Source organism: Pseudomonas sp. FH4 (genome assembly GCF_000510915.2).
Taxonomy (GTDB): domain Bacteria; phylum Pseudomonadota; class Gammaproteobacteria; order Pseudomonadales; family Pseudomonadaceae; genus Aquipseudomonas; species Aquipseudomonas brenneri.
On the sequence record NZ_AOHN01000013.1, the window covers coordinates 226,492 to 280,972 of the forward strand.

A 54,481-nucleotide genomic window follows, 5' to 3' on the forward strand; every position below is an offset into this window, starting at 1 on the left:
CGGTGGAGTACGTGCGACCGGCGCCGATGTTGGGCCAGCATACGGATGAGGTGTTGGCGGGGCGGTTGGGGTTGTCCAGTGAGCAGTTGGGGCTGTTGAAGAGCAGTGGGGTGATTGAACAGTTACCGTAACGAGGGCGCGCGTGGTCACCGCTGCAATATTTTGCCCAACGCGCCCATGTCCATGGCTTCATTCATGCTCAACGGGCCGGAAAAGGTGAAGGGTTCCTTGTAGAGCGATTCATAGTGCATCTCCACAAACACGTCATTCCTTTGCAGGAACAGGCTCATTTGCAGCAGGCACAAGGGGCCGAACTGCGTGCTTTTAGTCGGCTCCAGAATCACGATGTCATTTCCAGGCCTGACCGCTGCGCCTTCGGTAGGCCAGCCTTTGGCGAAACACTCGGGATTCAATCGCGCTTTCTCCAGCACGGCCGGCCAGCGACTGTCCCCCAGCCCGTCGAACTGCTTGTCGCCGACGCGAACAGTGAACGACGTGATGATGCCCGGCCCAATCCCTTCGTTGGATAAGTACAGTCCGCTTTTTTTCGCCGTCAAATGCGGTGTAATCATCAGGTAGGGCCGTACGGAAAGGCGGTTGTGCTCGCGCATCAGGTCCAGTTGCCAGAAGGAAATCGACGCGGCGGCAATGGAAATCACCACTGCTGCCAGGGAAAGGAGGGTGCCGGAGGAAAGCGTGGGCTTTTTCGGTGTCAGTGTGGCGGTGGGGCGGCGCGGTTTGAAAAAGGGATGGTCATGCAGTTTTTTCACGGGTCGACTCCTTGTCGATAGGGGTACACGAGAAATTTCGGGCAAAAAAAAGCCTGCATTTCTGCAGGCTTCTTCTAGTGTATGGCTCCACGACCTGGACTCGAACCAGGGACCCAATGATTAACAGTCATTTGCTCTACCAACTGAGCTATCGCGGAATGCGGCGTATCTTACTGATTGAAAAGGATAAGTCAAACGTTTCGTGTTTTTTGTGCCTGTGCATGGCAGGGTACGCAACGGATTGCCTATCGCCGCAATACCTTCGGTGCCGAGTGCCCAAGGAAAAGTTCATGAGTTTCAGTTGGGTAGAGTTAGCTTTTGGCGCGATGGTGATCATCGCCCAGGGCCTGTCGTTTTGGTTCATGTATTGGTTGTTTAAAAAGCTACGAAAACCCAAGTCGGCAGCGCCTGCCTACGCCCTTGACACTGGTCTTGATGGTAAGGCGATTCCAGTGTTGGCGACGTTCACCGGGTTGAGGCGTGTTCCTTGGGTGGCTGTGGCTTCCAATAGTCTTAACCCGATGTTTCGCCTTGACGGTCAGCAGTTGTTTTACCGGGTTTTTCGGCAAAAGCAGCGCATGTTTCACGATATTTTGCTGGTGGACACGCGCAGCGCCTATGGCACCTTCAACCTGATTTTTGAATTCACCGACTCGCCGTTCACCTTCATCGTGAACCTGGGCAGTGCATCGCGAGTGGCTTATGTCCTGAGTCTGCTGCCCAGCAGCGTCCCGCTTTCCGAGCGGGCGCAGGCGGCGTGCCTGGGCGAGCCCCCGCGTGAGCGGGGGGTATGAATGGTTCTGATCAGAACGAGTAGGTCGCCGAAGCAATCGCTGAGCGCGCATCGCCGTATTCAATAGCCGAGGAGCGTGCAGCGTTGCCGTTCTGCTGGCGTACTCGCTCGACATAGTCCTTGTTGAACAGGTTATTGACGTTCAACTGCAGCTCCAAATCGTCGTTGACCTGATAACCCACCATCGCGTTGTGCACCCAGAAGGCATCCAGCTTGGCGGTGGTGCTGGAGGTTACATTGCGTTTGCTGGCATATCGCGCACCATAACCGACAGACCAGCCAGCCGGCAGTTCATAGGTTGTCCACAGGTTGAATGAGTGCGGTGGCGTATTTCCCAGGGCTTGGCCTTTGCGATCATTACCGGCTGGCGTGTTGGCGGCATCCAGGGTTTCGCTGTCGAGGAAGGTGTAGTTGGCGAACACATCCCACAGTTCAGTGACGCGACCGGTCACGCCGAGTTCGAAGCCTTGCACGCGTTGTTTGCCGGCCAACTGGGTGGAGCCGTCAGACATCGTTTCGCGAGCGTTGGTTTTTTCGACACGAAACAGCGCGGCATCCAGCTCCACGCGTTTGTCCAACAGCTCCCATTTGGTACCCAGCTCCCAGGTCTCATTTTTCTCCGGCGCCAGGTTTTCGGTCGCCGCACTCAAGCCGCCGCCGTTTGATGCCAGGTTTTCTGCCGATGGGTTGAAAGAGTTGCCCCAGGCAACATAGAAGCGACCGTTCTCGGTCGGCTTGTACACCAGGCCGGTGCGGGCACTCAGTTTTTCGTCGGTGGAGGACAGGCTGGAGGTTTGTACGTGGGTGCCTGTGTATCCGTTTGCCCGGCCTTCGATCTTGTCGTAACGCAGGCCCAGGTTGAGGTCCCATTGCTCATGCAGGGCGATGGAGTCGAACAGGTACAACGCTTTGTCGGTCAGTTTGGTTTCGGTGTAACCGCTGGTGGTTTTGTTGACCGGGCCACTCCAGTGGCCAGGTGGATTGCCCAGGTCATAACCGTTGCCGGGGTACAAAGAGGTACCGAGGCCATGGTTGTAGGTTTTCAGGTCCAGGGTTTCACGGGAGATTTCAACACCGGTCACCAGGTCATGGCGCATTCCGGCAAGTTGAAAGTTGCTGATCAGGTTGGTTTGGTTGATCCACATTTCGGTGATGGCATCACGTCCATAAGCTTGTGGGCCAGCCGGGCGGTAGCGGCCCGCTGACACGCCGCCGGTGTTGACGTGCGAGGCCGACACGATGGTATCGCGGTCAGTACGGCTGTAGCGTGTGAGGTTTTGCAGGCGCAGGTTGTCGTTGAAGTCGTGTTCAAAGTTGGCGGTGAAGGCGCTTTGTTCGAGCTTCTCCTTGTCGAGATTCTTCCAGCCGAAGTAAGCATCGCGGTCAACGCCGGACAAACGTTTGCCGTCGAGCGCCGGGACGCCGTAGTCCGGCAAATTGTCATCGACTTGGTGAAATGCACTGAGGGTAAGGCTTGTAGATTCGTTGACGCCCAACCGCAGCGACGGCGCGATCCCCCAGCGTTCCCGATCGATCTCTTCACGGCCGGCGACGTCGTTCTGATGCCCCATCAGGTTGAGGCGCACCGCGCTGTTGTCGCCTACACCCTCAAGCGGCTGGTTGGTGTCCAGTGTCAGACGGTAGTAGTTGTCAGTGCCAATACTGCCGCCAAGGCGGGTGAATGCCTGATCCTGAGGCTGTTTACTGATGATATTGATGCTGCCGCCTGTGGTGCCGGCACCGCCGAATACCGAGTTGGGGCCTTTGATCACTTCCACTTGTTCGACGTTGAACGTATCGGTGCGGCTGGTTTGCGCACTGTCGCGCAGGCCATCGATCTGGATGTTGCTGTTGGCAGAGAAGCCGCGGATGTTAATGCTGTCCCCAGATCCGCCACCCCCTTCACCGGCATTGAAGGTAATGCCGGACACGTTGGACAGCACCTGGCGCAGGCTCAGTGCCTGCTGCTCCTGAATCACTTTGGGCGACACCACGGTGATGGTTTGCGGTGTATCGAGCAGCGGGGCCACATATTTACTCGACGCCGAGTGCTCGGTCCTGGAGTCTTTGCGCGCGGCTTCGATCTTGATGCTATCCAATTGCAGGGCCTTCTGGCCTTCGGCGGCGATAGCAAAGCCGGAAGACGAGGCGATGGCAACGCTGATGGTAGAAGCCAGAAGGTGACGCTGTGGGAGTGGAGGGGTGGTGCCGGCGCGCATGGGAATTATTCTCAATTATTAAAATGAGAACCAATACTATTTGAGAATTTATGCTAAAAACTGTTTTGGCATAAAATGTTACATATTGAGGTGTGGCTATGGGAACTTTGCATCGGTCGCTTTCGGGTGAAGCGGCTTTATCAAGGCACTTGTGAGAGATGTTGGTTATCTGCCATCCATTGCCTGGCGCAACTGACGGTAGGCATCCACCAGTTGGTCCAGCGTAAAGGCGAGGTTTCTGCCACTGGGATTAGGCAGTACCCACACCGCAGCATCCCCCAACGTCCTGGATTGAAGTCCCCACGCGACCTCCCGCTGGCCCGACAATGCGCAATACCCCGCCTTACCCAGAAACGCCACATAGCGCGGTGCATTGCGGCGGATCTTGTGTTCAAACCCTTCGGCCGCTACCTTGAACTCATCCAGCGATAACTGATCCGCCCGCGCCGTTGGCCGCTCTACCACCGTGGTCAGCCCGCAGCCGTACTGCAAGATCGTCCGATCCTCCTCGGGGGGCACTTGATGCGGGGTAAACCCGGCCAGGTGCAGGGTGCGCCAGAAACGGTTGCCGCGCCCGGCGAAGTGATGGCCCTGGGTAGCGGCGAGCAGGCCGGGGTTGATCCCACAAAAGATCACCGCCAGCCGTTCGCTCAGAATATCTTCCAGCCCCTCACTCATCCGAGCCTCCAGGCGTCAGGTTGCCTATCAGCCACTGGCTGAAGCTGCGCGCCAATGGGTCGTTTTCGCTGTCACGGTGGGTCAGCAAGGCCCAGTTGGGGCCGCGAATGGTCGCCTCGACCAAAGGTTGCAGCAGGCCATTGTCCCGCGCGTGCTGGCTCAGCAATTGGCTGACCAGCGCGATACCCAGGCCGCCGCAGGCCGCGTCCAGCAACAGGCCGGGATCGGAAAAATTCAGGCCCTGGTCCTGCTGGCCGACATCGATCCCGGCCTCCACCGCCCAATGGCTCCAGTCCATTTCCCGCTCGCCATGCAGGGTCGTGCGCTGTTCGCGGGGCAGGGTCAGTACGCTGGGATGGGCGGCGGGATACAGGCGGTCGGCATGCAGCACTTTGAAGCTGCACTCGGCCTGGGCGCTGATGTCATCGCGCACGGCAAGGTCGATGGTCTGGGTGGCCATGTCCGGCACTTCATCGGTGCTGAACAGCCATAAGTCCACGTCCGGGTGGCGCCGGCGAAAATCCCCCAGGCGCGGGAGCAACCAGTGGCGGGCAAAGGCGGGCGTGGTGTTGAGCACCAGTTGATTGGCCTTGCGGTACTGCCCCAGTCGACGCACGCCCACCGACAGTTGCTGCAACAGGGCCTGGGTGGTGCTGAGGAAATCATGGCCGGCATCGGTCAGGGCGACGCTGCGCCCATTGCGAAAGAACAACGGCTGTTCCAGGTACGCTTCCAGGCTGCGGATCTGCTGGCTGATGGCCGATTGGGTCAGGTGCAGTTCGTTGGCAGCCTTATGAAAACTGCCCAGCCGCGCGGCTGCTTCAAAGCCACGCAGTGCCCCCAGGGGCGGCCAGTGCTTAAGCATACTGATAAGTTTTTCTAATCATTTTCCAGCAAAATCCATCGTTTGTTTGGCGGTTTGGCCAAACGTAGCATGGATCCCCATAGCGTGTACGCCGTTTTTGGTGAACACAAAGGCTTAACTCAGAAGGGGGTTTTCATGCTGCATAACGAGATGCCACACAGCGGCTGGTGGATGCCGGCGGAATGGGCCCGGCATGCCGCGACCTGGATGGTCTGGCCCCATAACCAGGCGCTCTGGGAATCCGGGTGGCGCGTGACCCTGGCCCAGGTGCAGGAGGATTTTGCCCGGGTCGCCAATGCCATTGCACGCTTCGAGCCGGTGAAACTGGTGGTTGACCCGTCTGCACTCGACAGTGCCCAAGCCCTGTGCGGCCCCAACATTGAACTGATCGCGCTGGCGGTCAACGACAGTTGGTGCCGCGACTCCGGCCCCAGTTTCATTGGCCACTCGCAACTGGGCCTGGCCGGTGTCAGCTGGCGTTTCAACGCGTGGGGTGGCAAGTCGGCCCATGATCTGGATGAGGGCCTGGCCCGGCGTACCCTTAACCATTTGGGCCTGCCTTGTTTTGGCACGCCGTTGAGCAATGAAGGCGGGGCAATTCATGTGGACGGTGAGGGCACGCTGATCACCACCGAGTCGGTGTTGCTCAACCCCAACCGCAACCCAGGCATGAGCAAAGCCGAGATGGAGGCGATTTTTGCGCGCTGGCTGGGGGTGACAAAAACCATCTGGTTGCCGGGGGATCCGCAGTCTGTCACCGGGGACATGACCGATGGCCATGTCGATGGCGTATGTGCCTTTGCCCGACCTGGCGTGTTGCTGGTCGACGCCACCCATGATCAGGGCTCGGTGTACGCCGAGGTGGCCAGGGAAAACCGCCGCGCCCTGGAGTTGGCCACCGATGCCCAGGGCCGCCGGTTCGAGTTGATCGAGCTCTATGAAGCCAGCGAGGCAGTGGATGCCGACGCCGAGGTGTTTTGCGCGTCCTACACCAACTTCTACATTGCCAACGGCGCGATCATCATGCCGGCCTATGGCATCGCGGCGGATCAAGTGGCGGCTGATGTGCTGGCCCAGGCATTCCCAGGTCGTGTGGTGGTGCCGGTGCGCATCAATCACCTGGCCCATGGCGGCGGCGGTGTGCATTGCATCACCCAGCAACAGCCGGCCTGGCCGGTACAGGGGTGATGCCATGACTCTGTTGACCATCGCCACTACCCAGATGCCCTGCACCTGGGACTTGCAGCACAACCTTGAGCAAGCCGAGCGATTGGTGCGTGAAGCGGCGGCCCAGGGCGCCCAGGTTATCCTGCTGCAAGAACTGTTCGCCACGCCGTATTTCTGCATCGAACAACAACACAAACACTTGGCTCTGGCCGAGGAGTACCGCCACAGTAGGGTGCTCAAGCGCTTCGCCGCGCTGGCCAGGGAACTGGGAGTAGTGCTGCCGTTGAGCTGGTTCGAAAAGGCCGGCAATGCCTACTTCAATTCATTGAGCGTGGCCGATGCCGACGGGCAGTTGCTGGGGGTGTATCGCAAGACCCATATCCCCAATGCCATCGGCTATCAGGAGAAGGAATATTTCAGCCCCGGCGACACCGGCTTCAAGGTCTGGGACACCGCATTCGGCCGCCTCGGCGTGGGCATCTGCTGGGACCAGTGGTTCCCCGAGACCGCACGTTGCCTGGCGTTGCTGGGGGCTGAGGTGTTGCTGTTTCCCACCGCCATCGGTTCCGAACCCGGTTGTGCCAGCCTGGATTCCCGTGACCATTGGCAGATGGCCATGCGCGGGCATGCTGCCGCGAATCTGCTGCCGGTGGTGGCGGCCAATCGTGTCGGCCGGGAAGTGGCGACCACCGATGCGAGCTTGCAGATGGACTTCTACGGTTCGTCGTTTATCTGCAATCACAAAGGCGCGCTGCTGGCCGAGGCCGACCGTGACAGCACCGGCGTGCTGGTTCAGCAGCTGGACTTGGCGGCCATGGCCGAAGAGCGCCTGACCTGGGGCATCTACCGTGACCGCCGCCCGGACATGTATGGCGGCTTGCTGACCCAGGACGGTCGCCACCTGCACCCACGCTGGCAGACCCAAGGGGTATGACATGAAGCTGATCCACTGCACTCTGGCCCTGAGCATCGTCATCCCGACGGTACAGGCCGACGAAAAGATCCTGCGCCTGTACAACTGGGCCGACTATTTTGCCGAAGACACCCTGGCCCGCTTCACTGCCGAAACCGGGATCCAGGTGATCTACGACGTGATGGAGGGCAGCGAGACCCTGGAGGCCAAGTTGATGGCCGGTGGCAGTGGCTACGACCTGATCTTCCCCGGCGACACCGTGGGCGAGCGCCTGATGCGTGCCGGCAGTCTGCAACCGCTGGATCCGGCAAAACTTGAGGCGCTGGATGATATCGAGCCGGGCCTGCAACAGCTGCGCAGTCATTATCGAGCCTCCAATCAGGCTACCGTGCCCTACACCTGGGGCACGATTGGCCTGACCTATAACGCGGAGCAGATCCTACAGCGCATGCCGAATGCGCCGGTCAACAGCCTGGACCTGTTGTTCAAGCCTGAATTGGCCCGCCAATTTGCCGACTGCGGTATCTCGCTGATCGACTCGCCGGATGAAGTGCTGGCCGTCGTGCTCATCTACCTGGGGCGCGAGCCGCGCAGTGCCAAGCCCGAGGACCTGGCGGCGGCCAGCGAACTGTTGCTCAAGCTGCGGCCCTCTATCCGCAAGTTCCAGTCGCAGCCGGTGAGCGACCTGGTCAATGGCAACCTGTGCCTGTCCCTGGGCTACAGCGGCGACATGACCCAGGCGCAACGGGCGGCCGATGCGGCGGGTAAAAAAGCCCAGTTCCAGTACCACATTCCCCGCGAGGGCACGACGGTGTGGATGGACACCATGGCCATTCCTGTGGATGCGCGGCATCCGGAATACGCCTACGCGTTCATCAACTTTGTCATGCGCCCGGAGAACATGGCGGCCATCAGTAATTTCACCGGTTACCCCACGGCCAATGCCAAGGCCCGCGCCAGCGTTGAGCCGGCCATGCGCAACAACCCGCAGATTTACCCGGATGACGCCACTTTCAAGCGGCTGGTGGCCGGGCAGGACATTCCCCAGGCCGACATGCGTGCACGCATGCGGGTTTGGACTAAATTCAAGACAGCCATCGGTCAATGATGGTTCACACAGAGGTACACATGAGCACACGTCGCCAATTCATCAAACAGGCCGCGGTGGTGGCCAGCCTGGGCGCCGTCGCGTCCATGGGCTTGCCTGTGCAGGCGGCGCTCCAGGGCCGCTGGTTCATGCCCGATGAGGGCGAGAAACACCAGCGCGCCTTTATCGCTTTTGGCGCCCAGGAGGCGATTCACGAAGACTTCACTCCCGCTGTGCAGGACGCCCTGGGCCGTATCGCCCGGGCCATTGCCGAGTACGAGCCGGTCACGGTGTTCTGCCGCGAAGAGGAGCGCGAGCTGGCCGAGGAAAAATGCGGCACCCGCAATATCACTTTCGTCCACGCCGAACTGGATGACATCTGGATGCGTGACACCAGCGCCAACTTTGTCGTGGATGACCAGGGCCAGTTGGGCGCGGTGGACTTCAACTTCAACGGCTGGGGCAACAAGCAGCAGCACGCCGACGATGCCGAACTGGCGGCTCACGTTGCCGAACTGGCAGGCGCAACCTATATCCGCAGCGAACTGGTGGGCGAGGGCGGTGCCATCGAAGTGGACGGTCATGGCACCGGGATCATGACTGAAAGCAGCTGGATCAATACCAACCGCAACCCTGGCTGGAGCAAGGCCGATGTGGAGGCCGAACTGAAAGCCCGGCTGGGCTTGCGCAAGATCATCTGGTTGCCGGGCATCAAGGGCAAGGACATTACCGACGCCCATGTCGACTTTTACGCACGCTTTGTCACGCCGGGCGTGGTCATCGCCAACCTGGACACCGACCCTGAGTCCTACGACCACAAAGTCACCTTGGCCCATTTGGACATTCTCAAGCAGGCCACCGATGCCGATGGCCGGCCATTGCAAGTACACACCGTGTCGCCGCCGCTCAACCCACGCAGCAACCGCTTTAGTCGTGACAACCCGGATTATGCGGCGGGTTACATCAACTATTTCGTGATCAATGGCGCAGTGATTGCGCCAGAGTTTGGCGACAAGGTCGCCGACCGCAAGGCCTTCGACCTGCTGTCCAGGCTCTACCCGGGGCGCAAGGTGGTGCAGCTCAATATCGATGCCATCGCCGCAGGCGGCGGTGGCATTCACTGCGTGACCAGCCACCAGCCTTGGGTTTAGCCCGTTGCCCCGGCAAGGCGCCCGAGGCGCAACCAGCCAATCAACACGGCGGCGATCAGCAAGAAGCCCAGGTAGCCAAACAGCGGATACACCTGGCCGACCAGGCTGATAAAACCGATCAGGCTGCCGGCAAAGGCCAGCACCGCGAAGGCGGCCGAACCGATACGGAATGTGCGGGTGCCGGGTGGCAGCAGGCGGGCCGAGAAAGAGTACAAGGTGCCGACGGCGGTGTTGAGGATCATCAGGAAGATAATCACCGCCATCAGCAGCCCGAGGGCCGGAGAGACTTCGCTGGCGATGGACAGCATTGGCATCGGCAGATCCGCCACGCTGTCCAGGCGCGACAACAGTCCCAGGCTCATGACCAGCATCAGCAGGCCCAGGATGGCGCCGCCGAGAATTCCGCCCCAGATCGCCTGTTTTTCGCTTTTCGCCGCGCCGCCCATGATCGCCAGGATCGGTACGCCGGCCACGATGTTGTAGGACACGTACAGCAATGCACCGAGCAGCCAATGGCTGGCACCGGCACTCTGGCGGCTGGCCAGTTGATCCAGCTCTGCGAAGCCCTGGCCACGGGTGGCAACGCCGTAGAGCGCTACACCGACGGCTGTGAGGATCAAAAACGGCGTGACCGAGCCGATCAGGCCGATGACCTTGTGCACGTCCAGGCACACGATAACGATCACCACCAGGGTGACCGCCACGCTGCCCAGTGTGGCCGGGATGCCGAACTGCTGTTCCAGCAATGCCCCGCCGCCCGCCAGCATGACCACGGTGACCGCAAACATGAAAAAGGTGATCATCAGGTCGACCAACACCCCCAGGTGGCGCCCGCACAGTGCATACACCACATCTTTATGGGAGGTGGCGCGCAGGCGGCTTCCCATGCCCGCCAGCGCCATGCCGAGGAAGGTGAACAGTACGGCGCTGAGCACCGCACCGAGTAATCCCCACACGCCGAAATCGACGAACATCAGCAACAGTTCCCGGCCCGAGGCGAACCCCGCACCGACGATCACACCGACAAATGCACCGGCAATCTTCAGACTTTCTTTCATGACGACTTCCCTTGAATTGTTGTTGTTAAGGGGCGTGCGAGCTTGCTTGTGAAACACCTCAACGAAACGCGTTGCCTTGAGGCTTTTCGCCAGGTATCAGCGGGTTGGCGGGCCGACCCAGGCCTGGACTTCGATTTCTATATCGACCCCCAGCGCCAGTTGCGCCCCGACGGTGGAGCGCACCGGGAAACCTTGTTTGAAGTAGCGCGCATACACCTCGTTGAAACCGGCGAAGTGCTGCATGTCCGACAGCCACACCGTAGCCTTTACCACTTGGTCAAACCCCACGCCGCATTCGGCCAGGGTTTCGCCGATGCGGCTCATGACGGCTTCGGTTTGCAGCTGGATATCGCCGCGTACCACTTCACCTTTCGGGTCCATGGGCACTTGCCCGGAGAGGTACAACAGATCGCCCACCCGAATGGCTTTGGAAAACGGGTAGGGCAGGTGGCTGGGATAACGCTGGAGACTTTCTGGCATGACAGGGAACCTCGGCAGAGTGAATGATCAGCGCAAGCGGGCGGGAGCCAGGCGCTGGGGTTCGACGCCCTGGCGCCGCAGCGCCTCAGGCAAGGGTTGATCGAGCAATAGGGCATAGGCCAGTTGCGAGACCCCGGCCGCCGACTGAATGCCATAACCGCCTTGGGCGGCGAGCCAGAAGAAGCCTTCACAGCGCTCGTCCCAGCCCACCACCAGATCGCCATCGGCCACGAACGAGCGCAGGCCGGCCCAGCTGTGGCGTGGCCGGCGAATGCTCAGGGAGGTGGCGGCTTCGATGTGGTAAATCCCGGTGGCGATGTCCAGCTCTTCGGGCATCACGTCTTGTGGCGGGACCGGATCGGCGTTGGCCGGTGAGCCCAGCAGTTGGCCGGCGTCGGGCTTGAAGTAAAAGCTTTCATCGATGCCGATAACGGCGGGCCAGCGTGAAAAGTCCAGGCCTTCGGGACCGTCGAAGGTAAAGGCGGTACGGCGGCATGGTTGCAGGCCGATCGGTGCTACGCCGCATTGTTGCGCCACCTGATCGGCCCAGGCGCCAGCGGCGTTGACCAGGTTGCGAGCTCGCAATTGTCGGCCGTCGGCCAGTGTCAGCAGCCAATGCCGGCCCTGGCGGATGGCGGTGCTCAACTGCGCGTCACACTGCAAGACACCCCCGGCACGACGCATGGCCCGCAGGAAACCCTGGTGCAGCGCATGCACATCAAGGTCGCGGGCCTCGGTTTCAAGCATGGCGCCGGCGATGATTTCCGGACGCAGGCAAGGCACCAATGCCAGCGCCTGTTCGCAATCCATCAACGAGACATTGGCCGTGTTTGCCTGATGGCCGTCGAAGGTTTTTTGCAGTAACGACTGCTGCTCGTGACTGGCCACATACAGACAGCCGCGTGGCTCCAGCAGCGCGTGCTCGGTAAAGCCTGCCGGTGGCTGCTCGTAGAAGGCCCGGCTGGCGCGGGTCAGCGCTTGAATCTGCGCAGTGCCGTAGGTTTCCATGAACATGGCGGCAGACCGGCCGGTAGCGTGATACCCCGGCTGGCTCTCACGTTCGAGCACCACCACACTGGCTTCGCCGGCCAGGCGATAGGCCAGTGACGCGCCCGCAATGCCGCCGCCGATGATGGCGAAATCGAAACAATCACTGTCCTGCATGCCGACGTCCCTTGTGTGTGCGAATGAAGTTTTTCTCGTTTTTGATAATTCTCACATAAGAGAAATGTAGGATATGAGAATTTTCCAGTCAAGCCTTCGTCGTGGGTTAATATTCCGGCCCTAGTCCCCGCACCGTTTTTTGTACGACAGAGAGACCGCATGAGTTCCGATCAGACAGCGCCCGCTTCGTGTTCCCCGGACCATCCGCTGATAGATCGCAGCCAGGTCGGCGCGCGTTTGCGGGGGATCCGCAAAGACCAGAAGCTGACGCTCAAGCAGTTGTCCGAGCGTTCGGGCGTGGCGCTGTCGACCCTGTCGAAGATGGAGTTGGCGCAGGTCTCGGTGAGCTACGAAAAGCTGGCGGCGGCGGCGCGTGCGCTGGGTGTGGATATTGCGCAGTTATTCAGCCCGGTGAAGGCGCTGGCGAACCTGCTCCAGCCCACAGTGGTCAGCACCGCCATTGATAGCGCGGCGGGCTACAGTACGGGCAATTATGATTACCACCCGATGGCAGGGGACTTCCCCGGGCGGCGCATGACGCCGATGTACGCGCGCATCTTCGCCCGTGAACTGACCCAGTTTGACGACTACATCCGCCATCCCGGCCAGGAGTTTGCGGTGGTGCTGTCCGGACGGGTGCGGATTCAATTCGAAACGGGCGAGTCCATCAGCATTGGCTGCCGCGAAACCGCTTATTTCAACAGCGGCATCGGTCATATCTACCTGGCGGAAAGCGAGGCGGACGCTGAAGTGATGGTGGTGATGACGGATTACTGAGGCGCGCTGGCGCCACTGCTCATCAAGTATTCCACTTGGCCGCTGTGTTCATCGACCTGTTCATGGGTGACTACAAACCCTTGCGACAGGTAGAACTGGCAGCTGGCGGTGTTGTTTTTATACACCGCCAGGGTCAGCACGGGGCGCTGCTTCCTGGCGTGAGCCATCAAGCGTTTACCGATGCCCTGGCCCTGGCAGTCGGGGGCGACAAACAGCGCGGCCATCTGGTTATCGAGCAGCGAGTAGAAACCCACGACCCTTGAGTCGCGCTCCATGACGTAGGTTTCTGAGGCCGGGATATACAGGTTGCGCATGTTCTCGACCTGCGATTGCCAGAAGGCGGGGTCGATAAAGTCGTGGGCGATGAGCGAGGCATCCAGCCAGATTTGCAGGACGCAGTCGAGGTCTTTGGGTTCCAGGAGTCGGATCATTTTTCCAGTCTTGCAGGGGGGTGTTCGACACTCAGGCCGGCCGCTTTCCAGTCGTCAAACCCGGCGCGCAGCCGGCGCGCGGGTAAGCCATGGGCGTGCAAGGTGTTGATGGCATCGGTGGACAGTACGCAATAAGGCCCGCGGCAGTAGGCGACCACGTGCTTGCCTTTGGGCAGCTCGGCCAAACGCTGTTGCAGGGCCTGCGCCGGGATGTTGAGCGCACCGGGCAAGTGCCCTGAAGCGAACTCATCTTCGGGGCGCACATCCAGCAGCACCACGCTCTGGCTTTGCATCTGCATCAGCAGCTCCTCGATGGAGATGCCCTCCAGGCGCTCACGTCGCGAAAGACTGTCGAGGGCGACCTCGCGTATCTCGGCATGCTGGAACGCCAGGAAGCCCCGCAATGCTTCCAGCAAAGGTGCCACCGGCCCGCCCCCCAGGCTGTACAGCACACGTTTGCCATCGCGACGCGTCTGCACGATGCCCGCGCGCTTGAGTTGCTGCAAATGCTGCGAGGCATTGGCGACAGACACGCCGGACAGTTGCGCCAGTTGTTCGACAGAGCGTTCTTCCTGGGCAATGTGCTCCAGCAGTGCCAGACGATGGGCATGGCCCAGGGTCCGGGCGATGTCTGCCAGGGCGGTGAAGTGATCGGCGGGGAATAGGGGGCTTGACGGTTTCATGGCAAAGATCCTAGCATCGGCCAAACATTCAATCAATTAATTGAATGTTTGTCTGGGTGACGCCTAAGCCTCTCTGCTGCGTTCACCGTCCACGATCAGAAGGAAGCGCGGCATGCTTGAGTTTGTTGGGTATTCGGTGGTTATCGGGGCCGGTGCGACCCTGGTCATGGATCTTTGGGCATTGTTGCTCAAGCGTTGCCTTGGCGTGCCGTCCCTGGATTTTTCCATGGTCGGTCGCTGGGTCGGCCACCTGCCGCGTGGGCGCTGGATGCATGCCGGTATCGCCCAATCACCAGCGGTGCCGGGGGAGGGATTGTTGGGTTGGGTCACCCATTACCTGATCGGGGTGTTCTTTGCGGCGTTGCTGCTGTTGATGGTGGGGCTTGAATGGGCACGACAGCCGACGTTGCTGCCGGCCCTGGCCTTTGGTGTGCTGTCAGTGGTCGCGCCGTTCTTCGTCTTGCAACCGGCGATGGGCGCCGGCATCGCGGCGTCCAGAACCCCCAGGCCTAATACTGCGCGGTTGCGCAGCACGCTGGCCCATGGGGTGTTTGGGGTGGGTCTGTACCTGGCCGCCTGGGCGCTGGTCCTGCTTACAGGGTCTGCACGATGATCTGGCTCTTGAGGTCGTTGACCATGCTTTCAATCACCGGCTTCATCGCCTTGAAGTCCTCGGGGCTGCATACCGTATTGGCATGGGCGAACTTGAAATGGCGGGTGATCAGCACCGTATTGCCTTCCTTGGCGTAGGTCGCCTGGTAGTCAAAGCCGGCCTGTTGCAGGGACTGCGGCTTGGGCACGGCGAGGACGCTGACTTCCTTGGGAAACTCGAAGCGGGCCTGCTCCTGGGTTTCTCCCGAGAGGCAACCGAAGCCTTGGGTGCGGTCTTTTTCGGAGGCAAAGGCAAACACGTTCTGCGCAATGCCGCCGACCAGGCTGCTGAGTGCTGGTACACCGGTTGGGCCTGGCAGGTTGACCAGGTTGTCGGTGCGCCCTTCAAGGGTGTTCTTGAACGGGTTGACTTCATCTTGCAGCGAGTCGCTTTTGAACGTGCCCTGGCCCGTTTGCCCGTACCAGCCGAGGACGTTACGGATCATCGAGTCGCGGTCAGCCGGCTTCATGGCATTGAGCAGGTAGCGATTGAATTCCGAGCCCCAGCCTTCCACGGTGGTGGCATGCACAAAGTCCGCCGCACCGTTGCTGTCGACCTTGAACAGCAGGTCGTTGCTGACCTTGCCGGTTTGCGCGGCCGGGGTCTTGGCCAGTTCGCCGGATTGCGTCAACAGCACTGGCTTGCCCAGCACGGGGATTGGCAGGTAACCGGCGGCGATGGCCGTGGCGGTCGAGTCCAGGTACAGATCCAGGGCCGGCACGTAGGTGATCGCATGGTTGAGCACGCCCAGGGTAGGCACTTTGGCCAGGGTGTAGCTGTTACCCAGGTTGACCAGCACCGGCGAGCTTTCAATTGCCACTGCGCGCAGCATGGCTTCAAGCAGGGCCACGTGGTCCTTGCAGTCGCCATAACGGTTATCCAGCACGGCCTGGGCTGGATGCGGCACCACACCGCCCGCGCCGACATACACCGCCACATAACGAATGTTCTTGCGCACCCAGTCGCTCAGGGCCAGGGCCTTGCTGTGCGGGGTGGTCAGGTTGGCCGTGAGTTGCTTGGCCAGGGCGGTAATGGCCGGCGTGACCTCTACCTGGGCCCTGGCTTCATAGGCCTGGGCAAAGTCCTTGTAGCTGGCGAAGGTCGAGACCGCGAGGAACTGGCCGTAATCGACATAGGACACGGCGCCGGTTTCAATACGCGCCTTTGCCTGCGGTACGTAGTCCCAACGGTACACCTTGCGCCCGGCGGCGGCGGCCGGTGTGCTTGCCTTGAAGCCCCGGGCGTCGACAAACAGCGGCTTGTCGGCCGGCAAGTCGTAGCTCAGGCTCAACTGTTCGGTGTCGTAGAAGTCCGGCACGAAGAAGTCTTCGAACTGCTGGGGGAACAGCGCCGTGGTGCGCTGGCGCTGGTAACGCAGGACCAGCCGGTCACCGACCGCCACCTGCGGGAAAATCACCACCTTGACCCGTGAGTCCTGGAACATCGGCGCCTCGGAAGAGGCCGTCTCCTGCTGTTCCTTGATCTGCTCGGCGCCCACCTTCACCTGGCGGCCATCGGCCTTCTGGGTGAAGGCTTCAAGCACTTCGAGGGTTTCCAGGGAGCGGTTGTAGCTCAGCGAACGTTGCGCATTATTCTTGATCGCCCGTTCTTCATTGATCCGTGTCACCAGTTCAATGGTCTGGACGAAACTGCCATCGGCATTGATCACGTAGGATTGTTGATTTTTTTCGAAGGTGGCCGAGTGGTCGGTTTCATCGGTGGCGGCCTGGACCGTCAGTGAACAGGCCGCCAAAAGCAGTACGCCCAGCAGGCGCAGAGGGGGCAGGTAAGAGCCTTGCATAGAGATCCTTCTGACTAATGCGACGCTTACCGGGTGAGGGCATCGCGATAAACGAAATGTTTAATGCGACGCATTATTATATAGAGGTTCAAAAAATGCAGGCTTTTTAATGGCCCCTGCGCACATCCCCCAACGAATCACGCTGCATCGACTGCAGGTTTTTCTCGATGGTTTCGCAAATGGCTTCGGTCTGGATCTGGTGCTCGCTGGAGCGAAACGGGCTTTGCAGGTCGGTGCCGATGCGTTCGATGGCCAGCAGCATAAACCCCACCACCGTCGAGGCCAGCGGGGTGAACCAGCCCAGGGACTCCACCAGCCCCACCGGCACGATCAGGCAGAACAGCGAAATAAACAGCCGTGGAAAATACACATACGGGTAGGGCAGTGGTGTATTGGCGATGCGCTCCATGCCGCCCTGGCTGTTGGACAACTCGACCAGGGTGGATTCGAGCCGCGCCAGGCGAATGCTGTCCAGGCGTCCGGCCTTGTACTCCCGGGCCAGCAAGGCGGCAGAGCCGGTGAGGATGTCGTTGGCAAAGTTGTTGGTGGCACCGTTGCGCGCGAACTCATCCATGGGAATAAACGCCCGCACTTCCTCCGGGCACGGCTCACCCCGCAGGTGTGCGGCCAGGCAATTCACATAGGCCACGTGGCGGCGCAGCAGGGTCGACTTGATCGGGTTGACCTCGCTGTCGGGGTCATCGAGCAACGTCAGTACCTGCCGCGCAAAACTGCGCGAATTGTTGACCATCGAGCCCCACAGCGTGCGCGCTTCCCACCAGCGGTTGTAGGCGCTGGTGTTACGAAAACTGATCAGCACCACCAGCGCCGAACCGAGCAGCGTCAGGGGCATCAGCGGCAGGTTGATCTTGGCGTTGAGGAACAGCATGAAGTCTACGGTGACCGCAATGTCCCAGAGCAGCAGCCAGAACAATGCCCAGCCTACATACCCCATGGTCTTGATAATCAGCCGGTACTTTTTGACGATGGCAGCTTTCAAACACAAACCTCCGAGCGGGCGAAAAGCATCAGTGCCCTAGCTCGGACGGTGTTTGCGCAAGAAAGGTTCGTCGTTTTTCAGGCTTCGTGCAGGGAAATGCGCGAGGTTTCCGGCAGGGCCAGGCCACCGGCCAGTGCGAGCAAGGCCACGGCAATCAGGTAAAACGCCGGTGACAGGTTGCTGCCGGTGCTGCTGATCAGCCACGTTGCCACCAGTGGCGCAGTGCCGCCGAAGATCGTGTAGGCCATGTTGTAGGTGATCGCCGAGGCGGTGTAGCGCGTGCGGGTCGGAAAGGTTTCCGAGAGCAGGGCGGCCGTGACCACGCCACACAACACCGCCCCCACCGCCAGCAGCATCACGCCGACGATGGACGCGGCGAACGAGCCGGAACTGGCCATCAGGAACGACGGATACACCACCACCATCAACAGCCCGCAGGCGGTCATTACCGTGACGCGCCGCCCGACGCGGTCGGAATACCAGCCGGCTGCCGGGCATATCGCCGCGGCGAAGATCAGCGCAATCAGCGACACCAGCAGCGCTGTCGCCCGGCTCAGGCCACCGGCCACTTGCAGGTACGTGGCAAAGTAGGTGGTGAACATATAAAACGACAGCGCCGTCAGCGACACAAAGGCGCCCAGGCAGCAGATCGCTGCGCCATGGTTGCGCAGGGTTTCCTTGAGCGGCGAGTGGGCCACGGCATGTTCTTGCTTTACCGCTTGGAACGCTGGGGTTTCATCCAGCCGCCAGCGCAGGTACAGGCCCACCAGGCCCAGCGGCGCGGCGATCAGGAACGGCAGGCGCCAGCCCCAACTGCCCATGGCCTCGGCCGACAGCGAGGCTTCCAGCGCATAGGCCACCACCGCCGCCGAGGCGAAGGCGGCAAAGGTCGACACCGGGATAAAGCTGCCGTACCACGCCCGTTTATCACTGGGTGCGTGCTCCATCAGGTAGGCACAGGCCCCGGCGTATTCACCGCCGGCGGAAAAGCCCTGGGCGCAGCGGATCAGCGACAGCAGGATCGGCGCCGTGACCCCAATCGCGGCATAGGTGGGCAGCAGGCCGATCAAGGTCGTCGCCCCGGCCATGAGCAAAATCGTCATCGCCAGGGTGCGCTTGCGGCCAATGCGATCGCCGAGCATGCCGAAGAAAATCCCGCCCAGGGGCCGAAAGGCAAAGGCCACGGCAAACACCGCGAATGTCTTGAGCAGCGCCACGCTGGCATCACCGCTGGGGAAAAACTGTTGGGCGATGGTGGTGGCGAGAAAGCCATACACGGCGAAGTCGAACCACTCGACAAAGTTGCCGATACCGGCGGCGACAATGACTTTTCTCAGGGTTTGCGGCGGGACCTGTTCGGTAGATGAGCGCGTCATGGCGGGGCCTCGGCATTTCGTCAGTAAGCCCTCGATTATCGGGAAAGCGCCTGGGGCGGCTTACTTCAAAAGTGTCATCGGCATAGTCAGCACCGACCTACGGCCCATGGATTGCACTGTAGGAGCCGGCTTGCCGGCGAAAAACCCGAGAGCGACGCGGGGCACCAGACACCCTGCGTTATCGTTGACGTTTTTCGCCGGCAAGCCGGCTCCTACAGGGTGGGTTGCGCCCGGCTGGCGCGTTCGAGGATCCTCGGCCCCGGTCCTTCCTGGCTCAAGGTATCGCCGGGGTTGCGCAACGGGCAGTCGCTAAGCGACAGGCAGCCGCAACCAATGCAGTTGTCCAGGCTGTCGCGCAAGGTTTCCAGGGTTCTGATGCGTTCGTTGAGGTTGTCGCGCCAGGCCGAGGACATTTCCCCCCATTGTGCGGCGGTCAGTTTGCTGTTCGGTGGATAGCGGCTCATGGCGCGCTTGATTTCTTCCAGGGGGATCCCGGTACGTTGCGCCACCTTGATGATCGCAATGCTGCGCAGCACCAGCGACGGGAAGCGCCGTTGGTTGCCGGCGTTGCGCGTGCTGGCGATCAAACCCTTGGCCTCATAGAAGTGCAGGGTGGAGATCGGTACGCCGCTGCGTCTGGCAACCTCGCCGATGGTGAGCGAGCGCACACCGTCCGGGTTCTTTTCTGCTGCCATGGGGGTTATCCTCAGGTTAAGTTGAGGTTTTATAGTCCCGCCCGTTCTTTGCTGCAACCGCTTTCTTTGCCTACCACTCAGGAGGGCCTGCAACTGACCCACTGGGTGCTGGTGGGCTGGGTGCAGTTGGGGTTTGTGATGCTCAATGTGCGTTGGGTTTAGTGCTTTACCCTGCGCCGATCACCGCGCATCATGCGCCGCCGGCACCCATGTCAGTGGTGCCGTGAAAAGGAACAGCAGTTGAACCCACACACATTGTCCATGCGTCTCGAACGCGTGGCGGCGCAAGTACCGACCGGTGCGCGCCTGGCTGACATCGGCTCGGATCACGCCTACCTGCCGGTGGCGTTGATGAACCGTGGCGCGATTGTCGCGGCGGTCGCCGGCGAGGTGGCTGTGACACCGTTTCGCGCCGCCCAACGCACCGTGCACGACAACGGCCATGAGCTGCACATTCACGTGCGCCTGGCCGATGGCCTGGCAGCAATCGAGCCGGCAGACCGGATCGACGCAGTCAGCATCTGCGGCATGGGCGGCGAGACCATCCGCGATATGCTCGACCGCGGCAAGGCGTACCTCAGCGGCCGGGAGCGCCTGATCCTGCAACCCAACGGCGGCGAGCAACCGCTGCGCCTGTGGCTGATGGACAACGGTTACCGCATCCTCTGTGAGGAGCTGCTGCGGGAAAACCGCTTCGACTACGAAATCATTGTTGCCGAGCGCGGTACACCGGTGAGCTACAGCGCCGAACAACTGTACTTCGGTCCCTTGCAGATGCAGGCCCGCAGCCCGGCCTTCCTGGCCAAGTGGCAGCGCCTGTTGCGCTACAAGCAACGGACCCTGGGCCAACTCGCCGAGGCGCGACAGGCGCTGCCCGAGCAGAAGGTGCAGGAGTTGGCGCAGGAGGTACGCTGGATCACGGCGCTGTTGGTGTAGATCAGCTTCCTCAGAAATGCTCCAATACGCCATCCTCCAACCCAGGTGCCCCGCATGCCAGACGCTACAGACCAAGCCTTCTACGACCGCGCGGATGCGCATATCGAGCTGTCGAACGAACAACTGAAAATCCTCGAAAACCTTGGCCAGGTCAGTGCTTCGATGATGTTCGGCACCACCCGTTTCAATGCCTGGGCGAGTGCGCGCAACTTCAAGTCCGGTGCCGAAATGGCGGAGGCGCGCGAAGCGATGTTGAAGTACTTCTGTGAGCAGTACCGGATGATGCTGGAAGATAATCTTGATGATCACATCAACAACTTCAGCCAGTACATGACGGCCCCGAAACCGCAGTGATCCCTGTGGGAGCTGTCGAGCCCCGGCGAGGCTGCGATAGCGGTAGGTCAGGCCACATCAATGCTGGCAATGCCGCCGCCAGTGCAGCCTCACTAGCGCTCGATCGCGCCGATACCTGATACGGACAGACTGTCGAGAAACTCCGCCACCTGCTGGTTACCGCGCAAATGCACCGTAGGAATCTGCGGCCCCACCGCCAGGCGCATCGCCTCGATACCCGGCCGGTAGCCGCGATCAAAGTTCCACACAAAATCCAGAAAGGTCAGGAACTCCCGGTCGAGCTTATCGGTACAGCCCACCGGCCGGTCCGCGCGAGGGCGTTTCAGGGCGCTGCGAATAAGGACCCGGGTGAAGCAGGTCAGGCGCGGTGTATCCAGCCAGACGATCAGGTCGGCACGGGGCAGGCGCAGGTCGAAGGTGCGGCGGGCGTAGTTGCCTTCACACACCCAGGTGTCCGACGCCACGGCTTCGCGGACCCGGGTGCGAAACTGTTCGGCGTCGGTCTCGACCCAGTTGGGTTCCCAGAACAGCGTGTCCAGGTGCACAACGGGCAGGCCGAGGCGCTCGCCAATGGCGCGGGCGAGGGTGGATTTGCCGCTGCCGGCGTTGCCCAGAATGACAATCCGTTGCATGGAGACGTCCTGAAAAAAGCCGGCAATTATGCCGGCTTCAGAAGGGGAGTCAAACGCCCGGCGATTTACTTGGCAAACGCATATTCCCCGCCCTGTTCCAGCGCCTTGCGATACGCCGGGCGGTCCTGGAACCGCCGCACCCACGCCGCCAGGTTCGGGTATGCCTGCAACTTGCCCTGGGCCTTGGCGATTTCGCCAATAAAGCTCATCTGGATATCTGCGCCGCTCAGCTCATCGCCCAACAGGTAGGGCGACTGCGCCAGGGCGTTATCCAGGTAACCCAGGTAGTTGGCCAGTTCCGACTCGATCCGTGGATGCAACGGCGCGCCGGCCTCACCCAGGCGGCCGACGTACAGGTTGAGCATCAGCGGCAGCATCGCCGAGCCTTCGGCGAAGTGCAGCCATTGCACATAAGTGTCGTAGGCAGCGGTGGCCGGGTCTGGTTGCAGGCGGCCCTGGCCATGGCGACGGATCAGGTAGTCGACAATGGCGCCGGACTCGATCACCACGCGCGGGCCATCCTCAAGCACCGGCGATTTGCCCAGCGCGTTGATCGCCTTGAGCTCCGGTGGCGCGAGGTTGGTCTTTGGGTCGCGCTGGTAGCACTTGAGCGCGTAGGGCAGGCCGAGTTCTTCGAGCAGCCAGAGGATGCGCTGCGAACGTGAGTTGTTGAGGTGGTGAACAATCATCATGGGAAGCTCCGCCGGGCGAGAGTGGGGTGTCTGATAGCAGACTGCTGCGCCGGCGTAGAGTGCCCTGAATCAGTTGGGCGTGTCAGGGGAAATCGTTGCGTCCGGCGCGGGTTGTGCTTCCAGCTTCAAACGATCGGCCTTGCTGATGTACTTGTCTTTGCTTTTGGGGGCCAGTTTGGCATTGGCCTTTTGGGCGTTTTTTTTCAAAATCTGATTGAGTTTCTTACGACGGTTCATGCTTTCTACTCAGCGCGTTGATGCGGGGATGATATCAGCTCCTATAGGGGGGCGCTCAGCCTTGCAGGCGCGGCCCCCAGTCCTCGGTCATGCCTTTTTCCAGGCGCCGTTCCAGCGTACGCCGCCATGATGGCACCAACGGCAGCGCCAGGCATTCGCGCAACAGCTCGGTCTCCACTCGCTTGTCGAACAGCACGGCGGACAAGCGTGCCAGTGACCAGTCGGCAAAGGGCCGTTCGACCAGTTGCAGGCGATCGCCCGCGCTCACCACGCCTTCCTCCAGCACCCGGTAGTACCAGCCGGTGCGGCCCGACTGCTGCACGCGCAAGGCCAGGTTGGCCACGGCGAAGCGGTCGCTGAGCTTCCAGCACGGCATGCGTCCCTGGGACACCTCAAGCAATGCCGTCCCCGCCTGAATACGATCGCCCAGGCACACGTCATGCTCGCTCCAGCCGGTGGTACTGAAGTTCTCGCCAAAGGCCCCCGGCTGCATCAGCAAGGGATGAGCGCCCAATTCGTCGGCCCAGCGGGCGTAGTGCTCAAGCGGGTAGTGGTGAATGGCTTTTTCCACTCCGCCATGCACGCGCAAGTCGCCCTGTTCGTCGCCGTGAAGGCCCAGGGTTGCGACCTTCAGTTGGCCGTGTCGCGGCTGTTTGTCGATGGCGCTTTGGGTGCCTGGGCGGGTGAAAGGCTGCGCGCGGCCGGTGAGCAGGGTGTCGAGGCAAATAGTGGGCAGGCTCATGCAGGGACCTCCGGTGTTTGATGTTCACGACAGATCAATGCGGCATCGCTCGGCGCCAGGGGCTCCTGGGTCAGGCCGCAAAACGGCTGGTTATTAACCTGCTGATGGAAGCGACAGGTGCTGCACAGACCGAAACTGGGCACATCCGCGCTGCGCTGCACTTCGCGCAGCAACTCGCCCAGCAGTGTCTCCAGTTGCAGGCCGCGCACGCCCATCCGCGCCTCACCTGCGGCGAGGAAGTGCGGTGGCAACAACGCGTCCAGCAGGCTGCGCGCGGTGTCCGTCAACTGCAGGTGAACGCTGCGCTTGTCGTGCGCATCCTGGGTCTTGACGATCAGCCCCTTGGCCTCCAGCGCCTTGAGCGACTGCGACACCGTGCCTTTGGTCAGGCCCAGGTAGTCCGTCACGCCCAACGGCGTATTGGAGTAGCGGTTGCAGCGTGCCAGGTACATCAGCGCGCTCAACTGGATGGGTTGCAATTCGGCCAGCAGCGGGTGCTGGCGGAACCAGATGCGGCTGAGGCTGGCGAGCCTTTCAAGCAGATCAAAAAGGGTGGTGTCGGACATAAGTCGCTCCTGTCGACACATAGTATCGACTAAATACTATATTGACAAACGCCAAAATGCGCGCAATTCTTGTTTAGGTATCGATTCGATACTAATTGAATGAAGGAGACTCAAAATGTCCACTGCACGCTTCTACCATGCCGGCTGCTCTGTCTGTGTTTCTGCCGAACAGACCCTGCTCAACCTGCTGGACCCGGCACTCAAGGTCGAGGTCGTCCACCTTGGCGAACAACCCCAGCGCATCGCCGAAGCCGAACTGGTCGGGGTCAAGTCGGTCCCGGCGTTTGTTCACGACGGCCAGGTGCTGCACCTGAATTTTGGTGCCTCCATTGACGATCTGAAGTAAGGCGCTGCCAGCCAGGAGAACCACCATGAACGCGTATCAGCCCCTGAACTGCGATGTGCACGATTACCTGGAGATCGCCTGCCTGCACGGCTACCGCCTGCAGGTTGAACTGATCGACGGGCGCAGCTACGCAGCCAGGGCGCTGACTACGCGTACCGCGACAAGCAAGGAAGAGTTTCTCGTACTGTGCAGCGACAGCGGCCAGTTCGAGGTGCGTCTTGACCAATTGCTGGCCATTACCCCGCTCGACGATAATGCCCGTTTCGGCCGTATCGAGCTGACATAGAGAGAACAGGATGAATAGATACCGACTGATGGTTAGCCGCAACAACCGGCTGGCAGGGCATTTCGAATCCGCCACCCCCTGGGCGCTCGACGCCGTGCAAGACATCGCACGCTGCCTGGCGGATGCCGGTTACGACATTGAGTTCCAGGTCGCCGATGGCGAGCGCCGGCTGCTTGAAAGCGGCCCGGAAGGGGTTCGGGTGCTGCACAGCGAACCGATCTTCAAGAAGGCCGTCTTGCCCTAGGTGGCAAGGCCACGGACAAATCGATCCGGCCGGCGGTATTGGCCTGAGCCCGATGCACGCCATTCGGGTTCACTGCTGACCTCTGGTTCAGGCGCTGGAATGTGATGCTTGACGGCATGTACGTTATCGACGGACATTTTTTGGCGTGCGTTTATTTGATTGTTAAGGTGACTTTGCCTTTTGATCTACCCTGCTCGACGTATCGCAACGCCTCAGCAGTCGATTCAAAGGGGAAGGAACGATCGATGACCGGTTTGATGACGCCCGCTTCGATAAGCGAGGTGATTTTTTGCAGTTGTATCCCGTCGGCACGCATAAACAAAAATGCATAGCTCACCCCATGCTTGCGGGCTTTTCTACGAATACCGCTGCTCAGCAGGCGCATGACTTGCCTGAGCATCCAGGACAAGCCTTGCTCCTTTGCGAACGCTGCTGTCGGTGGCCCAGAGAGGGAAATGAGCTGTCCGTCGGGCTTGAGAACCTCGACTGATTTCATCAGTACATCGTTGCCCAGGCTGTTCAACACCACGTCGAAGTCGTGTAATTGGCTTGTAAAATCTTGCTTCTTGTAGTCGATGACCACATCCGCCCCGAGCGCCTTCACCCATTCGACATTCGCCGTGCTGGTGGTCGTTGCAACGAAGGCGCCGAGGTGTTTGGCGAGCTGGATGGCAAACGTGCCGACACCGCCAGATCCGGCATGAATCAACACCTTCTGGCCTTTTTTCACCTGGGCGGTCTCAACCAGCGCCTGCCAGGCCGTCAAGGCGGCCAAGGGGACGGATGCCGCTTGGGCCATGTCAAGGTTCGAGGGTTTGAGCGCGAGTGCGTTTTCGTTCACGGCGATCAGTTCGGCAAACGTCCCGATCCGATCCTCGGGAGGGCGTGCATAGACTTCGTCGCCCGGCTTGAATCGTTTCACCGCCGCACCAGTGCTAACGACCACTCCGGCGAGGTCATTGCCCAATACCAATGGAAAGGTATAGGGCAGGATCAGTTTGAATTCCCCGGTTCTGATCTTCGAGTCCAACGGATTGACGCTCGTTGCATGCACCTGGACCAGAACGTCATGCACACCGACCGCAGGGTCGGGCACTTCGCCAATCATTCCGTTTTGCTTGCCGTAGCGGTCGATAAAAAATGCCTTCATGTTGCAGTTGCTCTTGTCGGTTGAATGAGAAAGGGGCGCGCCCCGGCAACGTTGATGCGATGAGGCATTCAAGCTGTCAGGCGCCGAGGAACGCCAAAGCCTTGGCCACGAAATCGGTAGGGTACTGAAAAATACTGCCGTGCCCGGCGTCCTGATAAAGGATCAGTTGCGCGTTGGGGATTCGCTTTGCCAGCTCAAGCGAGTTGACCGTAGGCACCATGATGTCGTTGTCCCCGTTGGCGATCAGCGTCGGCATCTGTAGGCGACCGAGCGCTTGCGGCGCCTGTTTGCCCCACGCCGTAATGGCTTTCAATTGCCGTAAAAACGCACGGGGTGTCGGACCTTTGTCCCGGTCTTGGCGGCGCTCTTTCAATCGTTGCAAATACTCAGACGCGGCGCGTTGCCCGTTGGCCGTGCGGGTAAAGAATAGATAGAATTTTGGATCGCGTAGCGTCAGCAGCCCCTTGATCATTAACGGCCAGGTCACCGAGCCGACGTTGTCGATGCCTGCGCCGCCGGCCGGCCCGGTGCCGGTGAGGATCAGCCGGTGCACGCGTTCGGGCGCTTTCAGGGCGATGTCTTGAACGACGAAGCCTCCGAGTGAAAAGCCGAGCAGGTCAACCTTGTCCAAACCCAGCGCACGAATAAAGCCGATGCCATCGTCAGCCATCTCACCGACAGTCAACGGCGCGGCGCCACCCGAGCCACCGATACCGCGGTAATCGGTGATGATGACGCGCCGGTTTTTTGCCAGGCCGTCAATGATCCTGGGGTCAAAGTTATCCAGCACTGCCCCCCAATGGTTGAACATGACCAGCGGGACCCCCTCCCTGGGGCCTAGGTCACGATAGGCGAACGGTATCCCGCCAATCAGAATCGACTGGTTCGCCGCGTTGATAAATGACGGCTGCGGCCCAGGGTGATGTCTTGCAGCTATAAACGTCATGTTTATTCTGTCCGCTTGCGAGGTGAGGCTGACCTGCTCGACATGAGTCAGGCTTGAGTCAAATAGCGTTGCGCCACGGCGGACTGCCTGATTTGCGACAAAAGCCCCTGACGTGCGGTTTGCAGGGCATCCCAGCGCTCGCCTTCTTGCAGCGCAGGAATGGTCACTGGTTCGCGACGGTCGAAGCCGAGCAGGGCGGCATCGACCAGATCACCCACTTCCATGATTTCGCTCAAGGTATTGATGTCGATACCGGCGCGATCCCAGATCTCCGTGCGAGTGGCGGCCGGTAGTACGGCTTGTACATAAACACCCTGAGGTGAAAGCTCCAGGCTCAGGCCTTGGGAAAGGAACAGTACGAACGCCTTGGTCGCACCATAGACCGTCATGCCGAACTCAGGTGCCAGGCCCACCACCGAGCCGATGTTGATGATCGCGCCTTCACCTGCTTTGGCCAGGCGTGGCGCGATGGCGCTGGCCAGCCGCACCAGCGCGGTGGTGTTGAGGGCCACCAGTTGCGCAACGCTGTCGGTGCTTTGCTCGATGAAGGTGCCGGACTGTGCGGCACCGGCGTTGTTGACGAGGATGCCGATGCGCGCGTCATCGCGCAGGCGCGTTTCGACGGTGTGCAGGTCGCTGAGGTGAGTCAGGTCGGCCTGAAGCACTTCAATGGCGACGTTGTGTTCGCCACGCAACTTCGCCGCGAGCGCTTCCAGGCGCGAGTGGTCGCGGGCGACCAACACCAGATCGTGCCCGCGTTGGGCGAAACGCTCGGCGTAAACTGCGCCGATGCCAGTGGAAGCGCCAGTGATGAAAACGATAGGGCGAGTAGTCATGATGTCAGCTCTTTGCCAGGAACATGGATTGGGGTTGATACAGGAATAAAACCAGGCTCGATCAGCCAGTGCCTAGTTGGCGGCAGCCCCTGATTCGGCCAGCGTCGGGTAGTCGATGTATCCCGCCGCACCGCCGCCGTAGAGTGTCGAGGGGTCGAAGGCAGACAGTGGCGCACCGCTCTTGAGTCGCTCGACCAGATCAGGGTTGCCAATGAAGGGGCGACCGAAGGCGATCAGGTCGGCTTTGTCATGCGCAAGGCGTGCTGTGGCCAGGTCCAGGTCATAGCCGTTGTTGGCGATGTAGGTGTTCTTGAAGCGCTGGCGCAAGGCGTCGAAATCAAAGGGCGCCACGTCGCGTGGCCCACCGGTCGCACCTTCGACAACGTGCAGATAAACGATGTCCAGAGCATTGAGTTGGTCGACGATGTAATCGAACTGAGCCTGTGGATCACTGCTCGATACACCATTGGCCGGCGAGACAGGCGAAAGACGAATGCCCGTGCGATCAGCACCAATCTCGGCGGTCACGGCGGCCGTCACTTCCAGCAGTAGGCGCGCACGGTTTGCGATCGAGCCACCGTAGACATCCGTACGCAGGTTGGCGCCGTCCTTGATGAACTGATCCAGCAAATAGCCGTTTGCACCGTGGATTTCCACGCCGTCAAAGCCTGCCGCAATAGCGTTTGCTGCCGCTTGGCGGAAATCGTTGACGATGCCCGGCAGTTCGTCAGCGTCCAGTGCTCGCGGCTCGGAAGCGTCCTCGAAGCGATTGTTGACGAACACCTTGGTCGCGGGACGAAGCGCGGAAGGGGCTACCGGCGACGCGCCTTGCGGTTGCAAATCCACGTGAGAAACACGGCCCACATGCCACAGCTGTAGGAAAATTTTCCCACCCTTGGCGTGCACGGCATCGGTGACCTTGCGCCATCCTTCTATTTGAGCCGCTGTGTAAATGCCTGGGGTGTCCTGATAACCCTGTCCCTGCTGCGAGATTTGCGAGGCTTCGGAAATGAGCAAACCCGCACTGGCCCGCTGGCTGTAATAGGCAGCGGCAAATTCACTGGGCACAAAGCCTGTGCCTGCGCGATTGCGCGTCAATGGCGCGAGAACCGCGCGGTTTGACAGCGGCAGGGCGCCAAGTGTGTAAGGGGTAAACAGATTCAGGTCGCTCATGGGTGTTTATTCCGTGCCGGGAGTAAGTGGGCATATCGCTGGTATTTAGGATGATGATCGAAATCTAAACTGTCAACAACTTTGATTATGATCAACATCTATGTATGATCGGCCGATGAATTTCAGCGGTAGAGGGGTATCGAACATGCGAGTGTCCAAGGCTCAGGCCCAGGCAAATCGGGAGCACATCGTCGAAACGGCCTCAGTTGTGTTTCGCGAGCGCGGTTTTGATGGTGTCGGCGTGGCCGACCTGATGGCCACCGCCGGGTTCACCCATGGCGGTTTCTACAAACATTTCGGTTCGAAGGCTGACCTGATGGCCGAAGCCTCGGCCAACAGTCTTGCGCAGTCATTGGCCTGCGCCCAAGCAATGAGCGTGAAGGATTTCATTGATGTGTACGTGTCCAGGGATCATCGCGACGGTCGCTCCACGGGTTGCACCATGGCGGCGTTGTGCGGTGACGCGGCGCGTCAGTCGGGCGATTTGAAATCGGCATTCGCTGAAGGCATCGAGCGCACGTTGCAAACACTCGGCGAAAAATACCCGACCGGGCCGGATGCTGCGCCGGGTGAGGCGAGGGTGAAAATGATCGACCTACTGGCGCGCGCGGTCGGCGCGATCATGCTATCGCGCGCCTGCCCTGACGACTCGGCGCTGGCCGATGAAATTCTGGTGGAGTGTCACGCGCAAATGACCGCATCATTATCGATTCAGTCGTAGGTTCGTTTCGTAAAAGGAAATAGAGGGTTGTCAGCACAAGGTGTGCTGACTGGCTTCATTTCGTCTTTGGCCGATAGCTGCCGCCCAATACATCTAAACCGAAGTAGCCTCATCCACTGCCGGAGTTTTATCAGCATTAGAAGCATGGAAAGCAAATTGGACCTCTGCTTTCTTTGGATGCTTTATCAGCCCCTCTGAAGGACCGTCAGATGTGAATAGATTAGACAATACCGTGAGCAACGCCCCTAATATGACATAACCGAACAAAACGTGAGTTATTACTAGCGCCTGAGATAGCCAGTTTGATTTATTGGCAGCAATATCTCCGTAGCCAAGAGTGGTCATGGTGACGACAGAGAAATACAAGCTCTGAACTAGAGTTAAATCGTTTCCCGCATCCCCCGATGTTGATGCAGGTATTAGCCAGTAAATGAGTGCATAGAACAAGCACACGATCAGGAATGATATTAATACCTGTCGTGGAGATCTACCATAATCCGATGCCATCCAGAACAATTTAACTAGGAGGCTTTTTATTTTTCCGTTTTTCTCATGCCAGGCAGCCCAGTTATGCCTACGGTTACAGTACTGAAGCGTTTGACGAAGGCCAGCAGAGTAACAGGCGCTTTCAAAGCTTACTGTTCTAAAGTCTGTTTTATTTGAAACATTTGCAAGATGAAAATAAGTTCCAGTTGTAAATTTTGCATTGGAAAAATTTGTCCCGCACAGATTGAATCTCAACTCCCCCTCTAGAAGTGGATTTCTTCCACCGCCTTGGAATTGTGCATCCGAGAGGTCTGCCGCATAGAAGCTACAATCTTGAAATCTAGAGTTGGAGAAGTTGGCTAAAATTAAACGGCTTCCTTGAAAGCTTGCTTCATCGAAATTGCAAATTTCGAAGGAAGTATTGGCCAGTTGCGCGCGGTCAAAAATAGATCCTTTAAATATAGATCCAGTCGCATTGATACCGGTCATTTCGGCATTCAAGAAAATGCAATCGGACATATTGACACCTTCTAACGTTGCACCCTTTAGGTTGGCGTCACAAAAAGTTGCGCCTTTGCCATCGGCATTTATGAAGGTGGCGCCAATAATTTTTATGCCTTCAAGATTCGACTCTCGCAAATCGATAGTTTCTTTGGTTTTAGATGCGTAATCGTTCCATTCTGAAAAGTCTTCTTTTTTGGAGCACTCTATTATTAATTTATATTGTTCTGGGTTGAAAGTCTTATTCATAGTCTATTTATGGCTTCTGCGTTAACTTGCAGTTACTGATGTCATGATGATGGCGCAAATCCAGAACATACGTCAAATTGAGGTTCATCTTAGGCATGGAACATGCTCGCGTCTCACACTGATCGTTCGCAACCCTCCTCGAATGACCGCAGCGGGTCGATTGTGTTGAAAAAGTCGACGTTGGTATGCTCACCCCCTCTCATCGACTTGTTTTGGATAGGTGCTCATGTTGACTGGCTTGAATCACCTTACGTTGGCGACTGCGAACCTTCCTCGCAGTATCGAATTTTATGTGGGGCTACTCGGTTTTAGGCTGGCTGCTCGCTGGGAAACGGGGGCCTATCTTACCCTTGGCGATCTCTGGCTTTGTTTGTCTTTCGATGAGAACTGTGCATCGAAAAAACACCCTGATTACACTCACTATGCGTTTTCGGTGGGGCAGGACGATTTTGAAGGAGTAACTGTTTGCTTGCGGTTACGGAACGTTATCGAGTGGAAAACCAATTCGAGCGAGGGTGACTCGTTTTATTTCTCAGACCCCGACGGGCACCGACTGGAAGTGCATGTCGGCAGTCTGGCTTCGCGGCTTGAGCAATGTCGGCGCCATCCATACGCAGGTATGGAGTTCTTTGACTGACAGTTTTCGATCGATTTATTGAGCAAGTAGCTCTCCTACCGGGCTTGCGGCAAAATATACACATCGGCCAGCGGGAGCGTACGCAGCATGATGGGACAGTTATCGAGTGGGCAGGATCGACTGTTTTACTCGTTCAACCTTGAAGATCACATCCCCGCCAATCACCTTCTGCGTAGCATTGATCGGTGTCTCGACCTGAGCGACTTGCGCCATTACCTCGCCGATTTTTACAGCCCGATTGGGCGTCCGTCGATTGATCCCGAACTGATGATCCGCATGCTGATCGTGGGCTATTGCTACGGCATTCGCTCAGAGCGTCGGCTGTGCGAAGAGGCCCATTTGAACCTGGCGTATCGCTGGTTCTGCCGGTTGAGCCTTGAAGATGAAGTCCCCAATCACTCGACCTTTTCCAAAAATAGACACGGACGTTTTCGGGACAGCGATCTGTTTCGCTGGCTGTTCAATGAAGTGCTGCGTCGTTGCATGGGCGCCGGCCTGGTCAAGGGCGAAGGCTTTGCCGTGGACGCCAGCATCATCAAGGCGGATGCCAGTTGGCAGCGCGGTGTACCGGGTGATGAGCCGGTCAACTGGAGCGATCCGGCCCTGAGCACCCGCGCCGTGCGTGAGTATCTTGAGGCCCTCGATGAAGAGGCCGAGGAATACCGCTGCCCAGCCGGCAACGTATTACGCAGCGAATGGCGAGCCTTCAAGAACGAGCGTTCGAACGTCACCAAAGCCAGCACCATCATCTTCCGCTCCCGGCAAACCGACTGCGCGAACTGCCCGATGAAAGCCAAGTGCTGCCCGAACACTACGTTTCGCAAGATTGCTCGCAGCGTCCATGAAGCCGCTCGGGATGTGGCTCGGCGCATCGCCGCGACGCCGGAGTACGTGCGCTCTCGCCACGAACGTAAGAAGGTCGAAATGTTGTTTGCCCACCTCAAGCGCATCCTGAAATTGGATCGCTTACGACTACGTGGCATGAGTGGCGCGACCGATGAGTTCACGCTGGCCGCCGCGGTGCAGAACCTGCGACGGCTGGCCAAATTTACATCTCAAGGGCCACCGGTCACGGGATAGGTGCGCCTGCACCAAGCAAAAAACCTCAAACCAACCCAATAACAGAGCAGCAAAGGTCAACGAAGGGCCGAGAAACCACTCAATGTGGTGAGTAGGTTCTCCGGTGGTAGCCGTGCCTGAGTTCAGGCGAACTGAAAATCCGACTTTTTCAACACAATCGGCCAGAGGCAGCCGTCATCAAACAACTGCACTCACCCAAAACGGACAGAAAATTACTCTGACAGGCCCCTACCGTAAAACTCACAAACCCAGCGCCAACGTTGCAAGCTTCGCCACCTCAAGCGGGGTAGTCGGGTCAATGTCGTCTTCGAGCATCCAGGCTGCTGACAAGCCGGTCCACGCGAGCACCCATTGCAATAACCTGCGGTGATCAATGTCGCCGGCCTGTCTCACGATTTCGATCCGACGCGCGAAGCAACCCGGCGCCAAAGCGCTTTGGCTATCGGGATTGCAGAAAATATTCGCGAAATCAAAACCGCGCTCACCGTACAGTCCCTTAGGGTCGATAGCGAGCCAGCCCTTAGGGCCGAAGTCCAATACATTGGCGTGGTGGATGTCACCATGCAGTACCCCGACGTCGCGCGGGGCATCCAGGAGTTCGCGAGCGGTTTTTGCAGATTGCTCAAAGACTCCTCGGTGGGTTGCCGCTGCGCCCCATAGGGCTTCGAACCGTTGCAGCAGTGGAACTAAAGCAGGAGCCGGTTTTGTACGTGGCGTGTGAAGGCGGCCGGCCACAGCACAAAGAATGCGAGTAGCCTCATCATCCTGGCCGCCGTTCACCATGTGCATGAGTGAGCGCGCGCCGCTCGCGCGTTCCATCAGCAAGGCTTCGCCATCCTGCGCCAACACGGGCGCTGCTCCCTGACCGTCCCACCAAGCCATGAGCCGATTGCCCGCTTGCTCTTCTGGCTCTTGCGAGATTTTGAGCATGGCTGGCGTGCCGTGGTAGCGAACAGGAAGTAGATTGCCATTCAGCGAGGTGAAAGCATCACCGTCGATGGTCAGCTCCCATCGTTTCAAATATTGATCAAACATAAAGGCATCAACTTTTCGCTTTGTCTGGAGCAATCATTATGAAGGCTTGAGGCATAAGACTGAATGTCGGCTTTATCCTCGGCGGAGCATCTTGCCGATGCTCGCCTGCGGTAGCCGAGGGTGGGTTTTCGCGTATTAGCGTCTGATCAATTGCCAAGTGAGCGGACAGGGCGGAACGACCCGTAACCTCATATTAGTGCTGAGCCGCGTTTACATTCCAGGCTTTCACCTAAGCCACGGATCATCTCCATCAATGCCTTCACCCGCAGCGGCAAATTTCCGGCCGGGTACACCGCGTGCATCTGTGGGCTCTCACCGCTACTGGAGGTGAGCTTGTACTCAGGACAAACCCGGAACAGGCGGCCCGCTTCCACTTCGGGCTCCGCCATCCAATCCGCCAAGCGGGCGATCCCGACGCCCGCCAGGGCTGCCTGGAATACCGCCAGACCGGAGCTGAAACGGAATTTTGGGTGAACCCGAAAGCTGATGGCCTGCTCCTCACTGCGAAAATTCCACTCCTTGAGAATCCGCGGCGCCGTATGCAGGATCAGCGAATGCGCCTCCAGTGCCTCGATGGAGTCGGGCATGCCGTTGCGCTCCAGGTAGCCGGGGCTGGCATACAGATAACGTGAGTAACTCCAGAGCGCAAAGCCGATCAAGTCGCTGGATTGTGGAAACGCGCCGCGAATCGAGAAGTCCAGCTTGCTCTTGGCCGGGTCGATGATCTCATCGGTGAAGATCACATCGATGTTAACGTCTGGATAACGCTCGCAGTATTGCGCGATCAACCGGGGCAATACCCCGTGTCCGAGAAACTCGGGGGCGGAAAAACGGATCCAGCCGGAGGCCAGGCCGCTGAGACCGGCCAGGTCTTCATCCACCTCGCGTTGCAGTTCGAGCATTTTGTACGCGTGGGGCAATAAGCATTCACCCGCTTCGGTCAAGCTCACGGCATTGGACGAGCGATTGAATAACTTGAGCCCCACACTTTCCTCCAGGGCTTGAACGACACGGGTCAGCGCACTGGGGGAGCGCCCCAGAGTCCGTGCCGCGACGACGAAGCTGCGCTTGCGAGCCACGGTCGCGAAGGCTTCAAGTTCCCCCAACATATTCAATGCCATTCTCCACCTCATTGCACTTTTCACAACGCGGCATTGCAACACAAAAACGGCCCTTCCGTTAACCTTCCCGTTCAACCCACAAGGATGGGGCAAACAGGAGCGCAAGGACGTGTCGAAACTGGATGAAGTAATCGGGAAAGCCGCAACGGGTGTTGATGAAGTAGTTCATGAATGGCTGGAAAAAAAATCAGTGACTTCGACCCGACGGGAGATACCGCAAATTCATCTGTCGCTCGAAGAACAACGCACACTTCAGGCCGGTCTGGCATCGCTGGACGTGACCGATAGCGCCTCGGGTATCCGCCACATGCCGGCCCTGGGGCTGTTGCTGGAAAGTGCCCTGTGCACCGAGAAAATCCAGCAGCTACGCAATTTTCCACAGGCCCCTGAAGTGGCGATGATCGTCAGGGGGCTGCCGCTGGACCCGCAACTGCCGGCCACGCCCTATGACCTGGAGCCGGGTATCGAGAACTTGTCGATTCTGGCCGGGGCTATTTTGTCCGTGCTGCAAACTTTGCAAACCCGTCCGCTGGCGTACGAGGGTGAAAGCAGCGACACAGTGTTCCGTCACGTATCGCCCAAGCACAAGCGAGAGACCGAAAAGAGCTCCTATGGCTCGCGCGCGGATCTGGACATGCATGTCGACAATCCTCACCTGCCTTTGACCTGCGAACCCGTCTCGCAGTTGTCGGCCTGTCCGGAGTACCTGTCCCTGACCGGCCTGCGCTGCGAGCTCGACGTGCCGACGCGCATCGTCGCCATTGACGAGGTGCTGGCGATTCTGCCGGCCTACGTCGAAGAAGAATTGTCACGACCGAACTTCACCGTTCGCCGACCGGCCTCCTTCGGCAAACAGGGGAATGTGCTGGAAAACGTCCCCTTGCTGTACAGAAGCGCAACCGATGGCCTGTATTGCCGCTACAACAAAGCGAGTGTCGAAGCGACCTCGGCCAATGCGCGGTTTGCCCTCCAACTGTTCGCCGCCGTCGCCAATCATCCCGATGTCGTGCACCACATACTGCTGCAGCCAGGGGACATGCTGATCTTCAAGAACCAGCAAACCCTGCATGCCCGGGATGGTTTTACACCCCGCTACGATGGCCGTGATCGCTGGATGTTGCGTGTCTTCGGGGTCAATGATCCGGCACGCGTGGTGCCGCTGGACCCTCATCAACCCTACATAGTCAGAGCCTGATTTCATGGTCGATATTGTCATCCTTTGCGTGTTCGCCTTCGCCGCCGGCCTGATCGATGCGGCGGTGGGCGGCGGCGGACTGATCCAGATTCCCGCGCTATTCAACGTGCTACCCAGCGCTCAACCGGCGGCGCTGCTGGGTACCAATAAGGTCGCGGCCGCCTGCGGCACGGCATTCGCGGCCCGGTCCTTCGTGCGCAAGGTGGTGATCGACTGGGGGCTTGTGATCCCTGCCGCCTGCGCGGCTTTTGTCATGGCTTTCTTCGGCGCCGCCACGGTGTCGTTCGTACCCCAGTCGATGATCCGGCCGGCGGTGCTGGTGTTGATTGTACTGATGGCGATCTACACCTTCTGGAAAAAGGATTTCGGCGCCCTGCACAAACCCATGCGCATCGGGACCAAGGAAAAACTGCTGGCGATCGTCATCGGCGGTGCCATCGGTTTCTACGATGGTCTGTTCGGTCCCGGCACTGGCAGCTTCCTGATCTTCCTGTTTATCCGCTGCTTCGCCTTCGACTTTCTTCATGCCTCGGCATCGGCCAAACTCGTGAACATCGCGACCAACGTCGCGGCACTGATGTTCTTCATTCCGACGGGTAACGTGCTCTACCTGATCGCAATCCCCATGGCGGCATTCAACATCCTGGGCGCGCTCACTGGCACCTGGCTGGCGGTTCACAAAGGCGTGCCTTTTGTCCGGGCTCTATTCCTGGTGTTACTGGTGATTCTGATCAGCAAACTGTCCTACGACCTGCTCCTGTAAACCTGAGGAAAACTACATGCATCCCATGTTCGATCGCCTCGTGGCACTACTCGATGCCCGCTCAGCCTCCTACCGGGTGTTGATGCACGATGCCGAGGGCCAGTCGGCGCGCGTCGCCGAAATCCGTGGCACCGAGCCCGGCCAAGGTGCGAAGGCCATGCTTTGCTCCCTCAAGGGGCAGGCCGGACCCTATGCACTGGTGATACTGCCGGGCGACCAGAAGCTGGACATGAAGAAAGTCGGAGCAGCCCTGGGCGGGAAAAAAGCCGAACTGGTGAAGGCCGAAACCGCCATGGAACTGACCGGGTGCCGGATCGGCGCCATCCCTCCTTTTGTTTTCGATGAGCGGATTCAATTGATCGTCGATCCGGCCTTGACCACGGGCTACGCTGAAATAGCCTTCAACGCGGGGCGCCTGGATGCGTCGATGGTGCTCGATACGCAGGATTACCTGGCGATTGCCATGCCTCGATTGCTGGATATCAGCCAGGCCTGAGCAGGCGTTTTCACATACGTGTCTAGTCCTGAGGTCCGCAATCGGCCAAACGCATCCGTTTACATCGATAGGGGTCATGCAGCAACGTAGACAAGAACCGGCTGGAGGCAAGTGAGCGGCGGTGCCGAATCAAGCATGTCGGTAGACTCACACCAGGGATAGCTGCGACCTTGAAGCCAATCCATTATCTTGCGCATATGCTGGGAAGGGCACTCCAACATGTGTTCGATAGTAATGGACAGTTGAATGGCCAGGCCGCTTTGCGGTGAAAAGACCCAATGATATTCCCCGCAGCCTACACGCAACTCTCCAGTCGCTTTTGTTGACATGCCAACCAGCCATTTGCACTTATGAACATTTGCCTCGGGCTCTGGAGGGGCACCGAAGCAGAATGTATAAACGTTCTCATATTGCAGGCTAAAGCTGCGTACGAGTACTTCAGCAATAGCTTCGCGCCCTTGGACGTTGGGAGGAAACAGGATGGTGTTTGTCTGCACTAGCACGTTAAGCGTTGCGTCTGGGCTGAAAGCATGTTGCAACAGGTCAGGCCGATTTCCGTCCTTGCCGAAGATGTAGCTCTCAATCGCTTTGCTGGCATTTTTCATGCACAAATCCTAGTGCTGTCACAGGTTGGCTAATCGGGATTGCGCGCGGATTATGGGTTAACCGAAACTTCCCCCTGCGCGGACTTTGGTACATCAAACACTTTATCGAAGACCCACTGAAACGCCAGCGCGTAAAAGAAGAAGAAAACGAACAGCCCCAGATCGGTGACCAGTGCAGCCCACCAAGAAATCTCCAGCCACCATGCCACCAGTGGTACCAAGAGTAGAACTAACCCGCCCTCAAAACCCAGTGAGTGGAGTAAACGTCTGCCCAACGTGCGAGTACGCTGTGGCTGATGCGCTTCCCAGCATTCAAAAGCGTAGTTAAACAGCACGTTCCACAGCAGCGCGCATACAGATAACATCAACGACAGCGCACCCGCATGGGCCAGGCCTTCGTCGTATATCAACGAGATGCTGGGCGATAGCACCGCAACAGCGATTGATTCATAGAGGATGGCTTGAAGAATTTTTCGCGAAGGTCCTTGCATGGTGTTTTCCCAAGGGTGGGTAGATCGAATACCTGCGACGGTATCGCTGCGTACACACCAAGAAAAATGAGATAAATTGAATGCTCATCAATTCAATTCATCTAGGGAACGATGCGTGTTTTCCACTCTTGCGCTTAACGCGCTGCGCACCTTCGAGTCGGCTGCGCGACTGGGTAGTTTTAAAGCGGCAGCTGAGGAGCTATCTGTCACCCCCGCGGCCATTTCCCACCAGGTCAAGGCGCTGGAAGCCCGCCTCGGAGCGATGCTGTTCAAGCGGACTGGACAAGGTGTGGCATTGACCGAAGAGGGCGAGTTGCTCTATCGCCAGACTCATCGCGCCTTATTAGACATTCGCCGCAGCCTGGAGGCTTTCTATCCGGACACTGTTCCCCAAACCCTGACCATTTCCACTACGCCGGGCTTGGCGGCAGCCTGGCTGATTCCACGGCTGGGTGGTTTCTATCGGAGCTTTCCACACGTCAATGTGCGGGTCGATACCCGTAACGAACTAGTCGATCTGCTGCGTGATTCCAGCATCGATCTTGCTATTCGCTCGGTCAGCCGCGATGACCCGAAGTTGTTCTGTCAGGCGCTAATGAACGAGCAATTCTCGGTTTACGGCGCCCCAGGTCTGGTGGCCTCGCTGAATGTAAATCAGATCGAACTGATCAACCTGCACTGGAAAATCCCGGGAGCATTTTCAATCAACTGGGAAAGCTGGTGCGCGGCTGCAGAATGCCAGGCCTGGCTCGAAACGGCGCAGATGCGTGAGTTCGACGATGAGCATTTTGCTTTGAGCGCTGCGATTGCGGGTCATGGGCTGGTGCTGGCAAGCAATGTACTGGTAGCCGACAGCCTCAGGGATGGAGAATTAGTGGCCTATAGACCAGAAGTAAGCCTGCCTGGTCCGCGTTACGTTGCGGTGTGCGTGCCAGGACGGGAGCGGCAGGTGCATGTGAGTGCGTTCATGATGTGGCTGGCAGGTGCCGCTCTACAGGATGGGTGACGATACTTGTTTGCTGCTCCTTGCGACAGGCAGTAATCGACCCAAAGCTGTCGGTCAAGAACGCCGAAGACATGAATGCATTCATGCACTCATGTCGTTCAGACGCAGTTCAGATCATTGCTTGATCAAATCCCCCGGTTTCCATGCCTTGTCGAAGAACGCCTTGGTCGGGCCATATAACCGCAGAATCACGAAGTAGCCTTCGCCCGGCAGGGTTTTGATCCAGTTTTTGCCGGCGCCCGGTGAGTTCGGGCCGAAATGCACATCGATCGAGCCGTCGGCGTTGGTGACGGGCTTATCCATGGTGTTCAGCGACGGGAACGGCTGGCCGTTATCCAGGCCTGATGCAGTGATCGAGTCATACGCCGTCACCGACCAGAACAATGCCGCCGGAATGCCTTTGGGCAGGTTCAGCGAGTAGCTGTTGCTGCCGGACAGGAATTGGCCTTTGGCATCGACGAAGGTGGCCGGGTACTTGGCACCGACGTTTTCCATGTTCACCGCCATGCCCGGGCTGGCCGAGTAGGCATTGGTGAAAAAACCGGTGCGCGGGTCGATGTAATTGAAGGTGTCGGCGGTGAACGTCGCATTGCCGGGGAATACGTTCAACCACTTGCGATCCGGATACCAGGTGCCATTGGCGACAATGGTTTGCGGCGTGTAGGAAATGGCATGGCCGATCTTGCTGGCGGTTTTCGCTGCCTTGTCGAGCAGGTCGCGGGTGGCTGGCTCCGGTTTGAACGGTTTGCCTTTAACGATACCCAGAGCGGCGAGCATGCCGCGCATTTCCATGTCTTGCGGGTCAACGTATTCGTGATCGATGAACCGCGACAGCATGTCGAACGCACTGCCGTCGGAGGGGTAGAGCATGTTGACTGGAGTTTTCGAGGCGTTGGGGAATTCCATCGCTTTGGCCGTGGCCTGTTTGCCCAGTGGATAGATGCGCGTCTGCTCCATGACTGCGACCGGTGCCTCCAGTTGTTTCGGGTCCTTGAAGAATCCGCGCCAGAACACGAACACACCGTAAGTGCGCGAGCGGTAAGTCAGGTAGCCCGGCGGTACCTCGCCCTTGTAGTCCGGTGGCAGCACCAGATACTTGGCACCCTTGCCTTTGTCCGGTCCCGGCAGCCCGACATCACCACACCATTGGCGACCTTCGATCTGGCCCTCGGAGCAGATCGGCCGTTGGAAGAAGTCATCGAGAATGCCCTGCAAGCCTGGCGGGACTTCGATCACCATCGGGCCGTCCTGCTTGAGATCCAGATAGCCCATGGCATAGATCACGTCGGAATTGGGCGTGGTGACGCGGGTCTTGGCGTTGAGGCGGTCCTTCCAGATCGGCAGCACGTTGTAGCCGGCACCGAAGGCTTTTTCCGAACCTTCTTTCATGGCGTACATGTTCAACGCCGGCAGTGCCCAGATGTACGACTGCACGGCACGCTGGAAAAGCAATTCGTTTTGCAGTTGCGCCACGCCCTCCAGTGTTGGATAGCCGCCGGCAAAAGGCAGATCGGCCAACTGTTCATAGTGCGTGGCCGCCTGGGCGCTGAGGCTGATCGAGATGGCCAGGCCCGTTGCAGTCAGTGATTTTGCAAATGTGCTCATCGCGAACGTCCTGTTCTGGTCAATTGGTTTTCAGTACGGCTGGGGGCACCCACTGGCCATTCAGCGCGGCCGGTTCAGGCCAGTAGGCGCGGATGTACAGCGAGAAATCAGCACCTTGGGGCGTCGGCAGCCAATTGCTTTCCTTGTCCTTGCCCGGTGATTCGCTCTGCACGTAAATCGTCAACGAACCATCGGCATTGGCCTGCAGTGATTTGTTCTTGGTGCCGATCGAATAGCGCTTAAGGTCATTCGGGGAAAAGAAGTGCTGCTCGTTGTACAGGGTCAGCGACCAGAAGCCTTTAACCGGCGGCAGTTGCCCCTTGGCAAAGGTTACGGAGTAGCTGTTCTGCCCATTGAGACGCGTACCGGACTTGTCCAAGTCCTGATAGAAGTATTTGGTCTCTTTCTGTTGGTTGACGAAAATATTCGAGCGCGCCACGGCGGTACGGCTGAAGTAGTCGGTGCCAAACGCTGCACCGTTGCTGATGGTGCTCCAGTGATCCGGCAGTTGTAGGCCATAGTTGCGGAACTGCAACAGCGGATCGATCACTTCGCTGTCGGCTTTTTTCGCTTCATCGATCATCGCCGCTTTCAGTTGCGGATCAGCCTTGGCGATGGCCGCGAGGGTGGCCATCTGCGCGTAGCGGGCTTCTTCGCCCGGCAACGGTTTGGCGTCCTTGAGTAGCGCCGGCAACTCGTCGAAGAATTTCTCCGGCATCACCCATTTGGTTTCGCCGCTGCCCGCCGCCTGCGCCGGGAATTTTGGCAGTTTCGCCCAGTCCCGGTGTTTGACCTTGCCGTCGTATTGCGACAACGGGTACATGTCCACGCCCGACAGCGACGCTTGAATGGCTGTGCGGTCGGCTGCGGTATCGTCCTGGAACACTCGGGGAATCACGAAGCCGGTGCTGGTACGTGCCCGAAAGACTTTGGTGATGCCCGCAGGCACCTTGCCATTCCAGTCAGGGCCAACCAGCAGATAGAAGCCGGGTTTGCTGCCGTACATCTTGCCGAGTTCGGCAAAGCTATCGGAGCGTAGATCCACCACCTGATACACCCAAAAACGGCTGCCGAAGTCCGGCACTTGCAGCACGACCGGTTCCAGATCCAGCGCGATGCTGCCCGCGCCGTACACCACATCCTGATTCGGGCATGCGACCAGCCGTTCCGCCGGATCAATGTAATCACTGAGCATCGACAGTCGATTGATCGGCGCGACCGGAACGATGCCACCCATCAAGCCCGGTTCGGGCAGGTCTTTGAAGGCCTGGCGACGGTTGAAAATATTGGCCATCGGCCAACCCCAGAAATACGCTTCACGCGCCATCATGCGCACATAGGGTTCGGTGACCTTGGTGCCGGCGACAGGCCCGGCAACGGAAGCTTCGCCAGCGTAGCTGGGTGGCACCAGCAGGGATGTGGTTGCCAGTGCACCGAGCAGCGTCAGTGCGAACAGGTTCAGGCGATGGGGCGATTGATTCATAAAAGCATCCTTACTTGCGGGATCACCTTTTGCTGGTGAGTCGCAGGAAAGATAGCTCAAGTTTGGTGGGGTGACGCTTGATCGGCTTGAACGTCAGCTTTTGGCCGGTTTCTGCCTTTTGTGGCGGGCTTCAATCGGCCAGAGGCAAGCATTCGAAAATTTTACGAAGCCGGGGGGCGTTCACTCATTCATAACGAACAGCCCGTTGGTCGGTCCGCTGCAGGCGGCGGTCGAACTCGATTGATGGTACCGAACTAATCATCCGCTCAAGGTTTTTTGGCTCGCCGATGAGGTCGCTTGCAGTATCTGGTCCGAAGAAGCGAGGTTGGATTAGAATAAAAAATTCTAGCAACTGAGTTTCGCAGAAGCCTTGATCATGACGATTTAGTGGGCGCCAATAATATGATTTAAGGGGGGTTGGTTGTGAATGCAGTTGATGATTTAAAGGTTAAGTATCCCGGAGCTATTGCATGGCAATTTGGGGATACTCCAGAAATGGCCGATGAGCTGGCTGAGCTTGTTGTTAATGGAATAAAAACAGCCGGGTGTAGTTCGCTCTCGTCATTCAAGCATGAAGAAGAACCACCAACTATTGGCGGTTACAGCATCATTCTCAACAGCAAGGGAGAGCCTGTATGTGTCATTAGAGTTATTTCGATGCGTATCATTCGTTACTGCGACGTAGATCAAGATCTTGCAAGGAAGGAAGGCGAAGGGGATCTCAGTCTTAGGTACTGGATGCAGGGTCATAAAAATTTTTTCCAAAGAGAGGGCTCGTTTGACGAGTCTATGGAGCTTGTGGCAGAAGAATTTGAGTTGATGGAAGTATTGTAAAAGACAAGGTTCTCAAACTAACTGTTTTTAGCATGTAAGTGTTTGGAGTGGCTTGTCTTTATCTAGTGGTAATGTTCGTTTTTGGCCGATCGCTGCCTGTCGCAAGGTGCTTCAATCGACCCAAAGCAACCCTTGATGTATGTTTGTTGCCGCCAAACGTTATTGGCATTCATGGAGGAGTCTGACTGATGGCACGTGTGGGATTGATACTGACCCCCGGTTTTGCGGACTGGGAATATGCGTTCATTGCTGGAACTGCGTCCCCGTTTTACGGGATCGATGTCAGGTTTTTCGCTTCTACTACGGGGCAGTTCTGCTCGCAGGGTGGATTGGCTGTAACGGTTGATTGCAGTTTGCAACAATGTTTGGACTGGAAACCGGACGTTGTTGTCGTCATTGGCGGAATGATCTGGGAAAGTGCAGAAGCACCGGATATTCGAGACTTTCTTCATGCCAGTCGTGCAAATGGAGCGACACTTGCCGGTATTTGTGGGGGAACGCTGGCACTTGCTAGGGCCGGGCTTCTCGACACGGTGCCTCATACCTCGAACAGCGCTGACTTCTTAAAGCAAAATGCCGTAGGTTATGAAGGGCGCACGCTTTATCGAAATAGCCCAGTCGCTGTGGTTGCAGACGGCATCATAACGGCTCCGGGCCCTGCACCTGTTAGCTTCACCTGCGCAGTGTTCAAAGGTGCCGGGCTATCTTCAGAGATCATTTCTCAGTTCAGGTCAATGTTGGCTGCGGAACATCGGTGACTGCTTCGTCTTGCAAAACAACCGATCCAGATGATGTGTTCGAGTGGCCACTCTTGGCCGAAAACTGCCCCCTCATCCCCATACCGGTCTACCATGCCACCCCGGCAGCGGCCAAGCGCGCTATCGGCCCCAAGTCCTCAAGGTATCGCCAATGACCACGCTATCGCGCAACACCCCATCCTTCATTTCATCCGAGGTGCCGCAATGAGCATCGACCAGATCAGCCTGCCCAAAGGTGTTGGCCCGCACGCTGCCAAATTGCTGGACGCGATCACCGGTGCCAGCACCCTTGAAGACTTGAACCGCGCGGGCGGTAAGGCTGAGGGTTTTGTGTTGGGGCTGGAGTCCAGCAAGGCCATCAAAAGCCAAATTGCCGAGTCGTTGTATGTGGCGTATGACGATGCGGCGAGTCATCGGGCGGGTGAGTTGAAGGGCTAGCCGGTGCAGGACGTTTCACGGTCGAGGCGTTTGGCTGTGTCGCTCAGTGGGTGGATGGCCAGCAAGGCGCTGCGGCTGTGCTTTTCACAGCGTCAGACTTAATAACCACCCCAGTCCGCCGCTTCCCACAACCACCAGCCACGGTGGCAGTTTCCAGAGCATCAGCGCCATCAGGGCGATTAACGCCAGGCCCAGGTCTTGTGCGGTGAATATCGCGCTGGTCCACACCGGCTGGTACAGCGCCGCCAGTAACAAACCCACCACCGCAGCGTTCACACCGGCCAGTGCGGCTTGTGTGCGGGGGCTTTGGCGTAGGTTTTCCCAGAAAGGCAAGACGCCGAATATCAGTAAAAACGACGGCGCGAAGATTGCCAGCAACGCGATCAGGCCACCCCACCAGGGGTTGATGGCGGCGCCGAGGAAGGCGGCGAAGCTGAACAGCGGGCCGGGTACGGCTTGGGCGGCGCCGTAGCCTGCGAGGAACAGGTCGTTGCTCACCCATTGGCGCGGTACCACTTCGGCTTGCAGCAGCGGCAGTACTACGTGGCCGCCGCCGAATACCAGCGAGCCGGTGCGGTAGAACGCGTCTATCAGGGCCAAGGCGAGGTTGGGTAGTGCTTGGGCGAGGAGCGGCAGGCCCACCAGTAATATCAGGAACAATGCCAGCCACATCGCGCCCATGGGACGGCGGATCGGGATTGGCAGGGGTTCGTGGGCGCCGCCGTATGCAGGTTTGAAGAGCAGCAGGCCAACTACGCCGGCGCTGGCAATGATGGCCACCTGGGCCCAGGTAAATGGAAGCAGCAGGGCGGCGGCGGTCGCCAGTAGCATCAGGCTGATGTGGCCCGCGCTGCGGCACAGGTTGCGCGCCATGCCCCACACCGCCTGGGCGACCACGGCCACGGCCACCACCTTGAGACCGTGCAGCGCGCCGGCCGGGATGGCCGAGCCGTGCTGGGTAAGGCCCAGGGCAAACAGACTCAGGAGCAAGGCCGACGGCAAGGTAAAACCGACCCAGGCCGCGACTGCGCCGCCGTAGCCCGCGCGTGCCAGGCCCAGAGCGATGCCGACCTGGCTGCTGGCCGGGCCGGGGAGGAACTGGCAGAGGGCGACCAGGTCTGCGTAACTGCGCTCGGTCAGCCAGCGGCGCCGGGTGACGAACTCGGCGTGAAAGTAACCCAGGTGCGCGACGGGGCCGCCGAAGGAGGTCAGGCCCAGGCGCAGGAAGATCAGGAAAACCGACCAGGTGCTGCTGCGGTGATCAGTGGGGGAATTGGCCACGAGTAGAGTTCTCTGGGGCGGATGAGATCGGGGCTTTTACCTTACCCCGCCGCACGGTGCAGTTTTTTCACCCGGTACATATCACCATCGGCATGGCTGAGCAGGGTGTCGGCGTCTTCGCCATCGGCGGGGTACAACGCTACGCCGATGCTGCATGACGGCATGGTTACCCCGCCAAATTCAGCACCCAGGGGGGCGGCCATGACAGCAAGGATCTGTTGCACTTTTTCGGTCACGGCGTCTTCTGACTGCAGGTCTGTCAGCAGCACGGTAAATTCATCACCGCCCATGCGCGCGACGGTGTCGGTTTCGCGCACGCAACCTTCCAGGCGCCGGGCAATTTCACACAGTACGCGGTCGCCGGCGGCATGCCCGTAACCGTCGTTGATACCTTTGAAGTCGTTGAGGTCGAGGAACAGCAACGCCAGGCTGCTGCTGTGGCGGCGTGCCTGATGCAGGGCCGAGTCCAGGCGATCGCTGAACAGCGAGCGGTTGGTCAGGGCGGTCAGCGGGTCGTGATGGGCGAGGAAGCGCAGTTCTGTCTCGGCCTGGGTGAGGGCCGTTATGTCCCGTGCCACGCCGATCCGCGCGCCGACGTCCTCGGACCAGAAAGCTGCCCACAGGATATGCACCACCCCACCATCCTTGCGGATGTAGCGGTTGCGAAAGTCCACATGGGGCTGGCCGTTCATCACCCGGATAATCGAGGCCCGGGTGGCCGCCAGGTCTTCAGGGTGCATGTAGTCGGTGATCAGGGTTCCGGTCAGCTCTTCGGGTCGATAACCGAGCAGCGTCTCGCAGGCATCACTGACAAATGCAATCTGGTTGTCCCGGTCGACCACGAAAACCGTGTCCAGCATCAGGTGGATCAGTTTGGGATACAGCGCTTGTAGGTCGACGTGCATAGGTCAGGGCGGTCCGGGTCAAAAACGCCCTGATCATATCCCGATCACGCTGGGGGACGGCGAGGAATCTCGTCGGATTACGTGCGATCGACCCATACCGTTTGCGCGTTGCAGAACTCTCGCACGCCGAAGTGCGACAACTCACGGCCAAACCCACTCTTTTTCACCCCGCCAAACGCTACCCGAGGGTCGGACACGCTGTAGGCGTTGATAAAGATGCCGCCGGTTTCCAGTTGGTTGGCGATGCGACGTGCCTTTTGCGGGTCGGCGGTGAAGAGGCTGGCGGTGAGGCCGAATTCGCTGTCGTTGGCCAGGGCCACGGCGTGTTCGGCGTCGCGCGCGGTGATGATCGAGGCCACGGGGCCGAACAGTTCCTGTTTGAACGAGGTCATCTGGTCGGTGACGTTGGCCAGGACGGTGGGTGCGTAGTAGTTGCCCGCGCCTTCGATGGGGTGGCCGCCGAGCAGCAGGGTGGCGCCTTCGTCGAGGGTCGCCCGGACCTGGCCGTGCAGCTCGTCGCGCAAGTCGAAACGGGCCATGGGGCCGATGTACGTGTCGCTTGAGGTCGGGTCACCCATCACCAGTTGACGGCTGGCGTCGAGGAACTTGGCGGTGAAGGCTTCGACCACGCCTTGCTCGATGATCAGGCGCTTGGCGGCGGCGCAGACCTGGCCGGAGTTCTGGAAGCGTCCGATCACGGCAGCTTGCACGGCGGCATCGAGGTCGGCGTCGTTGAGCACGATGAACGGGTCGGAGCCGCCCAGTTCGAGCACACACTTTTTCAGCGCGGCGCCGGCCTGGGAGCCGATGGCGATGCCGGCGCGCACGCTGCCGGTGAGGGTCACGGCGGCGATGCGTGGGTCAGCGATGGCTTGGGATACGCCGTCGGCGGTCACGTTGATCACTTCGAACAGGCCCTCGGCGAAACCGGCTTTGTCGAAGGCCTGTTTCATCAGGTACGCACTGCCCATTACATTGGGCGCGTGTTTGAGTACGTAGGTGTTGCCGCTGAGCATGGTCGGTACGGCGCCGCGCAGCACTTGCCAGACCGGGAAGTTCCACGGCATCACGGCGAGGATCGGGCCCAGTGGACGGTATTCGATCTGGGCGTGGCCGTTGTCTACCAGCGTCGGTTCCGGGGCGAGCATGGCCGGGCCGTGGGCGGCGTACCACTCGGCCAGCAAGGCGCATTTTTCGATTTCGCCACGGGCCTGGGCGATGGGCTTGCCCATTTCCAGGGTGATCATTTGCGCCATCGTTTCGGCTTGTTCGCGCAGGGCGCTGGCCAGGGCCAGGAGTAATTCGGCGCGTTGTGCCACGGGGGTGTTGCGGCCGCTGCGAAAGGCCCTGCTGGCGCGGGTGAGGGCGGCGTCCAGTTGTGCGGCGGATTGGTACGGGTAGCTGGCCACGGTTTCGCCAGTGGCGGGGTTGATCGACAAGGCATGGGTCTGGTGAGTAATGGCGTTCATGGCACCGTCCTGCGCAGTATTTGGGAAGGTGCCCAGCGTACGGCGCTGTACCTTTTCCTGGAACTGAATAATATTAAGCAATACGTTCACGTTTGGAGAATGATTTGGATCTGGTGCAGTTGGAGATTTTCAAGGCCGTGGCCGAGCAAGGCAGCATCAGTGCGGCCGCGCAGTTGATTCATCGAGTGCCGTCGAACCTGACCACGCGCATCAAGCAACTGGAGCAGGATCTGGGCGTCGAGCTGTTTATCCGTGAGAAAAGTCGACTGCGCCTGTCGCCTGCCGGCTGGAATTTCCTCGGCTATGCGCGGCGTATTCTCGACCTGGTGCAAGAGGCCCGCGCCACCGTGGCGGGGGAGGAGCCCCAGGGGCCGTTTGCCCTGGGCTCGCTGGAAAGCACCGCGGCTGTGCGTATCCCGGCGTTGCTTGCGGCGTATAACCAGAAACACGCCAAGGTGGAGCTGGACCTGACCACCGGGCCATCGGGGACGATGATCGAAGGTGTGCTGTCGGGACGCCTGGCGGCGGCGTTTGTCGATGGCCCGGTGCTGCACCCGACCCTGGAAGGGGTCGCGGTGTTTGAGGAAGAAATGGTGGTGATCGCGCCGCTACACCATGCGCCGATCACCCGTGGCCAGGATGTGAACGGGGAGAGCATCTATACCTTTCGCTCCAACTGCTCATATCGGCACCACTTTGAGCGCTGGTTTTCCCAGGATGCATCGGTGCCCGGCAAGATTTTCGAGATGGAGTCGTACCACGGCATGCTCGCCTGTGTCAGTGCCGGCGCGGGGTTGGCGTTGATGCCACGCAGCATGCTGGAGAGCATGCCGGGGTTTACCACGGTGAGCGTGTGGCCGCTGGCGGATGAGTTCCGCCTGCTCGACACCTGGCTGATCTGGCGGCAAGGGACGGTGTCGCAGAGCCTGGACAGTTTTGTGCGGTTGCTCGAAGAGCGGGGGACACTGTAGGAGTGATCCCGCCCACCTTTGTTCTGTGTCAGCCGCCAAATTGCAGGGTGCCCATCGCCAGTTTGGCCATCAGCGCCGTGGCGCCCAGTTGCACCAGCCACAAGGCCAGGCCGCCGAGGAACACGCCCAGGGCCACTTGCAGGACCAGGCTTTTTTGCCGCTTGGCTTGAGGCGTGCGCGGGGTGAAGTGGTCCAGTTCGTCGCGGTCGGCACGCAGGTCCAGGTCGTCGTTTCTCATAAAAGTCTCATCGCAAAGGGCAGTCGTGCTTCAGTCTAGGGGGCTTGCCTTGCCAGCGCTGAGCTTTTTGTAGGAGCGAGCTTGCTCGCGAAGAGCGTGAGGGCGTCGCGCTCCTTCAGGGGGCTCGCGTTATTGTTGAGGTTTTTCGTCGGAACGCCGCCCGGAGACAAGCTCGCTCCTACAGGGGCAAGGCACAAAAAAGGGGAAGCCATTGGCTTCCCCCTTCGTACTACGCGATCAGGCTTACAGCACCTGCACAATCGCCTTGGTCACTGCACCGATGTTCGCCTGGTTCAACGCCGCCACGCAGATGCGGCCGGTGTCCAGGGCGTAGATGCCGAACTCGCTGCGCAGGCGGGTGACTTGTTCTACGGTCAGGCCGGAGTAGGAGAACATCCCACGCTGGCGACCGACGAAGCTGAAGTCGTGGCCTGGGGCAGCCTTGGCCAGTTCGTTGACCATCTGCTCGCGCATGCCACGGATGCGCAGGCGCATTTGTGCCAGTTCGGCTTCCCACTGGGCGCGCAGTTCCGGGCTGTTGAGCACCGCCGCTACAATCGCTGCGCCGTGGGTCGGCGGGTTGGAGTAGTTGGTGCGGATCACGCGCTTGACCTGGGACAGGATGCGCGCGCTTTCTTCTTTCGATTCGCTGACGATGGACAACGCGCCGACGCGTTCGCCGTACAGCGAGAACGATTTGGAGAACGAGCTGGACACAAAGAAGGTCAGGCCCGATTCGGCGAACAGGCGCACCGCAGCGGCGTCTTCGTCGATACCGTCGCCAAAGCCCTGGTAGGCCATGTCGAGGAACGGCACCAGGTTCTTGGCCTTGACCACTTCCAGCACGTCTTTCCAGTCGGCTGGGCTCAGGTCGACGCCAGTCGGGTTGTGGCAGCAGGCGTGCAGCACGACGATGGACTGGGCGGGCAGGGCGTTGAGGTCTTCCAGCAGGCCGGCACGGTTCACGTCGTGGGTGGCGGCGTCGTAATAGCGATAGGTCTGCACCGGGAAACCGGCACTTTCAAACAGGGCACGGTGGTTTTCCCAGCTTGGGTCGCTGATGGCGACGACGGCGTTGGGCAGCAGTTGCTTGAGGAAGTCGGCGCCGATTTTCAAAGCGCCAGTGCCGCCGACCGCTTGGGCGGTGATCACGCGGCCAGCGCTGAGCAGCGGCGAGTCGGTGCCGAACAGCAGCTTTTGCACGGCCTGGTCGTAGGCGGCGATGCCATCAATCGGCAAGTAGCCACGGGCGGCGTGTTGCGCCACACGAATGGCTTCCGCTTCGGCAACGGCACGCAGGAGCGGAATTTTCCCCTCCTCGTTGCAGTAAACGCCCACGCCAAGGTTGACCTTGGTAGTTCGGGTATCGGCGTTGAATGCTTCGTTGAGGCCCAGGATAGGATCGCGTGGTGCCATTTCGACAGCGGAGAACAGGCTCATTTTTGCGGCAGCTCTATGGGGGAATGGAGGGACGTGTCGCGCTCCAGCCGAATGCACTAGAGCGGTGCACAAACGGGGAGCTAGTATAGAGGCCAACACCGCTCGCGGCGACAGCCGAAACGGCTTTTCGGCCAAGTTTTTCGGTTTATTTATCGACCGTTAGTCTTATTGCAACATTGATGGTCACAGGCATGTAGGACGATTGCCTTGAAACCCATCACATTCACCTCCACTTCTACAGTTATCATGGTTTTTTCCTACGGCTCGCTCTGGAATTTTGCGGGCGGTGGTCTTTTTCGTTCCCGACGGGTTTACAGTCCGGGGTGACTTCAAGAGGTACGTTATGTCGGATTTCCAACTAGTCACCCGCTTTGAACCTGCTGGCGACCAGCCCGAGGCCATCCGCCTGATGGTCGAAGGCATCGAGGCCGGCCTGGCGCACCAGACGCTGCTCGGGGTGACCGGTTCAGGCAAGACCTTCAGCATTGCCAATGTGATCGCACAGATCAATCGCCCGACCCTGGTGCTGGCACCGAACAAGACCCTGGCCGCGCAGTTGTACGGTGAGTTCAAGGCGTTCTTCCCGAACAATGCGGTGGAGTACTTCGTTTCCTACTACGACTACTACCAGCCCGAAGCCTATGTGCCGTCCTCCGATACGTTTATCGAGAAGGATGCGTCGATCAACGACCATATCGAGCAGATGCGTCTCTCGGCGACCAAGGCGTTGCTGGAGCGCAAGGACGCGATCATCGTCACCACGGTCTCGTGCATCTACGGCCTGGGCAGCCCGGAAACCTATTTGAAGATGGTGCTGCACGTCGATCGCGGCGACAAACTCGACCAGCGCGCCTTGCTGCGCCGCCTGGCGGATTTGCAATACACCCGCAACGACATGGACTTTGCCCGCGCGACCTTCCGGGTGCGTGGCGATGTGATCGATATTTACCCGGCGGAATCGGACCTGGAAGCGATTCGTATCGAGCTGTTCGATGATGAGGTGGAGAGCCTGTCGGCCTTCGATCCGTTGACCGGCGAAGTGATCCGCAAGCTGCCGCGTTTCACCTTCTATCCAAAAAGTCACTATGTGACGCCGCGCGAGACCCTTTTGGATGCCATGGAAGGGATCAAGGTCGAGCTGGCCGAGCGCCTCGAATACCTGCGTTCCAATAACAAGCTGGTGGAAGCCCAGCGCCTGGAGCAGCGCACGCGCTTTGACCTGGAGATGATCCTGGAGCTGGGTTACTGCAACGGCATCGAAAACTATTCGCGCTACCTGTCGGGCCGTGAGTCCGGCGCACCGCCGCCGACGCTCTACGACTACCTGCCGGCAGACGCCTTGTTGGTGATCGACGAATCCCACGTCAGCGTGCCGCAAGTCGGCGCCATGTATAAAGGCGACCGCTCGCGCAAGGAAACCCTGGTGGAATACGGCTTCCGCCTGCCTTCGGCGCTGGATAACCGGCCGATGCGCTTTGACGAGTGGGAAAGCATCAGCCCGCAGACCATCTTTGTATCCGCCACGCCGGGCAACTACGAGGCCGAGCATGCTGGGCGGGTGATCGAGCAACTGGTGCGCCCCACCGGCCTGGTTGACCCGCAGATCGAAATCCGCCCGGCGCTGACCCAGGTCGACGACCTGCTGTCGGAAATCACCAAGCGCGTGGCGCTCGAAGAGCGGGTGCTGGTCACCACGCTGACCAAGCGCATGTCCGAAGACCTGACCGATTACCTGGCCGACCACGGCGTGCGGGTGCGCTACTTGCACTCGGACATCGACACGGTGGAGCGTGTGGAAATCATCCGTGACCTGCGCCTGGGTACCTTTGATGTGCTGGTGGGGATCAACCTGCTGCGTGAAGGCCTGGACATGCCCGAGGTGTCGCTGGTGGCGATTCTCGATGCCGACAAGGAAGGTTTCCTACGCTCCGAGCGCTCGCTGATCCAGACCATCGGCCGTGCCGCACGTAACCTCAATGGCCGCGCGATTCTGTACGCCGACCGCATCACCGGCTCCATGGAGCGGGCCATCGGCGAGACCGAGCGTCGCCGCGACAAGCAGATTGCGTTCAACCTGGCCAATGGCATCACCCCTAAAGGTGTGTTCAAGGACGTGGCCGACATCATGGAAGGCGCCACCGTGCCCGGCTCGCGCAGCAAGAAGCGCAAAGGCATGGCCAAGGCGGCCGAAGAAAGCGCCAAGTACGAAAACGAATTGCGCTCACCGAGCGAAATCACCAAGCGCATTCGCCAGTTGGAAGAGAAGATGTACCAGTTGGCGCGCGATCTTGAGTTTGAAGCGGCGGCGCAGATGCGTGATGAGATTGGCAAGTTGCGCGCGCGGTTGCTGACTGTCTGATGTGTGCTGACTGTTGGGGCCTCATCGCAGGCAAGCCCGCTCCCACATTTGAATGTATTCACACATCCGAATATGGGAGCGGGCTTGCCTGCGATGGCGGCGCCTCGGTCTAATGGGCTTCCCCAGCCTTGAGCCCCGCCGGCAACGCCTTGGTCAAAAAGATCGCCAGCATACTCACCGCCAACGCCAACCCGACAAAGTGAAACGCATCGTTATAGGCCATGATCTGCGCCTGCTGATGCGCAATCTCGCTGAGCTTGGCCAGTGCCGCCGTTTCATTGCCAAATGTCTGCGTCAGCGTTGCCATGCGCTCGGCTACTTGCGGGTTGGTCGGCACAATCGCCTCGCGCAAGTAATCAAAGTAGGTCTTGGTCCGCGCATCCAGCAGGGTTGCCAGCAGCGCAATGCCGATGGCACCGCCCAGGTTGCGCAAGATGTTGAACAGGCTCGACGCCGAGCCCGCGTCCTGGGGCAGGATGTACGCCGTGGCGATCAACGAAATGGTGACCATGATCAGCGGCTGGCCAAGGGCTCGGATGATCTGGATCTGGTTGAACTGGCTGCCGGCAAAGTCCGGATTGAGTACGCCCGAGGAAAAACTCGCAAAGCCAAACAGGCCAAATCCCACCGCGCAAAGCCATTTCGGTGACACGTACTTCATCAATTTCGGCACCAGCGGGATCAGGAACAGCTGCGGCACGCCCATCCACATGATCACTTCGCCGATTTGCAGGGCGTTGTAGTTCTGGATCTGCGCCAGGTACAGCGGCAGCAGGTAGATCGAGCCATACAGCCCCACGCCCATGCCCAGGCTGGAAATACTCGACAGGCCGAAGTTGCGGTTGGCCAGGATTCCGAGGTTGATCAGCGGGTTGGGCTTGGACAACTGCACGATGACAAAGGTAATCAGGCTCAACAGCGCGATGCTGCCCAGGCTGACAATCAGGCTCGACTCCAGCCAGTCCTTGCGATGTCCTTCTTCAAGAAACACCTGCAGACAACCGAGGCCCACGGCCAGAGTCAGGATGCCCATATAGTCGGTGCTTTTGAGTAGCTCCCAGTGCGCGGCCTTTTTCTCCAGGCCGTAGAGCAGGCCGGCGATCATCAACAGGCCTGGCGGTACGTTGATATAGAAGATGTATTCCCAGCCCCAGTTCTCCGTGAGCCAGCCGCCAATGGTCGGGCCAATGGAGGGGGCGAAGGTGGCCGTCATGGCGAACATTGCCATGCCCTTGGCGCGGTGGTGTTCGGGGAGTTTGATCAGGGTCAGGGTAAAGGCCAGCGGGATCAGCGCGCCGCCGGTAAAGCCTTGCAGGGCGCGGAACACAATCATGCTTTCCAGGCTCCAGGCCATGGAGCACATCAGCGAGGCGATCAGGAAACCCACCGAGACCCACACCGCCAGGCGCCGTGC

The 54,481-nt window shown here is 59.4% G+C and carries 60 protein-coding genes and 1 tRNA gene (2 of these 61 running past the window's edge); 25 read left to right on the forward strand and 36 right to left on the reverse strand.

Features of this window, described 5'->3' with window-relative positions:
• Positions 1-131 carry the 3' portion of a CaiB/BaiF CoA-transferase family protein gene (locus H097_RS09660; RefSeq protein ID WP_032859353.1) on the forward strand. It extends 1,102 nt beyond the left edge of the window, so the window shows 131 of its 1,233 coding nt (coding positions 1,103-1,233); the start codon falls outside the window, past its left edge; it ends in the stop codon at positions 129-131.
• Positions 132-146: 15 nt separating this feature from the next.
• On the opposite strand, the gene H097_RS09665 is transcribed toward H097_RS09660, so the two are convergent.
• Complete coding sequence (locus tag H097_RS09665; protein WP_156356783.1) at positions 147-815, reverse strand: hypothetical protein; 669 nt, start codon at positions 813-815, stop codon at positions 147-149.
• 37 nt (positions 816-852) lie between these two features.
• Positions 853-928, reverse strand: a tRNA-Asn gene (locus tag H097_RS09670).
• A gap of 132 nt (positions 929-1,060) precedes the next feature.
• On the opposite strand from H097_RS09670, the gene H097_RS09675 reads away from it, so the two are divergent.
• The gene (locus H097_RS09675; protein ID WP_050593321.1) at positions 1,061-1,564 is read left to right on the forward strand and encodes a hypothetical protein; all 504 of its coding nucleotides are present in this window, start codon (positions 1,061-1,063) and stop codon (positions 1,562-1,564) included.
• Positions 1,565-1,574: 10 nt separating this feature from the next.
• Here H097_RS09675 and H097_RS09680 read toward each other — a convergent pair whose 3' ends face one another.
• From H097_RS09680 to H097_RS09690, 3 genes are all read right to left on the reverse strand, one after another.
• On the reverse strand, positions 1,575-3,782 hold the full coding sequence (locus tag H097_RS09680; RefSeq protein WP_032859358.1) for a TonB-dependent siderophore receptor: 2,208 nt from the start codon (positions 3,780-3,782) through the stop codon (positions 1,575-1,577).
• A 165-nt stretch (positions 3,783-3,947) separates the two neighbouring features.
• Positions 3,948-4,460 carry a G/U mismatch-specific DNA glycosylase gene (gene mug / locus H097_RS09685; protein WP_032859360.1) on the reverse strand — a complete coding sequence of 171 codons (513 nt, stop codon included), beginning with the start codon at positions 4,458-4,460 and terminating at the stop codon, positions 3,948-3,950.
• On the reverse strand, positions 4,453-5,325 hold the full coding sequence (locus H097_RS09690; RefSeq protein WP_032859362.1) for a LysR substrate-binding domain-containing protein: 873 nt from the start codon (positions 5,323-5,325) through the stop codon (positions 4,453-4,455). Before H097_RS09690 ends, mug begins: the two co-directional genes overlap by 8 nt.
• Positions 5,326-5,460: 135 nt before the next feature.
• Here H097_RS09690 and H097_RS09695 point away from each other — a divergent pair, with 135 nt between their 5' ends.
• From H097_RS09695 to H097_RS09710, 4 genes are read left to right on the forward strand one after another with little or no spacing between them, the layout of a single operon-like run.
• Positions 5,461-6,513, forward strand: a complete 1,053-nt coding sequence (locus H097_RS09695; RefSeq protein ID WP_032859365.1) for an agmatine deiminase family protein — start codon at positions 5,461-5,463, stop codon at positions 6,511-6,513.
• 4 nt (positions 6,514-6,517) lie between these two features.
• Positions 6,518-7,426 carry an N-carbamoylputrescine amidase gene (aguB, locus tag H097_RS09700; RefSeq protein WP_032859366.1) on the forward strand — a complete coding sequence of 303 codons (909 nt, stop codon included), beginning with the start codon at positions 6,518-6,520 and terminating at the stop codon, positions 7,424-7,426.
• A gap of 1 nt (position 7,427) precedes the next feature.
• On the forward strand, positions 7,428-8,513 hold the full coding sequence (locus tag H097_RS09705; protein WP_032859367.1) for an extracellular solute-binding protein: 1,086 nt from the start codon (positions 7,428-7,430) through the stop codon (positions 8,511-8,513).
• A gap of 20 nt (positions 8,514-8,533) precedes the next feature.
• Positions 8,534-9,643 (forward strand): agmatine deiminase family protein, encoded by a 1,110-nt coding sequence (locus tag H097_RS09710; protein WP_032859369.1) that lies wholly within the window; start codon positions 8,534-8,536, stop codon positions 9,641-9,643.
• On the opposite strand, the gene H097_RS09715 is transcribed toward H097_RS09710, so the two are convergent.
• The 3 genes from H097_RS09715 to H097_RS09725 all read right to left on the reverse strand — a co-directional run bounded on the left by H097_RS09715 (position 9,640) and on the right by H097_RS09725 (position 12,345).
• Complete coding sequence (locus tag H097_RS09715; protein ID WP_032859371.1) at positions 9,640-10,701, reverse strand: membrane protein; 1,062 nt, start codon at positions 10,699-10,701, stop codon at positions 9,640-9,642. The genes H097_RS09710 and H097_RS09715 overlap by 4 nt on opposite strands.
• 96 nt (positions 10,702-10,797) lie before the next feature.
• Complete coding sequence (locus H097_RS09720) at positions 10,798-11,181, reverse strand: Rid family detoxifying hydrolase (RefSeq protein WP_032859372.1); 384 nt, start codon at positions 11,179-11,181, stop codon at positions 10,798-10,800.
• Positions 11,182-11,208: 27 nt separating this feature from the next.
• Positions 11,209-12,345 carry an FAD-binding oxidoreductase gene (locus H097_RS09725; protein WP_032859373.1) on the reverse strand — a complete coding sequence of 379 codons (1,137 nt, stop codon included), beginning with the start codon at positions 12,343-12,345 and terminating at the stop codon, positions 11,209-11,211.
• 159 nt (positions 12,346-12,504) lie between these two features.
• Between H097_RS09725 and H097_RS09730 the strand changes: the two genes are divergently transcribed.
• Positions 12,505-13,122 carry an XRE family transcriptional regulator gene (locus H097_RS09730; protein WP_050593322.1) on the forward strand — a complete coding sequence of 206 codons (618 nt, stop codon included), beginning with the start codon at positions 12,505-12,507 and terminating at the stop codon, positions 13,120-13,122.
• Here H097_RS09730 and H097_RS09735 read toward each other — a convergent pair.
• Both H097_RS09735 and H097_RS09740 read right to left on the reverse strand, forming a co-directional pair.
• Positions 13,116-13,553: an N-acetyltransferase gene (locus H097_RS09735; protein ID WP_032859375.1), complete on the reverse strand. Its 438-nt coding sequence runs from the start codon at positions 13,551-13,553 to the stop codon at positions 13,116-13,118. The two genes, H097_RS09730 and H097_RS09735, sit on opposite strands and share 7 nt — an antisense overlap.
• Positions 13,550-14,236 (reverse strand): metalloregulator ArsR/SmtB family transcription factor, encoded by a 687-nt coding sequence (locus tag H097_RS09740; protein WP_032859377.1) that lies wholly within the window; start codon positions 14,234-14,236, stop codon positions 13,550-13,552. Before H097_RS09740 ends, H097_RS09735 begins: the two co-directional genes overlap by 4 nt.
• A 112-nt stretch (positions 14,237-14,348) precedes the next feature.
• Between H097_RS09740 and H097_RS09745 the strand changes: the two genes are divergently transcribed.
• A complete protein-coding gene (locus tag H097_RS09745; protein ID WP_032859379.1) occupies positions 14,349-14,849 on the forward strand; it encodes a DUF2938 domain-containing protein in 501 nt (166 codons plus the stop codon).
• Here the strand turns inward: H097_RS09745 and H097_RS09750 are convergent.
• The 4 genes from H097_RS09750 to soxR all read right to left on the reverse strand — a co-directional run bounded on the left by H097_RS09750 (position 14,830) and on the right by soxR (position 19,760).
• A complete protein-coding gene (locus H097_RS09750) occupies positions 14,830-16,689 on the reverse strand; it encodes a DUF3857 and transglutaminase domain-containing protein (RefSeq protein ID WP_032859381.1) in 1,860 nt (619 codons plus the stop codon). The genes H097_RS09745 and H097_RS09750 overlap by 20 nt on opposite strands.
• 106 nt (positions 16,690-16,795) lie before the next feature.
• On the reverse strand, positions 16,796-17,689 hold the full coding sequence (locus H097_RS09755; RefSeq protein WP_032859382.1) for a bestrophin family ion channel: 894 nt from the start codon (positions 17,687-17,689) through the stop codon (positions 16,796-16,798).
• Between the two features lie 77 nt (positions 17,690-17,766).
• The gene (locus H097_RS09760; RefSeq protein ID WP_050593323.1) at positions 17,767-19,065 is read right to left on the reverse strand and encodes an MFS transporter; all 1,299 of its coding nucleotides are present in this window, start codon (positions 19,063-19,065) and stop codon (positions 17,767-17,769) included.
• 212 nt (positions 19,066-19,277) lie between these two features.
• On the reverse strand, positions 19,278-19,760 hold the full coding sequence (soxR, locus tag H097_RS09765) for a redox-sensitive transcriptional activator SoxR (protein ID WP_032859383.1): 483 nt from the start codon (positions 19,758-19,760) through the stop codon (positions 19,278-19,280).
• A 240-nt stretch (positions 19,761-20,000) separates the two neighbouring features.
• Between soxR and H097_RS09770 the strand changes: the two genes are divergently transcribed.
• The gene (locus H097_RS09770; RefSeq protein ID WP_289345521.1) at positions 20,001-20,696 is read left to right on the forward strand and encodes a tRNA (adenine(22)-N(1))-methyltransferase TrmK; all 696 of its coding nucleotides are present in this window, start codon (positions 20,001-20,003) and stop codon (positions 20,694-20,696) included.
• 54 nt (positions 20,697-20,750) lie between these two features.
• Entirely contained in the window at positions 20,751-21,050 is a 300-nt protein-coding gene (locus H097_RS09775; protein ID WP_032859386.1) for a DUF3144 domain-containing protein, read from the forward strand.
• A 92-nt stretch (positions 21,051-21,142) separates the two neighbouring features.
• Here the strand turns inward: H097_RS09775 and H097_RS09780 are convergent, their stop codons facing one another.
• The 5 genes from H097_RS09780 to H097_RS09795 all read right to left on the reverse strand — a co-directional run bounded on the left by H097_RS09780 (position 21,143) and on the right by H097_RS09795 (position 23,919).
• On the reverse strand, positions 21,143-21,682 hold the full coding sequence (locus H097_RS09780) for an ATPase AAA (protein ID WP_032859387.1): 540 nt from the start codon (positions 21,680-21,682) through the stop codon (positions 21,143-21,145).
• Positions 21,683-21,747: 65 nt separating this feature from the next.
• Positions 21,748-22,374 carry a glutathione S-transferase gene (locus H097_RS09785; protein ID WP_032859389.1) on the reverse strand — a complete coding sequence of 209 codons (627 nt, stop codon included), beginning with the start codon at positions 22,372-22,374 and terminating at the stop codon, positions 21,748-21,750.
• Between the two features lie 69 nt (positions 22,375-22,443).
• Positions 22,444-22,611, reverse strand: a complete 168-nt coding sequence (locus H097_RS27640) for a DUF2986 domain-containing protein (protein WP_065942521.1) — start codon at positions 22,609-22,611, stop codon at positions 22,444-22,446.
• Positions 22,612-22,666: 55 nt separating this feature from the next.
• Entirely contained in the window at positions 22,667-23,353 is a 687-nt protein-coding gene (locus H097_RS09790) for an MOSC domain-containing protein (protein WP_032859391.1), read from the reverse strand.
• A complete protein-coding gene (locus H097_RS09795; RefSeq protein WP_032859393.1) occupies positions 23,350-23,919 on the reverse strand; it encodes a MarR family winged helix-turn-helix transcriptional regulator in 570 nt (189 codons plus the stop codon). Before H097_RS09795 ends, H097_RS09790 begins: the two co-directional genes overlap by 4 nt.
• 115 nt (positions 23,920-24,034) lie before the next feature.
• On the opposite strand from H097_RS09795, the gene H097_RS09800 reads away from it, so the two are divergent.
• The 3 genes from H097_RS09800 to H097_RS09810 are packed head-to-tail and all read left to right on the forward strand — an operon-like array spanning position 24,035 to position 24,795.
• Positions 24,035-24,265: a thioredoxin gene (locus H097_RS09800; RefSeq protein ID WP_032859394.1), complete on the forward strand. Its 231-nt coding sequence runs from the start codon at positions 24,035-24,037 to the stop codon at positions 24,263-24,265.
• Positions 24,266-24,290: 25 nt separating this feature from the next.
• A complete protein-coding gene (locus H097_RS09805; RefSeq protein ID WP_032859395.1) occupies positions 24,291-24,551 on the forward strand; it encodes a Rho-binding antiterminator in 261 nt (86 codons plus the stop codon).
• Between the two features lie 10 nt (positions 24,552-24,561).
• Positions 24,562-24,795, forward strand: coding sequence for a hypothetical protein (locus H097_RS09810; RefSeq protein WP_032859396.1), 234 nt, complete (start codon positions 24,562-24,564; stop codon positions 24,793-24,795).
• A gap of 151 nt (positions 24,796-24,946) precedes the next feature.
• Here the strand turns inward: H097_RS09810 and H097_RS09815 are convergent, their stop codons facing one another.
• The 4 genes from H097_RS09815 to H097_RS09830 form a co-directional block, all read right to left on the reverse strand.
• Positions 24,947-25,945: an NADP-dependent oxidoreductase gene (locus H097_RS09815; RefSeq protein ID WP_032859397.1), complete on the reverse strand. Its 999-nt coding sequence runs from the start codon at positions 25,943-25,945 to the stop codon at positions 24,947-24,949.
• A gap of 76 nt (positions 25,946-26,021) precedes the next feature.
• On the reverse strand, positions 26,022-26,891 hold the full coding sequence (locus tag H097_RS09820; protein ID WP_050593324.1) for an alpha/beta hydrolase: 870 nt from the start codon (positions 26,889-26,891) through the stop codon (positions 26,022-26,024).
• A gap of 47 nt (positions 26,892-26,938) precedes the next feature.
• A complete protein-coding gene (locus H097_RS09825) occupies positions 26,939-27,727 on the reverse strand; it encodes an SDR family oxidoreductase (RefSeq protein ID WP_032859399.1) in 789 nt (262 codons plus the stop codon).
• A gap of 72 nt (positions 27,728-27,799) precedes the next feature.
• Positions 27,800-28,900, reverse strand: coding sequence for an alkene reductase (locus tag H097_RS09830; protein WP_032859401.1), 1,101 nt, complete (start codon positions 28,898-28,900; stop codon positions 27,800-27,802).
• 145 nt (positions 28,901-29,045) lie between these two features.
• Between H097_RS09830 and H097_RS09835 the strand changes: the two genes are divergently transcribed.
• Positions 29,046-29,621: a TetR family transcriptional regulator gene (locus tag H097_RS09835; protein ID WP_032859402.1), complete on the forward strand. Its 576-nt coding sequence runs from the start codon at positions 29,046-29,048 to the stop codon at positions 29,619-29,621.
• Positions 29,622-29,714: 93 nt separating this feature from the next.
• On the opposite strand, the gene H097_RS27645 is transcribed toward H097_RS09835, so the two are convergent.
• Positions 29,715-30,857: a pentapeptide repeat-containing protein gene (locus tag H097_RS27645; protein ID WP_082445550.1), complete on the reverse strand. Its 1,143-nt coding sequence runs from the start codon at positions 30,855-30,857 to the stop codon at positions 29,715-29,717.
• A gap of 226 nt (positions 30,858-31,083) precedes the next feature.
• Here H097_RS27645 and H097_RS09840 point away from each other — a divergent pair, with 226 nt between their 5' ends.
• Together H097_RS09840 and H097_RS09845 are read left to right on the forward strand one after the other, a co-directional pair.
• Positions 31,084-31,494, forward strand: a complete 411-nt coding sequence (locus H097_RS09840) for a VOC family protein (RefSeq protein WP_032859404.1) — start codon at positions 31,084-31,086, stop codon at positions 31,492-31,494.
• An 87-nt stretch (positions 31,495-31,581) separates the two neighbouring features.
• Positions 31,582-32,574: a transposase gene (locus tag H097_RS09845; RefSeq protein WP_032859406.1), complete on the forward strand. Its 993-nt coding sequence runs from the start codon at positions 31,582-31,584 to the stop codon at positions 32,572-32,574.
• A 240-nt stretch (positions 32,575-32,814) separates the two neighbouring features.
• Here H097_RS09845 and H097_RS09850 read toward each other — a convergent pair whose 3' ends face one another.
• Both H097_RS09850 and H097_RS09855 read right to left on the reverse strand, forming a co-directional pair.
• Positions 32,815-33,609: an aminoglycoside phosphotransferase family protein gene (locus H097_RS09850; protein ID WP_032859407.1), complete on the reverse strand. Its 795-nt coding sequence runs from the start codon at positions 33,607-33,609 to the stop codon at positions 32,815-32,817.
• 188 nt (positions 33,610-33,797) lie between these two features.
• Entirely contained in the window at positions 33,798-34,730 is a 933-nt protein-coding gene (locus tag H097_RS09855) for a LysR family transcriptional regulator (RefSeq protein WP_032859409.1), read from the reverse strand.
• Positions 34,731-34,839: 109 nt separating this feature from the next.
• Here H097_RS09855 and H097_RS09860 point away from each other — a divergent pair, with 109 nt between their 5' ends.
• Genes H097_RS09860 through H097_RS09870 form a run of 3 tightly spaced genes read left to right on the forward strand, consistent with a single transcriptional unit; the run spans position 34,840 to position 37,184 of the window.
• Complete coding sequence (locus H097_RS09860; protein WP_032859410.1) at positions 34,840-35,925, forward strand: TauD/TfdA family dioxygenase; 1,086 nt, start codon at positions 34,840-34,842, stop codon at positions 35,923-35,925.
• 4 nt (positions 35,926-35,929) lie between these two features.
• Positions 35,930-36,688 (forward strand): TSUP family transporter, encoded by a 759-nt coding sequence (locus tag H097_RS09865; RefSeq protein WP_032859412.1) that lies wholly within the window; start codon positions 35,930-35,932, stop codon positions 36,686-36,688.
• Positions 36,689-36,704: 16 nt separating this feature from the next.
• On the forward strand, positions 36,705-37,184 hold the full coding sequence (locus H097_RS09870; protein ID WP_016964635.1) for a YbaK/prolyl-tRNA synthetase associated domain-containing protein: 480 nt from the start codon (positions 36,705-36,707) through the stop codon (positions 37,182-37,184).
• A gap of 74 nt (positions 37,185-37,258) precedes the next feature.
• Here H097_RS09870 and H097_RS09875 read toward each other — a convergent pair whose 3' ends face one another.
• Positions 37,259-37,789 carry a hypothetical protein gene (locus H097_RS09875; RefSeq protein WP_032859415.1) on the reverse strand — a complete coding sequence of 177 codons (531 nt, stop codon included), beginning with the start codon at positions 37,787-37,789 and terminating at the stop codon, positions 37,259-37,261.
• A gap of 50 nt (positions 37,790-37,839) precedes the next feature.
• Positions 37,840-38,280, reverse strand: a complete 441-nt coding sequence (locus tag H097_RS09880; protein WP_032859416.1) for a PACE efflux transporter — start codon at positions 38,278-38,280, stop codon at positions 37,840-37,842.
• A 115-nt stretch (positions 38,281-38,395) separates the two neighbouring features.
• Between H097_RS09880 and H097_RS09885 the strand changes: the two genes are divergently transcribed.
• Positions 38,396-39,286: a LysR substrate-binding domain-containing protein gene (locus tag H097_RS09885; protein WP_032859418.1), complete on the forward strand. Its 891-nt coding sequence runs from the start codon at positions 38,396-38,398 to the stop codon at positions 39,284-39,286.
• A gap of 114 nt (positions 39,287-39,400) precedes the next feature.
• Here the strand turns inward: H097_RS09885 and H097_RS09890 are convergent, their stop codons facing one another.
• Together H097_RS09890 and H097_RS09895 are read right to left on the reverse strand one after the other, a co-directional pair.
• A complete protein-coding gene (locus H097_RS09890; RefSeq protein WP_032859420.1) occupies positions 39,401-40,891 on the reverse strand; it encodes a DUF1254 domain-containing protein in 1,491 nt (496 codons plus the stop codon).
• A gap of 19 nt (positions 40,892-40,910) precedes the next feature.
• Positions 40,911-42,374 (reverse strand): DUF1254 domain-containing protein, encoded by a 1,464-nt coding sequence (locus H097_RS09895; RefSeq protein ID WP_139115635.1) that lies wholly within the window; start codon positions 42,372-42,374, stop codon positions 40,911-40,913.
• 423 nt (positions 42,375-42,797) lie between these two features.
• Between H097_RS09895 and H097_RS09900 the strand changes: the two genes are divergently transcribed.
• The 3 genes from H097_RS09900 (at position 42,798) to H097_RS09910 (ending at position 44,404) form a co-directional block, all read left to right on the forward strand.
• Positions 42,798-43,208: an ASCH domain-containing protein gene (locus tag H097_RS09900; RefSeq protein WP_032859422.1), complete on the forward strand. Its 411-nt coding sequence runs from the start codon at positions 42,798-42,800 to the stop codon at positions 43,206-43,208.
• 188 nt (positions 43,209-43,396) lie between these two features.
• Entirely contained in the window at positions 43,397-43,966 is a 570-nt protein-coding gene (locus tag H097_RS09905; protein ID WP_032859423.1) for a DJ-1/PfpI family protein, read from the forward strand.
• Between the two features lie 204 nt (positions 43,967-44,170).
• Positions 44,171-44,404 (forward strand): hypothetical protein, encoded by a 234-nt coding sequence (locus tag H097_RS09910; protein WP_032859424.1) that lies wholly within the window; start codon positions 44,171-44,173, stop codon positions 44,402-44,404.
• A gap of 84 nt (positions 44,405-44,488) precedes the next feature.
• On the opposite strand, the gene chrA is transcribed toward H097_RS09910, so the two are convergent.
• From chrA to H097_RS09925, 3 genes are all read right to left on the reverse strand, one after another.
• The gene (gene chrA, locus H097_RS09915) at positions 44,489-45,685 is read right to left on the reverse strand and encodes a chromate efflux transporter (protein WP_032859426.1); all 1,197 of its coding nucleotides are present in this window, start codon (positions 45,683-45,685) and stop codon (positions 44,489-44,491) included.
• Between the two features lie 41 nt (positions 45,686-45,726).
• Positions 45,727-46,590, reverse strand: a complete 864-nt coding sequence (locus H097_RS29005) for a GGDEF domain-containing protein (RefSeq protein ID WP_032859428.1) — start codon at positions 46,588-46,590, stop codon at positions 45,727-45,729.
• 77 nt (positions 46,591-46,667) lie between these two features.
• Complete coding sequence (locus tag H097_RS09925) at positions 46,668-48,059, reverse strand: aldehyde dehydrogenase family protein (RefSeq protein ID WP_032859430.1); 1,392 nt, start codon at positions 48,057-48,059, stop codon at positions 46,668-46,670.
• Between the two features lie 104 nt (positions 48,060-48,163).
• Here H097_RS09925 and H097_RS09930 point away from each other — a divergent pair, with 104 nt between their 5' ends.
• Complete coding sequence (locus H097_RS09930; RefSeq protein WP_032859431.1) at positions 48,164-49,030, forward strand: LysR family transcriptional regulator; 867 nt, start codon at positions 48,164-48,166, stop codon at positions 49,028-49,030.
• Between the two features lie 28 nt (positions 49,031-49,058).
• Here the strand turns inward: H097_RS09930 and H097_RS09935 are convergent, their stop codons facing one another.
• Positions 49,059-49,268, reverse strand: a complete 210-nt coding sequence (locus H097_RS09935; protein WP_029294097.1) for a hypothetical protein — start codon at positions 49,266-49,268, stop codon at positions 49,059-49,061.
• 243 nt (positions 49,269-49,511) lie between these two features.
• The gene (locus tag H097_RS09940; RefSeq protein ID WP_032859434.1) at positions 49,512-50,708 is read right to left on the reverse strand and encodes an amino acid aminotransferase; all 1,197 of its coding nucleotides are present in this window, start codon (positions 50,706-50,708) and stop codon (positions 49,512-49,514) included.
• Between the two features lie 343 nt (positions 50,709-51,051).
• Between H097_RS09940 and uvrB the strand changes: the two genes are divergently transcribed.
• Complete coding sequence (gene uvrB, locus H097_RS09945) at positions 51,052-53,067, forward strand: excinuclease ABC subunit UvrB (protein WP_032859436.1); 2,016 nt, start codon at positions 51,052-51,054, stop codon at positions 53,065-53,067.
• 109 nt (positions 53,068-53,176) lie between these two features.
• On the opposite strand, the gene H097_RS09950 is transcribed toward uvrB, so the two are convergent.
• On the reverse strand, positions 53,177-54,481 hold the 3' portion of the coding sequence (locus tag H097_RS09950) for an MDR family MFS transporter (RefSeq protein WP_169851778.1). The gene runs 186 nt beyond the window's last position; 1,305 of the gene's 1,491 nt are visible here — the last part of the coding sequence; its start codon lies off the right edge, out of view; its stop codon occupies positions 53,177-53,179.

Coding starts and splice junctions, on each gene's coding strand:
- H097_RS09675 (WP_050593321.1), top strand. CDS start 1,061: ATGAGTTTCAGTTGGGTAGAGTTAGCTTTTGGCGCGATGGTGATCATC.
- H097_RS09680 (WP_032859358.1), bottom strand. CDS start 3,782: ATGCGCGCCGGCACCACCCCTCCACTCCCACAGCGTCACCTTCTGGCT.
- mug (WP_032859360.1), bottom strand. CDS start 4,460: ATGAGTGAGGGGCTGGAAGATATTCTGAGCGAACGGCTGGCGGTGATC.
- H097_RS09690 (WP_032859362.1), bottom strand. CDS start 5,325: ATGCTTAAGCACTGGCCGCCCCTGGGGGCACTGCGTGGCTTTGAAGCA.
- H097_RS09695 (WP_032859365.1), top strand. CDS start 5,461: ATGCTGCATAACGAGATGCCACACAGCGGCTGGTGGATGCCGGCGGAA.
- aguB (WP_032859366.1), top strand. CDS start 6,518: ATGACTCTGTTGACCATCGCCACTACCCAGATGCCCTGCACCTGGGAC.
- H097_RS09705 (WP_032859367.1), top strand. CDS start 7,428: ATGAAGCTGATCCACTGCACTCTGGCCCTGAGCATCGTCATCCCGACG.
- H097_RS09710 (WP_032859369.1), top strand. CDS start 8,534: ATGAGCACACGTCGCCAATTCATCAAACAGGCCGCGGTGGTGGCCAGC.
- H097_RS09715 (WP_032859371.1), bottom strand. CDS start 10,701: ATGAAAGAAAGTCTGAAGATTGCCGGTGCATTTGTCGGTGTGATCGTC.
- H097_RS09720 (WP_032859372.1), bottom strand. CDS start 11,181: ATGCCAGAAAGTCTCCAGCGTTATCCCAGCCACCTGCCCTACCCGTTT.
- H097_RS09725 (WP_032859373.1), bottom strand. CDS start 12,345: ATGCAGGACAGTGATTGTTTCGATTTCGCCATCATCGGCGGCGGCATT.
- H097_RS09730 (WP_050593322.1), top strand. CDS start 12,505: ATGAGTTCCGATCAGACAGCGCCCGCTTCGTGTTCCCCGGACCATCCG.
- H097_RS09735 (WP_032859375.1), bottom strand. CDS start 13,553: ATGATCCGACTCCTGGAACCCAAAGACCTCGACTGCGTCCTGCAAATC.
- H097_RS09740 (WP_032859377.1), bottom strand. CDS start 14,236: ATGAAACCGTCAAGCCCCCTATTCCCCGCCGATCACTTCACCGCCCTG.
- H097_RS09745 (WP_032859379.1), top strand. CDS start 14,349: ATGCTTGAGTTTGTTGGGTATTCGGTGGTTATCGGGGCCGGTGCGACC.
- H097_RS09750 (WP_032859381.1), bottom strand. CDS start 16,689: ATGCAAGGCTCTTACCTGCCCCCTCTGCGCCTGCTGGGCGTACTGCTT.
- H097_RS09760 (WP_050593323.1), bottom strand. CDS start 19,065: ATGACGCGCTCATCTACCGAACAGGTCCCGCCGCAAACCCTGAGAAAA.
- soxR (WP_032859383.1), bottom strand. CDS start 19,760: ATGGCAGCAGAAAAGAACCCGGACGGTGTGCGCTCGCTCACCATCGGC.
- H097_RS09775 (WP_032859386.1), top strand. CDS start 20,751: ATGCCAGACGCTACAGACCAAGCCTTCTACGACCGCGCGGATGCGCAT.
- H097_RS09780 (WP_032859387.1), bottom strand. CDS start 21,682: ATGCAACGGATTGTCATTCTGGGCAACGCCGGCAGCGGCAAATCCACC.
- H097_RS09785 (WP_032859389.1), bottom strand. CDS start 22,374: ATGATGATTGTTCACCACCTCAACAACTCACGTTCGCAGCGCATCCTC.
- H097_RS27640 (WP_065942521.1), bottom strand. CDS start 22,611: ATGAACCGTCGTAAGAAACTCAATCAGATTTTGAAAAAAAACGCCCAA.
- H097_RS09790 (WP_032859391.1), bottom strand. CDS start 23,353: ATGAGCCTGCCCACTATTTGCCTCGACACCCTGCTCACCGGCCGCGCG.
- H097_RS09795 (WP_032859393.1), bottom strand. CDS start 23,919: ATGTCCGACACCACCCTTTTTGATCTGCTTGAAAGGCTCGCCAGCCTC.
- H097_RS09800 (WP_032859394.1), top strand. CDS start 24,035: ATGTCCACTGCACGCTTCTACCATGCCGGCTGCTCTGTCTGTGTTTCT.
- H097_RS09805 (WP_032859395.1), top strand. CDS start 24,291: ATGAACGCGTATCAGCCCCTGAACTGCGATGTGCACGATTACCTGGAG.
- H097_RS09810 (WP_032859396.1), top strand. CDS start 24,562: ATGAATAGATACCGACTGATGGTTAGCCGCAACAACCGGCTGGCAGGG.
- H097_RS09815 (WP_032859397.1), bottom strand. CDS start 25,945: ATGAAGGCATTTTTTATCGACCGCTACGGCAAGCAAAACGGAATGATT.
- H097_RS09820 (WP_050593324.1), bottom strand. CDS start 26,891: ATGACGTTTATAGCTGCAAGACATCACCCTGGGCCGCAGCCGTCATTT.
- H097_RS09825 (WP_032859399.1), bottom strand. CDS start 27,727: ATGACTACTCGCCCTATCGTTTTCATCACTGGCGCTTCCACTGGCATC.
- H097_RS09830 (WP_032859401.1), bottom strand. CDS start 28,900: ATGAGCGACCTGAATCTGTTTACCCCTTACACACTTGGCGCCCTGCCG.
- H097_RS09835 (WP_032859402.1), top strand. CDS start 29,046: ATGCGAGTGTCCAAGGCTCAGGCCCAGGCAAATCGGGAGCACATCGTC.
- H097_RS27645 (WP_082445550.1), bottom strand. CDS start 30,857: ATGAATAAGACTTTCAACCCAGAACAATATAAATTAATAATAGAGTGC.
- H097_RS09840 (WP_032859404.1), top strand. CDS start 31,084: ATGTTGACTGGCTTGAATCACCTTACGTTGGCGACTGCGAACCTTCCT.
- H097_RS09845 (WP_032859406.1), top strand. CDS start 31,582: ATGATGGGACAGTTATCGAGTGGGCAGGATCGACTGTTTTACTCGTTC.
- H097_RS09850 (WP_032859407.1), bottom strand. CDS start 33,609: ATGTTTGATCAATATTTGAAACGATGGGAGCTGACCATCGACGGTGAT.
- H097_RS09855 (WP_032859409.1), bottom strand. CDS start 34,730: ATGGCATTGAATATGTTGGGGGAACTTGAAGCCTTCGCGACCGTGGCT.
- H097_RS09865 (WP_032859412.1), top strand. CDS start 35,930: ATGGTCGATATTGTCATCCTTTGCGTGTTCGCCTTCGCCGCCGGCCTG.
- H097_RS09870 (WP_016964635.1), top strand. CDS start 36,705: ATGCATCCCATGTTCGATCGCCTCGTGGCACTACTCGATGCCCGCTCA.
- H097_RS09875 (WP_032859415.1), bottom strand. CDS start 37,789: ATGAAAAATGCCAGCAAAGCGATTGAGAGCTACATCTTCGGCAAGGAC.
- H097_RS09880 (WP_032859416.1), bottom strand. CDS start 38,280: ATGCAAGGACCTTCGCGAAAAATTCTTCAAGCCATCCTCTATGAATCA.
- H097_RS09890 (WP_032859420.1), bottom strand. CDS start 40,891: ATGAGCACATTTGCAAAATCACTGACTGCAACGGGCCTGGCCATCTCG.
- H097_RS09895 (WP_139115635.1), bottom strand. CDS start 42,374: ATGAATCAATCGCCCCATCGCCTGAACCTGTTCGCACTGACGCTGCTC.
- H097_RS09905 (WP_032859423.1), top strand. CDS start 43,397: ATGGCACGTGTGGGATTGATACTGACCCCCGGTTTTGCGGACTGGGAA.
- H097_RS09910 (WP_032859424.1), top strand. CDS start 44,171: ATGAGCATCGACCAGATCAGCCTGCCCAAAGGTGTTGGCCCGCACGCT.
- H097_RS29005 (WP_032859428.1), bottom strand. CDS start 46,590: ATGCACGTCGACCTACAAGCGCTGTATCCCAAACTGATCCACCTGATG.
- H097_RS09925 (WP_032859430.1), bottom strand. CDS start 48,059: ATGAACGCCATTACTCACCAGACCCATGCCTTGTCGATCAACCCCGCC.
- H097_RS09935 (WP_029294097.1), bottom strand. CDS start 49,268: ATGAGAAACGACGACCTGGACCTGCGTGCCGACCGCGACGAACTGGAC.
- H097_RS09940 (WP_032859434.1), bottom strand. CDS start 50,708: ATGAGCCTGTTCTCCGCTGTCGAAATGGCACCACGCGATCCTATCCTG.
- uvrB (WP_032859436.1), top strand. CDS start 51,052: ATGTCGGATTTCCAACTAGTCACCCGCTTTGAACCTGCTGGCGACCAG.